General features: G+C 73.3%; 44 protein-coding genes, 1 tRNA gene and 1 pseudogene (2 of these 46 only partly in view). 14 read left to right on the top strand and 32 right to left on the bottom strand.

Features of this window, described 5'->3' with window-relative positions:
• Nucleotides 1–421 carry the 5' end (the start) of a 30S ribosomal protein S1 gene (gene rpsA / locus B5D80_RS07920; protein ID WP_088643126.1) on the bottom strand. It extends 1076 nt beyond the left edge of the window, so the window shows 421 of its 1497 coding nt (coding positions 1–421); it begins with the start codon at nt 419–421; the stop codon falls past the left edge of the window.
• A gap of 386 nt (nt 422–807) precedes the next feature.
• Between rpsA and B5D80_RS07915 the strand changes: the two genes are divergently transcribed.
• From B5D80_RS07915 to B5D80_RS07905, 3 genes and pseudogenes are all read left to right on the top strand, one after another.
• Nucleotides 808–1617, top strand: coding sequence for a class I SAM-dependent methyltransferase (locus B5D80_RS07915; protein WP_088643125.1), 810 nt, complete (start codon nt 808–810; stop codon nt 1615–1617).
• 168 nt (nt 1618–1785) lie between these two features.
• On the top strand, nt 1786–1992 hold the full coding sequence (locus tag B5D80_RS07910; protein ID WP_088643124.1) for a hypervirulence associated TUDOR domain-containing protein: 207 nt from the start codon (nt 1786–1788) through the stop codon (nt 1990–1992).
• A pseudogene (locus tag B5D80_RS07905) lies at nt 1979–2323 on the top strand (DUF3140 domain-containing protein); the annotation flags it as partial. The gene B5D80_RS07910 and the pseudogene B5D80_RS07905, both read left to right, overlap by 14 nt.
• A gap of 17 nt (nt 2324–2340) precedes the next feature.
• Here B5D80_RS07905 and B5D80_RS07900 read toward each other — a convergent pair.
• The 12 genes from B5D80_RS07900 to B5D80_RS07845 form a co-directional block, all read right to left on the bottom strand.
• Nucleotides 2341–2901, bottom strand: a complete 561-nt coding sequence (locus tag B5D80_RS07900; RefSeq protein WP_088643122.1) for an isochorismatase family protein — start codon at nt 2899–2901, stop codon at nt 2341–2343.
• 38 nt (nt 2902–2939) lie between these two features.
• The gene (gene polA / locus B5D80_RS07895) at nt 2940–5648 is read right to left on the bottom strand and encodes a DNA polymerase I (protein ID WP_088643121.1); all 2709 of its coding nucleotides are present in this window, start codon (nt 5646–5648) and stop codon (nt 2940–2942) included.
• A gap of 72 nt (nt 5649–5720) precedes the next feature.
• Nucleotides 5721–6554, bottom strand: a complete 834-nt coding sequence (locus tag B5D80_RS07890; RefSeq protein ID WP_088643120.1) for an amino acid ABC transporter ATP-binding protein — start codon at nt 6552–6554, stop codon at nt 5721–5723.
• Nucleotides 6551–7540: an amino acid ABC transporter permease gene (locus tag B5D80_RS07885; RefSeq protein ID WP_088643119.1), complete on the bottom strand. Its 990-nt coding sequence runs from the start codon at nt 7538–7540 to the stop codon at nt 6551–6553. Before B5D80_RS07885 ends, B5D80_RS07890 begins: the two co-directional genes overlap by 4 nt.
• A gap of 6 nt (nt 7541–7546) precedes the next feature.
• On the bottom strand, nt 7547–8452 hold the full coding sequence (locus tag B5D80_RS07880) for an ABC transporter substrate-binding protein (protein ID WP_088643118.1): 906 nt from the start codon (nt 8450–8452) through the stop codon (nt 7547–7549).
• A gap of 29 nt (nt 8453–8481) precedes the next feature.
• A complete protein-coding gene (locus B5D80_RS07875) occupies nt 8482–9192 on the bottom strand; it encodes an ABC transporter ATP-binding protein (protein ID WP_088643117.1) in 711 nt (236 codons plus the stop codon).
• Complete coding sequence (locus B5D80_RS07870; protein ID WP_088643116.1) at nt 9182–10027, bottom strand: ABC transporter ATP-binding protein; 846 nt, start codon at nt 10025–10027, stop codon at nt 9182–9184. Before B5D80_RS07870 ends, B5D80_RS07875 begins: the two co-directional genes overlap by 11 nt.
• Nucleotides 10020–11165, bottom strand: a complete 1146-nt coding sequence (locus B5D80_RS07865; protein ID WP_088643115.1) for a branched-chain amino acid ABC transporter permease — start codon at nt 11163–11165, stop codon at nt 10020–10022. Before B5D80_RS07865 ends, B5D80_RS07870 begins: the two co-directional genes overlap by 8 nt.
• Nucleotides 11162–12112 carry a branched-chain amino acid ABC transporter permease gene (locus B5D80_RS07860; protein ID WP_088643114.1) on the bottom strand — a complete coding sequence of 317 codons (951 nt, stop codon included), beginning with the start codon at nt 12110–12112 and terminating at the stop codon, nt 11162–11164. Before B5D80_RS07860 ends, B5D80_RS07865 begins: the two co-directional genes overlap by 4 nt.
• A gap of 102 nt (nt 12113–12214) precedes the next feature.
• Complete coding sequence (locus tag B5D80_RS07855) at nt 12215–13375, bottom strand: branched-chain amino acid ABC transporter substrate-binding protein (protein ID WP_088643113.1); 1161 nt, start codon at nt 13373–13375, stop codon at nt 12215–12217.
• A 273-nt stretch (nt 13376–13648) separates the two neighbouring features.
• Nucleotides 13649–14836, bottom strand: a complete 1188-nt coding sequence (locus tag B5D80_RS07850) for a hypothetical protein (RefSeq protein ID WP_088643112.1) — start codon at nt 14834–14836, stop codon at nt 13649–13651.
• Between the two features lie 324 nt (nt 14837–15160).
• Nucleotides 15161–15784, bottom strand: coding sequence for an ANTAR domain-containing response regulator (locus B5D80_RS07845; RefSeq protein WP_088643111.1), 624 nt, complete (start codon nt 15782–15784; stop codon nt 15161–15163).
• Between the two features lie 96 nt (nt 15785–15880).
• On the opposite strand from B5D80_RS07845, the gene B5D80_RS07840 reads away from it, so the two are divergent.
• Both B5D80_RS07840 and B5D80_RS07835 read left to right on the top strand, forming a co-directional pair.
• A tRNA-Leu gene (locus B5D80_RS07840) sits at nt 15881–15964 on the top strand.
• Between the two features lie 31 nt (nt 15965–15995).
• Entirely contained in the window at nt 15996–16745 is a 750-nt protein-coding gene (locus B5D80_RS07835; RefSeq protein WP_088643110.1) for a transcriptional regulator, read from the top strand.
• Nucleotides 16746–16778: 33 nt separating this feature from the next.
• Here the strand turns inward: B5D80_RS07835 and B5D80_RS07830 are convergent, their stop codons facing one another.
• Complete coding sequence (locus B5D80_RS07830) at nt 16779–17987, bottom strand: trans-sulfuration enzyme family protein (protein WP_088643145.1); 1209 nt, start codon at nt 17985–17987, stop codon at nt 16779–16781.
• 101 nt (nt 17988–18088) lie between these two features.
• On the opposite strand from B5D80_RS07830, the gene B5D80_RS07825 reads away from it, so the two are divergent.
• Complete coding sequence (locus B5D80_RS07825) at nt 18089–18568, top strand: Lrp/AsnC family transcriptional regulator (RefSeq protein ID WP_088643109.1); 480 nt, start codon at nt 18089–18091, stop codon at nt 18566–18568.
• A 239-nt stretch (nt 18569–18807) separates the two neighbouring features.
• Nucleotides 18808–19818, top strand: coding sequence for an LLM class flavin-dependent oxidoreductase (locus tag B5D80_RS07820; protein WP_357759938.1), 1011 nt, complete (start codon nt 18808–18810; stop codon nt 19816–19818).
• 199 nt (nt 19819–20017) lie between these two features.
• Here B5D80_RS07820 and B5D80_RS07815 read toward each other — a convergent pair whose 3' ends face one another.
• Nucleotides 20018–22318: a rhamnogalacturonan lyase family protein gene (locus B5D80_RS07815; protein ID WP_088643107.1), complete on the bottom strand. Its 2301-nt coding sequence runs from the start codon at nt 22316–22318 to the stop codon at nt 20018–20020.
• 209 nt (nt 22319–22527) lie between these two features.
• On the opposite strand from B5D80_RS07815, the gene B5D80_RS07810 reads away from it, so the two are divergent.
• Nucleotides 22528–24006 carry a pyridoxal-dependent decarboxylase gene (locus B5D80_RS07810; RefSeq protein WP_245854319.1) on the top strand — a complete coding sequence of 493 codons (1479 nt, stop codon included), beginning with the start codon at nt 22528–22530 and terminating at the stop codon, nt 24004–24006.
• Nucleotides 24007–24079: 73 nt separating this feature from the next.
• On the opposite strand, the gene B5D80_RS07805 is transcribed toward B5D80_RS07810, so the two are convergent.
• Nucleotides 24080–25117 carry a sulfite exporter TauE/SafE family protein gene (locus B5D80_RS07805; RefSeq protein ID WP_088643105.1) on the bottom strand — a complete coding sequence of 346 codons (1038 nt, stop codon included), beginning with the start codon at nt 25115–25117 and terminating at the stop codon, nt 24080–24082.
• A gap of 225 nt (nt 25118–25342) precedes the next feature.
• The gene (locus B5D80_RS07800) at nt 25343–25813 is read right to left on the bottom strand and encodes an RrF2 family transcriptional regulator (protein ID WP_088643104.1); all 471 of its coding nucleotides are present in this window, start codon (nt 25811–25813) and stop codon (nt 25343–25345) included.
• 171 nt (nt 25814–25984) lie between these two features.
• Between B5D80_RS07800 and B5D80_RS07795 the strand changes: the two genes are divergently transcribed.
• Together B5D80_RS07795 and B5D80_RS07790 are read left to right on the top strand one after the other, a co-directional pair.
• On the top strand, nt 25985–27427 hold the full coding sequence (locus tag B5D80_RS07795) for a serine/threonine-protein kinase (protein WP_088643103.1): 1443 nt from the start codon (nt 25985–25987) through the stop codon (nt 27425–27427).
• 28 nt (nt 27428–27455) lie between these two features.
• Complete coding sequence (locus B5D80_RS07790; RefSeq protein ID WP_088643102.1) at nt 27456–29222, top strand: vWA domain-containing protein; 1767 nt, start codon at nt 27456–27458, stop codon at nt 29220–29222.
• A 45-nt stretch (nt 29223–29267) separates the two neighbouring features.
• Here B5D80_RS07790 and B5D80_RS07785 read toward each other — a convergent pair whose 3' ends face one another.
• The 3 genes from B5D80_RS07785 to B5D80_RS07775 form a co-directional block, all read right to left on the bottom strand.
• Nucleotides 29268–30152 carry an acyl-CoA thioesterase gene (locus B5D80_RS07785; RefSeq protein WP_088643101.1) on the bottom strand — a complete coding sequence of 295 codons (885 nt, stop codon included), beginning with the start codon at nt 30150–30152 and terminating at the stop codon, nt 29268–29270.
• 31 nt (nt 30153–30183) lie between these two features.
• Nucleotides 30184–31632, bottom strand: a complete 1449-nt coding sequence (pyk, locus tag B5D80_RS07780; protein WP_088643100.1) for a pyruvate kinase — start codon at nt 31630–31632, stop codon at nt 30184–30186.
• A gap of 261 nt (nt 31633–31893) precedes the next feature.
• On the bottom strand, nt 31894–32259 hold the full coding sequence (locus B5D80_RS07775; protein WP_088643099.1) for a YciI family protein: 366 nt from the start codon (nt 32257–32259) through the stop codon (nt 31894–31896).
• Between the two features lie 259 nt (nt 32260–32518).
• Between B5D80_RS07775 and B5D80_RS07770 the strand changes: the two genes are divergently transcribed.
• Both B5D80_RS07770 and B5D80_RS07765 read left to right on the top strand, forming a co-directional pair.
• On the top strand, nt 32519–34639 hold the full coding sequence (locus B5D80_RS07770; RefSeq protein WP_088643098.1) for a GAF domain-containing SpoIIE family protein phosphatase: 2121 nt from the start codon (nt 32519–32521) through the stop codon (nt 34637–34639).
• 116 nt (nt 34640–34755) lie between these two features.
• Complete coding sequence (locus B5D80_RS07765; RefSeq protein ID WP_088643097.1) at nt 34756–35622, top strand: aldo/keto reductase; 867 nt, start codon at nt 34756–34758, stop codon at nt 35620–35622.
• Between the two features lie 467 nt (nt 35623–36089).
• On the opposite strand, the gene B5D80_RS07760 is transcribed toward B5D80_RS07765, so the two are convergent.
• Nucleotides 36090–36488: an effector-associated constant component EACC1 gene (locus tag B5D80_RS07760; RefSeq protein ID WP_088643096.1), complete on the bottom strand. Its 399-nt coding sequence runs from the start codon at nt 36486–36488 to the stop codon at nt 36090–36092.
• Nucleotides 36489–36531: 43 nt separating this feature from the next.
• Nucleotides 36532–38865 carry a M48 family metalloprotease gene (locus B5D80_RS07755; protein WP_088643095.1) on the bottom strand — a complete coding sequence of 778 codons (2334 nt, stop codon included), beginning with the start codon at nt 38863–38865 and terminating at the stop codon, nt 36532–36534.
• Nucleotides 38866–39261: 396 nt separating this feature from the next.
• Here B5D80_RS07755 and B5D80_RS07750 point away from each other — a divergent pair, with 396 nt between their 5' ends.
• A complete protein-coding gene (locus B5D80_RS07750) occupies nt 39262–40212 on the top strand; it encodes an FAD-dependent oxidoreductase (RefSeq protein WP_088643094.1) in 951 nt (316 codons plus the stop codon).
• 91 nt (nt 40213–40303) lie between these two features.
• Here the strand turns inward: B5D80_RS07750 and B5D80_RS07745 are convergent, their stop codons facing one another.
• From B5D80_RS07745 to B5D80_RS07710, 8 genes are all read right to left on the bottom strand, one after another.
• Entirely contained in the window at nt 40304–41800 is a 1497-nt protein-coding gene (locus tag B5D80_RS07745; protein ID WP_088643144.1) for a DUF3237 family protein, read from the bottom strand.
• Nucleotides 41801–42185: 385 nt separating this feature from the next.
• Nucleotides 42186–42521, bottom strand: coding sequence for a DUF6204 family protein (locus tag B5D80_RS07740; protein ID WP_088643093.1), 336 nt, complete (start codon nt 42519–42521; stop codon nt 42186–42188).
• 165 nt (nt 42522–42686) lie between these two features.
• The gene (locus B5D80_RS07735) at nt 42687–43112 is read right to left on the bottom strand and encodes a hypothetical protein (protein WP_144081606.1); all 426 of its coding nucleotides are present in this window, start codon (nt 43110–43112) and stop codon (nt 42687–42689) included.
• Nucleotides 43113–43247: 135 nt separating this feature from the next.
• The gene (locus B5D80_RS07730) at nt 43248–43511 is read right to left on the bottom strand and encodes a DUF6244 family protein (protein WP_088643143.1); all 264 of its coding nucleotides are present in this window, start codon (nt 43509–43511) and stop codon (nt 43248–43250) included.
• Nucleotides 43512–43703: 192 nt separating this feature from the next.
• Nucleotides 43704–44477, bottom strand: coding sequence for a DUF2076 domain-containing protein (locus tag B5D80_RS07725; protein WP_088643091.1), 774 nt, complete (start codon nt 44475–44477; stop codon nt 43704–43706).
• Nucleotides 44478–47099, bottom strand: a complete 2622-nt coding sequence (locus B5D80_RS07720) for an FtsK/SpoIIIE domain-containing protein (RefSeq protein ID WP_088643142.1) — start codon at nt 47097–47099, stop codon at nt 44478–44480.
• 81 nt (nt 47100–47180) lie between these two features.
• Nucleotides 47181–49862: a type 1 periplasmic-binding domain-containing protein gene (locus B5D80_RS07715; RefSeq protein WP_088643090.1), complete on the bottom strand. Its 2682-nt coding sequence runs from the start codon at nt 49860–49862 to the stop codon at nt 47181–47183.
• A gap of 96 nt (nt 49863–49958) precedes the next feature.
• Complete coding sequence (locus tag B5D80_RS07710) at nt 49959–50771, bottom strand: SGNH/GDSL hydrolase family protein (protein ID WP_088643089.1); 813 nt, start codon at nt 50769–50771, stop codon at nt 49959–49961.
• Between the two features lie 201 nt (nt 50772–50972).
• On the opposite strand from B5D80_RS07710, the gene B5D80_RS07705 reads away from it, so the two are divergent.
• Nucleotides 50973–52511: a M1 family metallopeptidase gene (locus B5D80_RS07705; protein ID WP_088643088.1), complete on the top strand. Its 1539-nt coding sequence runs from the start codon at nt 50973–50975 to the stop codon at nt 52509–52511.
• A 637-nt stretch (nt 52512–53148) separates the two neighbouring features.
• Here B5D80_RS07705 and B5D80_RS07700 read toward each other — a convergent pair.
• The gene (locus B5D80_RS07700) at nt 53149–54657 is read right to left on the bottom strand and encodes a glutamate synthase subunit beta (protein ID WP_088643087.1); all 1509 of its coding nucleotides are present in this window, start codon (nt 54655–54657) and stop codon (nt 53149–53151) included.
• Nucleotides 54650–57671, bottom strand: the 3' portion of a protein-coding gene (gene gltB, locus B5D80_RS07695) for a glutamate synthase large subunit (RefSeq protein ID WP_088643086.1). It continues 1634 nt past the right edge of the window; the window shows 3022 of its 4656 coding nt (coding positions 1635–4656); its start codon lies off the right edge, out of view; it ends in the stop codon at nt 54650–54652. The genes B5D80_RS07700 and gltB overlap by 8 nt, the downstream gene beginning before the upstream one ends.

Here is a 57671-nt window from a genome sequence, read left to right as displayed (position 1 = left end):
GACCACCCTTGACGACCTCGATGACCGAGCCGCGGACGACGCCGTCCTCGTCCTTGATCTTCTCGATCGTGCCCCAGGCCCGCTCGTACTGCGCCCGCTTCTTGGAGAGGATCAGCCGACCCTCCTTGTCCTCCTTCTGGAGGACCAGGGCCTCGATGTGGTCACCGACCGAGACGACCTCGGCGGGGTCCACGTCGTGCTTGATCGACAACTCCCGCGAGGGGATGACACCCTCGGTCTTGTAGCCGATGTCGAGCAGGACCTCGTCCCGATCGACCTTGACGACGGTGCCTTCGACAATGTCGCCGTCGTTGAAGTACTTGATGGTCTCGTCGATCGCGGCGAGGAAAGCCTCCTCGGAACCGAGATCGTCGTGGGTGACCCGGGTGGCGCTCGAGGGGGCCTCGATGCTGCTCGTCATGTGGGCGGTTGCTCCGGTCGGATGGGTTGTCACAGCAGGCGTGGTGTCGCAGTGACCCGTTCGCGCCAGCGGATCCGCCACCGACCCCACCTGACGATCGCCAGAAGAGGATCATCGGTGCTCCGGTGACCGCGCACCTGCTCCCTGCCGAGGTACACGATCCACGAGCGCATCGTCTAGCCTACCCGCTGCATTACCACAGCGTGCAAGCCCTCCCGGGTCCTCACGACCTCGTCTGCTGCGAAAGCGGAGATTTCGGTGGGAAAGCACCTCCGCTGTCTCATCCGTCACATCCACCCCACGGGACCGACAGCGTACGGCCGTCCGCCGCGCCGCGCACGCCGGGGTCCGGCGGACGACGCCACCGCAGGGCCTAGCGTGAACGGGTGGACGACGACGAGCGGGTGATCCGACGCCGGGTGGGCGACACCGAGGCACGACGGGCCAACCGCGGCTGGTGGGACGCCGATGCCGACGACTACCAGGCCGAGCACGGCGCCTTCCTGGGCGAGGTGGACTTCCGCTGGTGCCCGGAGGGGCTGCGCGAATCCGAGGCGCGGTTGCTCGGCGAGCTGGCCGGGCGGCGGGTGCTGGAGGTCGGCTGCGGCGCGGCGTCCTGCGCCCGCTGGCTGGCCACTCAGGGGGCCGAGCCGGTCGCCTTCGACCTGTCCGCCGGCATGCTGCGGCACGCCGCCCGTGCCGCCGGCAGCAGCGGGGTACGCGTCCCGCTGGTACAGGCCGACGCGCTGGCCCTGCCGTTCGCCGGGGCGTCGTTCGACATCGCCTGCACGGCGTTCGGGGCGATCCCGTTCGTCGCCGACTCGGCCGCCCTGATGGCCGAGGTGCATCGGGTGCTGCGCCCCGGCGGGCGCTGGGTCTTCTCGGTGACCCACCCGATGCGCTGGGTCTTCCTCGACGACCCCGGCGAGGGCGGGCTGACCGCCGTGCACTCGTACTTCGACCGCTCCCCCTACGTCGAGCAGGACGAGCGGGGGGTGGCCAGCTACGTGGAGCAGCACCGGACCCTCGGCGACCGGATCCGCGAACTGGTCGGCGCCGGCTTCCGCCTGCTCGACCTGGTGGAACCCGAATGGCCGGCCGGCCACCGGGAGACCTGGGGGCAGTGGAGCCCGCTACGCGGGCGGCTCTTCCCCGGCACCGCCATCTTCGTCACCGAGAAGCCGGCCACCACCTGACCGGCCCGGCACCGGACCGACCGGCCCTGGACCGACCGGCCCTGGACCGGCAACCACCGGACCGGCCAGCACCGGACCGGCCGGCACCGGGCCCCGCCGACCGGTCCGTCGGCGACGGGCCGACCGGGCGCGTTGTTTCGGGGCGGTGCCGTCGGGTACCCGGCGGCCATGGCCGAGCAGCGGTTTCGACGGGGTGACCACGTCTCCTGGGCCAGCCACAGCGGTCGCGCCCACGGGGTATTGACCGAACGCACGCACGTCCGGGGGCGCGCGGTGAACGCCGCGCCGGACGACCCGCGGTACCGGATCCGCAACGACGACTCGGGGCGCGACGTCGCCCACCGGCCGGAGGCGTTGCGCCATGAGCCGAGCTGACGACCCGCAGCAGACCTACCGGGAGTTCACCGAGGCGGTGAACATGAAACCCGGGGAGCTGTCGTCCTGGTTGCAGACGCCCGAATCCAAACAGGTCGGCTGGCACAAGGGTGGCCGGGCCGGCGGCGGCGAGTCGGTGGGGCACTCGTCGGGCCGGCGGATCGTCGACCTGCTGCGCCGCAAGCGGGCCGAGTTGTCCGCCGCCGACTACCAGCACATGCGCAAGGTGATCGGCTACGTGCACCGGCACCTGGCGCAGCGACCGGCCGGCGACGTCCGGGACACGAAGTGGCGCTGGTCGCTGATGAACTGGGGCCACGACCCGCTGCGCTGACCCGCGGGGTGGCCTCAGGCCGTCGTGGCGAAGTCGACGTCCTTCGTCGCGACCGTGCCCGCCGTGCGCCCCGGGGCCTTCTGGTGCGTCCAGTAGAGGTTCGTGTGCGTGACGACCTGCTCGGGCGGCGGCGCGCCCCACTGCGTGCGGTCCTGCGTGGTGTGGGCGTCGGCGACCAGCGTGGTGTCGTAGCCCCGCACGAGCGCGCCGTGCAGGGTCGACCGGACGCACGCGTCGGTCTGCGCACCGACCACCACGAGCCGCCCGACGCCCAGCCCGGCCAGCACCGACTCCAGCTCGGTGTCCTCGAAGGAGTCGCCGTAGAGCTTCTCGACAAGCGGTTCGGCGTCGGCCGGGACCAGCTCGGGGACGATCCGCCAGTCGTCCCCGCCCCGGACGAGGCGGGCGTCGGAGTGCTGCACCCAGACGACCGGCACCCCCTCCTGGCGGGCCCGCCGCACCAGGTCGGCCACGTTGGCGACCACGTCGTCACGCCGGTACGCCCCGGCGACGACCCCGTTCTGCACGTCGACGACGAGCAGGGCGGTGTGCGGTCGGTCGGTGAGTGTGCTCATGTCTCCCCCTGGTCTGGCCGGTGCGGTGGGTGCGGAGGCTAGTGGTCGGCGCTGTTCCAGTCCCGGCCCACGCCGACGGAGACCTCCAGCGGCACCGACAGCGGGTACGCCGCCCCCATCTCCTGCCGGACCAGCGTCTCCAACGCCTCCCGCTCGTCGGGGGCGACCTCGAAGACCAGCTCGTCGTGCACCTGGAGCAGCATCCGGGACCGCAGCCCGGCGTCGCGCAGCGCGGTGTCGACGCGCAGCATGGCGACCTTGATGATGTCGGCCGCCGAGCCCTGGATGGGGGCGTTGAGCGCCATCCGCTCAGCCATGTCCCGGCGCTGCCGGTTGTCGCTGACCAGGTCGGGTAGGTAGCGGCGGCGACCGAGGACGGTGGAGGTGTAGCCGTCCTGGCGGGCGCGGGCCACCACCTCGTGCAGGTAGTCGCGCACCCCGCCGAAGCCGGCGAAGTAGTTCTCCATCAGCCCCCGGGCCTCGTCGGCGGTGATGCCGAGCTGCTGGGACAGGCCGAAGGCGCTCAACCCGTACGCCAGGCCGTAGTTCATGGCCTTGATCTTGCGGCGCTGGTCGGCGGTGACCTCGCCGACCGGGACGGTGAAGACCGACGACGCGGTGGCGGCGTGGAAGTCGTGGCCGGAGTTGAACGCCTCGATCAGCGCCTCGTCCAACGACAGGTGCGCCATGATCCGCATCTCGATCTGGCTGTAGTCGGCGGTGAGCAACGTCTGGTAGCCGTCGCCCACCACGAAGGCCCGGCGGATGCGCCGGCCCTCCTCGGTGCGGATCGGGATGTTCTGGAGGTTGGGGTCGGTGGAGGAGAGCCGGCCGGTGGCCGCCACGGTCTGCTTGAACGTGGTGTGGATGCGCCCGTCGTCGGCGACCGACTTGAGCAGGCCGTCGACGGTGGTCTTGAGCTTCGCCACGTCCCGGTGGCGCAGCAGGTGTTCCAGCACGGGGTGCGGGTTCTGGGCGTAGAGCCACTGGAGCGCGTCGGCGTCGGTGGTGTACCCGGTCTTGATCTTCTTGGTCTTGGGCAGCCCCAGCTCCCCGAAGAGCAGCTCCTGGAGCTGCTTGGGCGAGCCGAGGTTGAACTCCCGCCCCACCGAGGCGTACGCGCCCTGGGCGGCGGACTTCACCTCGCCTGCGAAGTGCGCCTCCAACTCGTGGAGGTAGTCCAGGTCGGCGCCGATGCCGACGCGCTGCATCCCGGCCAGCACCTCGGACAGGGGCAGCTCCACCTCGGCCATCAGCCGGGCGGACTGCTCGCCGTCGCGGGACAGCTCGGCGTCGATCGCGTCGGCCAGGTCGAGGGTGGCCCGCGCCTGGAGCATCAGGTTCTGCTCGGCCTCGCCGTCGTCGCCGAGCCCGTCGAAGGTGAGCTGGCCGGTCTCCGGCGCGTCGACCCGCAGCTCGCGGTGCAGGTAGCGCAGCGCCAGGTCGGTCAGGTCGTAGGAGCGCTGGTCGGGGCGGGCCAGGTAGGCGGCCAGCTCGGTGTCCCGGGCGACGCCGGCCAGGGTCCAGCCCCGGGCGGCGAACGCCAGCCGGGCGTGCTTGCTGTCGTGCAGCACCTTGGGCTGCCGGGGGTCGGCCAGCCAGTCGGCCAGGGCGCGTTCGTCGGCCTCGGCCAGCGTCGCCGGGTCGAGCCAGGCGGCCGGGCCGCTGGCCAGCGCGAGGGCCAGCGCGTCGAGCTGCGGCTCGTAGCGCTCGCGGGGGTTCGTCGGCTTGGCCGGCGTCTTCACGGCGACGCCGACCTGGGTGCCGGTGGGGACGTGCGCGGCCAGCCAGTCGACAAGCGCGCCGGGCGCGGTGAGCCGCTCGCCGGCCAGGTCGAAGCCGGCCTCGGCCTCCGGCTCCACCGCCTCCAGGTACTGGTACAGCCGGTCGCGCAGGATGCGGAACTGGAGGGTGTCGAAGACCTGGTGCACGGCCTCGCGGTCCCAGCCCTGCCAGCGGGCGTCCTCGGGGCGGATCGGCAGCTCCAGGTCGGAGACCAGGCAGTTGATCTCGTAGTTGCGGATCACGTCGGCGAGCCGCTCGCGCAGGCTGTCGCCGGCCTTGCCCTTGATCTCGTCGGCGTGGGCGATCACGCCCTCGACCCCGCCGTAGGTGTTGATCCACTTGGCGGCCGTCTTCGGGCCGACGCCGGGGATGCCTGGCAGGTTGTCGCTGGTCTCGCCGACCAGGGCGGCCAGGTCGCGGTAGCGCTGCGGGCCGACGCCGTACTTGGCCTCGATCGCCGCCGGGTCCATCCGGGCCAGGTCGGAGACGCCCTTGCGCGGGTAGAGCACGGTGACGTCGTCGCCGACGAGCTGGAAGGCGTCCCGGTCGCCGGTGCTGATCAGCACCTGCATGCCCTGGTCGCGGGCCTGGCAGGCGAGGGTGGCGATGACGTCGTCGGCCTCGTAGCCCTCCCGCTCGACGACCGGGACGCGCAGCGCGTCGAGGACCTCCTTGACCAGGCTGACCTGGCCCTTGAAGTCGGCCGGGGTCTCACTGCGGCCGGCCTTGTACTCCGCGTACTTCTCGGTGCGGAAGGAGCGGCGGGAGACGTCGAAGGCGACCACGATGTGGGTGGGCTGCTCGTCGCGGAGCACGTTGATCAGCATCGAGGTGAAGCCGTAGACCGCGTTGGTCGGCTGCCCGGTCGTGGTGGAGAAGTTTTCCACCGGCAGGGCGAAGAACGCCCGGTATGCCAGGGAATGTCCGTCGACGAGGAGCAGGCGTGGCGTCGTAGCTGTCACGGCAGCGACTCTAGTCCGTACCCCCGACAACCCCCGGCGGCGGCACGGCCGACGCCGGGGGTGGACCGGAACTCAGAGCACCTTGGCGAGGAACGTCCTGGTCCGCTCGTGCCGCGGGTTGGCGATCACCTCGCGCGGGTCGCCGGACTCGACGACCACCCCGCCGTCCATGAAGACCAGCGTGTCGCCGACCTCCCGGGCGAAACCGATCTCGTGGGTCACCACGATCATGGTCATCCCGTCCCGGGCCAGGTCCTTCATCACGTCCAGGACCTCGCCGACCAGCTCCGGGTCGAGCGCGCTGGTCGGCTCGTCGAAGAGCATCAGCTTCGGCCGCATCGCCAACGCGCGGGCGATCGCCACCCGCTGCTGCTGCCCGCCGGAGAGCTGACCGGGGTACGCGCCGAGCTTGTCGCCCAGCCCCACCCGCTCCAGCAGCTGCGCGGCCCGCTCCCGGGCCGCCGCCTTCTTCTCCCGGCCCAGCAGCACCGGGGCCTCGGTCACGTTGCCCAGCACCGTCATGTGCGGGAAGAGGTTGAACCGCTGGAACACCATGCCTATCGAACGGCGCTGCGCGGCCACCTCCTTCTCCCGCATCTCGTGCAGCCGGCCGCCGCGTTCCCGGTAGCCGATCAGCTCGCCGTCCACCCGGATCGACCCGGCGTTGATCTTTTCCAGGTGGTTGATGCAGCGCAGGAAGGTCGACTTGCCGGAGCCCGACGGCCCCAGCAGGCAGCACACCTCGCCGGCACGGACCTGAAGGTCGATGCCCTTGAGCACCTCCAGCGACCCGAACGACTTGTGCACCTGCTCGGCCCGCACCATCAGCCCGGTGCCGTCGGCCGGGGCACCGGTCCGTGACTCGGCGGCCGGCGCACCCGCCTGGCCGGGGATCAGCTCACTCATGCCGGACCCACCGTCCCCGAATTGCCGCCGCCACCGGTCTCCGCCGTCATCCCCCGCAACCGCAGCCGGGCCCGGCCGGCCGGGCCGTAGCCCTTGCCGAAGTGCCGCTCCAGGAAGTACTGCCCGACCAGCAGGATGCTGGTCAGGAAGAGGTACCACAGGCAGGCGGCCACGTACATCGGGAAGATCTGGAAGGTCCGCTTGCCGACCGCGTCGAGCTGGAAGAACAGCTCCACGCTCACCGGCACGTAGAGCAGCAGCGAGGTGTCCTTGAGCATCGCGATGGTCTCGTTGCCGGTCGGCGGGATGATCACCCGCATCGCCTGCGGCAGCACCACCCGGCGCAGCAGCTGACCCCGGCTCATGCCCAACGCCTGGGCCGCCTCGGTCTGCCCCTCGTCGACCGACTGGATGCCGGCCCGGACGATCTCGGCCATGTAGGCCGCCTCGGACAGCGCCAACCCCAGCAGGCCGGCCATGAAGCCGGTGAGGATGTCCCGGGAGGAGAAGCCGAACAGCCGCAGTTGCAGGTTGTCGATGCCGAAGAGCTGACCGAGCTGGGTGTCGAACGGCACCCCGAACTCGATCCGGCTCCACAGGATGCCGATGTTGCCGAAGACCGCCAGCAGCACCAGCCGGGGCACCGCCCGGAAGAACCAGGTGTAGAGCCAGGCGACCCCGCGCAGGATCGGATTGTCCGACAGCCGCATCACCGCCACCACCACGCCCAGCGTGACGCCGATGAGCATCGCGCTCACCGTCATCAGCACCGTGCCGCGCAGCAGCCCCTCGATGATCGGCGGACGGAACATCTTGTCCACCATGAACGACCAGTTGAAGGCGTCGTTGGTGACCAGCAGGTGGACGAACATGGCGACCAGCACGGCCAGCACGGCGACCGCGACCCAGCGCCCCGGGTGCCGTACGGGCACGGCGCGGAGAGGCTCCGGCCGCGCCCGTACGGTGGAAGTGTCGTGGGATTCCATGACCTGTTACGGGTTGATCGCGGGGTCCGTGATCGCGCCGTCCGCCACCTTCCACTTGTCCAGCACCGACTTGTACGACCCGTCGGCGATCAGCGCCTTGGTCGCGTCCCGCACCGCCTCGGCGAACGCCGCCTGGTCCTTGCCGACCACGTAGCCGTACGGGGCCGCCTCGTACTGCTTGTCGAGCAGTTCGAGGGCGTCGTTGGACTGGGTCACCGCGAACACCCCGACCGGGTAGTCGGCGAGCATCGCGTCGTCCTTGCCGGAGACCACCGCGGCGGTGGCGGCGTCCTGACCGGGGAACTGCTCGACGGTGATCGCCGGCTTGCCGGCGTCGGTGCAGGTCTTGGAGCGCTTCTGGATGTCCTCGACCTGGACGGTGTCCTTCTGCACGGCGATCTTCTTGCCGCAGGCGTCGTCGATCTTGACGCCGGCCGGGTTGCCCTTCTTGGTCACCCACTGGGTGCCGACCTGGAAGTAGCTGACCATGTTGGCCTGCTGCTTGCGCTCGTCGTTGATGGTGAACGACGAGACGCCGACCTCGTACTTGCCGGTGCTCACGCCGGAGATGATGTCGCCGAACGGCGCGGAGACGAACTCCGCCTTGAGGCCGAGCTTGGCCGCCACGGCGGTGAACAGCTCGACGTCGAAGCCGATGACCGTCTTGCCGTCGCTGTCGAGGAATTCCGCCGGGGCGTACGTCGAGTCGGTGCCCACGACGATCTTGCCGTCGGCCTTGATGGCCGCGGGGACCTTGTCGGCCAGCGAGGTGTCCGCCGACGCGCTGACCGACGGGCCGCCGCCGGGCTGCTCGGTGCTCTCCTCCTCGCCACAGGCGGCGAGGGAGAGCAGCAGAGCGGTCGCGCCGGCGACGCCGAACGCCGCCCGCCGACCAGGGGTGAGGTGGAACATGGCAGTACTCCTTTGCGAGGGGGCGACGGTCAGGCCACGCCGAGGTAGGCCTCTTTGACCGACGGGTCGTGCAGCAGCTCCGCGCCGGTGCCGCTCTTGACGATGCGGCCGGTCTCCAGCACGTACGCCCGGTGGGCCCGGGCGAGCGCCTGCTGCGCGTTCTGCTCCACCAGCAGGATCGTGGTGCCCTGCTCGTTGATCTCGGTGATGATGGAGAAGATCTGCTGGATCAGCATCGGGGCCAGACCCATCGACGGCTCGTCGAGCAGCAGCAGCTTGGGTCGGCTCATCAGCGCCCGGCCGACGGCCAGCATCTGCTGCTCGCCGCCGGAGAGGGTGCCGCCGGCCTGCTTGCGCCGCTCGGCCAGCCGGGGGAACAGCTCCAGCACCCGGTTGAGGTCCTGGGCGATGCCCGCCCGGTCCCGGCGGGTGTAGGCGCCCATGTCGAGGTTCTCCAGCACGGTCATGCCGGGGAAGATGCCGCGACCCTCCGGGGCCTGGCACAGCCCCCGCCGGACCCGCAGGTCCGCCCGGAGCTTGGAGATGTCCTCGCCCTCGAAGCGGATCGCTCCGGAGGCGATCGGCCGGATACCGGAGATCGCCCGCATGGTGGTGGACTTACCGGCGCCGTTCGCGCCGATCAGGGCGACGATCTCGCCCTCCCCCACGGTCAGGCTGATCCCGTGCAGCGCCTGGATGCGCCCGTACAGCAGGCTGACGTCGTCAATCTCAAGCAGCATCGTCCGGTACCCCCAGGTACGCCGCGACCACCTTCGGGTTGTCCCGCACCTCGGCGGGCAGCCCCTCGGCGATCTTCTTCCCGAACTCCAGCACCACGATCCGGTCGGTGACGCCCATGACCAGGCGCATGTCGTGCTCGATCAGCAGCACGGTCACGCCGGTGTCGCGGATCTGCCGGATGAGCTGGAGCAGCTCCTCCTTCTCCGCCGGGTTGAAGCCGGCGGCCGGCTCGTCCAGGCAGAGCAGCACCGGGTCGGTGGCCAGGGCCCGGGCGATCTCCAGCCGGCGCTGCTCGCCGTAGGAGAGGTTGCGGGCGAACTCGTGCATCCGGGACCGGATGCCGACGAACTCCAGCAGCCGTTCGGCCTTCTCCCGGCCCTCGCGCTCCTCGCGCCAGTGCCGGGGCAGCCGGAACAGCGCCGAGACCACGCTGGTCTTGTGGTGCGCGTCGGCACCGACCTGCACGTTCTCCAGCGCGGTCATCTCCGGGAAGAGGCGGATGTTCTGGAACGTCCGCGCCATGCCCATCTTGGTGATCTGGTGCCGCTTCTTGCCGCTGATCTTCTCGCCGCGGAACCGGATCTGCCCCTCGCTGGGCTGGTAGATGCCGGTCATCGCGTTGAAGCAGGTGGTCTTGCCGGCGCCGTTCGGGCCGATCAGCCCGAGGATCTCCCCCTTGTAGAGGGTGAAGTCGACGTCGTTGAGCGCCACCACGCCGCCGAAGCGCAGCGTGACGTGGTCGACCTCCAGCAGCGGTTCCCGCCCGGGGATGGTCTCGACGGCGGGCGCGCCCGCCTGGGCCGGAACGGCCGGGGTCTGTTCGGTGTCACTCACCGACGATCACCTCCTTGCGACGGTCCTTGAACTCCGCCGCCCGTCGTCGGTTCGGGATGAGGCCCTGCGGCCGGAAGATCATCATCACCACGAGCACCAGACCGAAGAAGAGGAACCGGTACTCGTACAGCTCCACGCCGAACAGCTCGATGCCGCGGAACCGCTCGATCATGTACGCCACCAGGCCGCCGCCGACGATCGCGCCGACGATGTTGCCCGAGCCGCCCAGGATGACCGCGGCCAGGATGATGATCGAGTTGAGCAGCTCGAAGTTCTGCGAGTTGACGAAGTTCTGCTTGCCGGCGAAGAGCGCACCGGCCAGGCCGGCGATCGCCGCACCCGAGGCGAACGCCCAGAGCTTGAACTTGAACGTCGGCACGCCCATCAGCTGGGCCGCGTCCTCGTCCTCACGGATCGAGATCCAGGCCCGGCCGACCCGGCTGTGGGTCAGGTTCCGCACCCCGATCACCACCAGGATGATCAGCGTGAGCACCAGCCAGTAGTACGGGCGGGCGTCGAGCACCCCGAAGAACGGCTTGCCGTCGGCGTACTTGCCGGGCGGGTGCGGGATCTGGTTGAAGCCCCGCTGGCCCTTGAGGAAGTCGGAGCTGACCGCCGCGATCCGGATCATCTCGGCGAAGCCGAGCGTCACCAGTGCCAGGTAGTCACCGCGCAGCCGCAGGGTCGGCGTGCCGAGCATGACGCCGGAGACCATGGTGAGGGCGATCGCGATCGGCACCACCAGCAGCCACGGCCAGAGCGTCTTGAGGTTGCTGCTCGGCGAGGTCAACACCGCCACGGTGTACGCGCCGACGGCGAAGAAGCCGAAGTAGCCGAGGTCGAGCAGGCCGGCGAAGCCGACCACGATGTTCAACCCGACCGCGAGCAGCACGTAGATCGAGACGGTGAACAGCACCTGGGTGAAGTTGGAGCCCGTGGTCGGGATCGGCCCCAGGTACTGGTAGAACTCCTTGTTGGGCAGCGCGTAGAAGAACGCGATCAGCGCGACCAGCGCCGCCCAGCGCACCCAGCGCGGGGCGTCGTGCCACCGCTGCGCGATGGCCTCGCGGCCGTGCCGCAGCCGTGTCCCGATCCCCTGCTGCTGCTCGGGGGTCGGCGGATTAACCGTCGTCGTCATGCCCGTGCCCTTCCCAGCGATTCGCCCAGCAGACCGGTCGGCCGGAACATCAGCAGCACCACCAGCACGGCGAAGGCGGCGAAGTCCTTCCACTCGCTGCCGAACAACCCCGATGCGTAGTTCTCCACCACGCCCAGCAGCAGGCCGCCGACCAGGGCGCCCCGGAGGTTGCCGATGCCGCCGAGCACCGCGGCGGTGAACGCCTTGAGGCCGAGCAGGAAGCCGACGCTGTAGGTCAGGCTCTGGATCCGCACGTCGTAGAGCAGGCCGGCGACGCCGGCCATGGTGCCACCGGCGATGAAGACCATCAGGATGATCCGGTCCTTGTTCACGCCCATCAGCGCGGCGGTGTTGGCGTCCTGGGCGACCGCCCGGATGCCCCGGCCGACCCGGCTGCGGTTGATGAACTGGTCCAGCGCGACCATCATCACCAGCGCGGCGCCGAGGGTGAGCAACTGCACCCCGTCGATCGGCACCCCGAAGAGGTGGAACAGTGGCTTCTGGCTGATCAGGATCGGTGCGCCCTCGGGCCGCCGACGGGTCCAGATGCCGAACGCCTCCGAGATCGCGATCGACGCGCCGATCGCGGTGATCAGGAAGGCCAGCGGCGGCGCGTTGCGCTTGCGCAGCGGCCGGTACGCCACCCGCTCGATCACGGTCGCCGTGCCGGCCGACGCGATGGCCGCGACGATCATCGCGACGAGCAGGTAGAACAGGATCGAGCCGACCCCGCTGACCTGGGAGTCCTGGTCGAGGCCGAAGCCGTTCCAGGTCCAGATGGCGGCGAACGCGCCGGCGATGAAGACCTCGGAGTGGGCGAAGTTGATGAGTCTGAGTACGCCGTAGACCAGCGTGTAGCCGAGCGCGACCAGGGCGTAGATCGCACCCTGTGTCAGGCCGGTCGTGGTGAGTTCCCCGAAGTTGGAGAACAGTCCGTCGAAGTTCACGGGAGGGCCGCTCCGTCAGGTGTGGAGAAACAGGTGGTGCGGCCGGGAGCGAGCTCCCGGCCGCACCCGCGATCTGTCGTCAATCGCTCGCAGCGACCGTGGTCAGGCCTTCGGGATCTCCTGGTCGGGGACGACCTTGCCGCCCTGGACCTTGAACGCCCAGACCTTGACCTGCGCCGGGTCCAGCTCGCCACCCTCGACGAACTTGTAGCTCGACGCGACACCCTCGCCGTTGTAGCTCTTCACGAACTCCAGCAGGTCGGCGCGGGTGGTCTTCTTGGCCTTGATGCCGGCGAGCAGGATGTTCGCGGCGTCGTAGGCGGTGTCGCTGTAGGTGCCCGGGTCGGCGCCGTTGAGCGCCTTGAACTCCTCGACGAAGGTGCCACGGGCCTCGGCGGCCGGCGCGCACGGGCAGGTGAGGATGGTGCCCTCGGCGGCGGCGGCACCGGCGGTGGTGATGTACGCCGGGTCGTTGGAGCCGTCACCGACGACCAGCGGGGCGGTGACGCCGGCAGCGGTGAGCTGCTTGCGGATCAGGCCGGCCTCCTGGTAGTAACCGCCGAAGAAGACGGCCTTGACGCCGGCCGCCTTGACCTTGGTCACCACGCCGGAGAACTCGGTCTGCTTGCCCTCGCCCTGGACCTTGTCCGAGCCGACGACCGCGCCGCCGAGGACCTTCTTGACCTCGTCGGCCAGGCCCGCGCCGTAGGCGGACTGGTCGTCGATGACGTAGACCTTGTCGGCCTTCATCACGTTCTTGATGTAGGTGCCGGCCGCGGGGCCCTGGCTCAGGTCGTTGCCGACCGCCCGGAAGAAGGTCTTCCAGCCCTGCTGGGCGAGGCTGGGACGGGTGGCGGAGGGGGTGATGGTGACCAGGCCGGCCTCGTTGAACAGCGGGCCGGCGGCCTCGGACTCACCCGAGTAGGCCGGGCCGACGATGCCCAGGAGCTTGCTGTCGTCGATGGCCTTCTGGGCCAGACCGGGCGCCTGGTCCGGGCTGCCCTGCGAGTCCAGCTCGGCCAGCTCGACCTTGCAGTCGGCGTTTTCCTTGTTGTACTTCTCGACGGCGAGCTTGACGCCGTTCTTCTCGTTGATGCCCAGCGCCGCCGAGCTGCCGGTCAGCGCGCCGAAGAACGCGATCTTGCTACCGCAGCCGTCGCCACCGGACGCCTCGTCGTCGCTGCCGCTGGAGCAAGCGGTGCCGCCGGCGACGAGCGCCAGCATGGCGACTCCACCGATCACGCGTGCGAGCTTCTGCCTCAAGGCCGGAACCCTCCTCCGTCGCATGGTCCGAACCACCCGCTGCCTATTGGCCCTTGCGGGGGCGGACGAACCAGACCGTCGTCGCCGGTCTGGGCCGGGACGTTATCCCACCGGGAAGCTGCGACGTAAGCCCCAGCAAGCGGGGTTGATCGAACCGTTACACGCCGTGGCGGATTCGAAACGATCGCTGTAAGAACCGTCAGTTCTGAGGGATTCTCACTTTCTGTTCGAAGGCGCGCGACGCCGCCGGCCACCACCCCCGCCTATAGCCACTCAAACCCGCCCCCACCAGGCATGGGAGGCCCCGCCGTCGTCAGCCAGCAGCAACAGTCGATCATCGCCGCCGGCCACCGTCAGGGCGGTGTCGCCGCCATCGACCACCGTCAACGGCACCCGCACGGAGCGCCACGACACCCCACCGTCCGTAGACATCCGGACCGCGCGGCCGGCACCGTCCCCGGTCACCGCCACCAGCGCGCCACCCACCACGGCCAGCCCCACCACCGACAGCACGCCCGGACCGGCCGCCCCGAACCCGCCCACCCGCCGCCACCGCACCCCGTCGTCGGCCCGCCACACGGCGAAACCGTCGGAAACCGCCCCCACCACCACCGGCACGCCGTCGCGCAGCACCACCCGCTCCGCCCGCCCCCGACCGTCCTGCACCGGCAGCTCCGCCCGTCGCCAGGAGCGCCCGTCGACCGAGGTCCAGGCCATCGGCCGCAGCGCCGCGCCGCCCGCCGGCAGCAGCGACCCGACCACCAGCCAACCCGCCGGCAGCGCCACCGCGTCGTACGCCGCCGTCCGCCCCCGGGCGTCGCCGGCCAGCTCTGGCAGCCCCTCGGCCAGGGTGAACCCGCCCGCGTCCGGCGACGTCCAGACCGCCGCGCCGTCGGCCCGGGCACCCGCGATCAACCAGCCCCCCGCACCGGCCGCCAGCCGGGCCACGCTGACCGCGCGGGGCCCGCCGAACAGCTCGAACGCCGCCGGCACCTCCCGCAACGGGCCGCCGTCGTCGCGGACCCAGGTCCCGGTACGCGGGTTGCCGTGCACCCCACCGTTCTTGGCGCCCAGCGCCGCCACCCGGCCCCCGCCCCCTGGCGCACAGGCCGCCGCGTAGAGCACGTGCTGCCGGCCGTAGAACGTGCTGGCCGCGACCGGCACCGGCAGCCAGGTGGAACCGTCCGCGCTGGACCAGGCCGCCGGGCGGCTGCCACCGGCGGCGTCGACGACCCCGCCGACCAGGAACCAGACCCCGGCGCAGGAGACCGCGTCGCGCAGCACCAACCGGCCGGCCGGACCGGGCGGTACGGGCAGGGTCGCCTCCCGCCAGGCCGGCTCGACCGGCACCGACCGGCCGTCACCTCGCCCGGCCTCGTCGTTTCCGGCTCCGGGCCGGTCACAGCCGGCGACCACCAGGACCAGCAGAGCGCACACCACGAGTACGCGCCGGGCAGACATGCATCGATGCTAGGCAGCGGAACCCCGCCGTGGGGGGCGGGTCGGGCCACCCGACCCGGCGAACCGATCGACCACCGCGCAGACGGGAGCCGGACGATCGGGGGCAGGGGTCCGCCGGCCGAGCGGACGGCCGGCCGGTACGGCGCGGTGTCGCCGCCGGCGCGGGACGGACCGCGCTGCACGGGTCGACGTCAGGACGGAACCGGACGGCCGTCGGGGCGGATTCTTCCGCCTGTTCGGAGCGGGTCGCCTCGCCGACCGGACGGGGTGGGCCGCCGGGCGGGGAGGAAAGACGGACCGATCGGCGACCGGTGCGCCGACAGGTCAGGAGGTGGGCTGCTCGGCGATCTCGCCACCGGCGGTCTCGGCGAGGATCCGCTCGGCGACCTCCTTCATGGTCATCCGGTGGTCCATGGCGGTGCGCTGGATCCACTTGAACGCCTGCGGCTCGGTCATCCCGTACGTCGTCATCAGCGCACCCTTGGCGCGCTCGACCGTCTTGCGGATCTCCAGCCGGTCGGTGAGGCCGGCCACCTCGGACTCCAGGGCGGCGATCTCGGAGTAGCGGGACAGCGCGATCTCCACCGCCGGCACCAGGTCGCTCTTCTGGAACGGCTTGACCAGGTAGGCCATCGCACCTGCGGCCCGCGCCCGTTCCACCAGGTCACGCTGGCTGAACGCGGTCAGGATGATCACGGGGGCGATCCGGGCACCGGCGATCCGCTCGGCGGCGGCCAGGCCGTCCATGATCGGCATCTTGATGTCGAGGATGACGAGGTCGGGCTTGAGCTCCTCGGCCAACCGGACGGCGGTCTCGCCGTCACCGGCCTCGCCGACGACCTCGTAACCCTCCTCGACCAGCATCTCGGCCAGGTCCAGTCGGATGAGCGCCTCGTCCTCGGCGATCAGCACCCGCCTGCGCTCGGCATCCGTCTGCGTCTCGGCCACCAGCCCTACCCCCACCATCGATCCCACACCGGCTACCACCCATGCTCCCGCATGAGCCTAGTCGGGTACAGTGAGCCACGCGCCCCTCGGGGTGACGCCGGGATGATGGAATCGGCAGACATGAATGCCTCAAAAGCATTTGCCTTAACAGGCGTGCGGGTTCGAGTCCCGCTCCCGGCACCTTGTCACACACCTGTTCGATGATGCCCCGGTGCATCCACCAGAGATCCGGGCCCGCGCCCGGCAGGTGCACCGCGCCGGCGGTTCGGTCGCCGACGCGGCACGTGCCGTCGGCCTTCCGTACCGCACTGTCTGGCACTGGTGCAACGACCGTCCCGAGGCGCGCCAGCAGGGCACCGAGCTGCGGTGTTTCCGGTGCCGGGACGGGCTCGACGGTCCCGCCGACCCGGCGGCGTACGCCTATCTCCTCGGCCTCTACCTCGGCGACGGCCATCTGGTGACGACGGCCCGGGTGCCCGTGCTGCGGATCTACTGTGCCGCCGCCTGGCCGGGGCTGGTCGACGCGTGCGACCTGGCCATGCGGGCCGTGCTCGCCACGACGGTGCAGCGGGTGCGCATACAGGGCTGCGTGGGCGTGCAGAGCTACGGCCGGCACTGGCCGTGCCTGTTTCCCCAGCACGGGCCCGGCCGCAAGCACGAGCGCCGGATCGGCCTGGCCGACTGGCAACGCGAGATCGCCCAGCGCCGGCCGGGCGACTTTCTGCGGGGTCTGTTCCACTCCGACGGCTGCCGGGTGGACAACCGGGTGACCGTGCGGGGTCGACCGTACGTCTACCCGCGCTACCACTTCAGCAACGAGTCCACCCACATCATGGGCCTCTGCCAGTGGGCGCTCGACCTGCTCGGTGTCGCCTGGACGATGAACCGCCGCAACTGCCTGTCGGTGGCACGGCGGACGGCGGTCGCCACCCTGGACGGCCACGTCGGCCCCAAGCACTGACCCGTCAGCAGGGCCGACCGCCCCACCGGACGCTCACCCCGCCGCGAGCGCGCGGGCCAGGTCGGTCCACAGGTCCTCGGGGTCCTCCAGGCCGACCGAGATCCGCAGCAGCCCGTCACCCGGTCTCGCCTCCCCGGCCACCGGCCGGTGGGTCAGCGAGGCGGGATGCTGGATCAGGGTGTCCACCCCGCCCAGGGACACCGCGTGGGTGATCAGCCGGCAGGCCCCGGCGACCCGGGCGGCGGCGGGTGCGCCGCCGCGTACCTCGACGGCGAGCAGGCTTCCGGTGCCGGCGAGTTGCCGGCCGACCAGCCCGGCCGGGTCGTGCACCGAGGGGTGGTGGACCCGCGCCACGGCCGGGTGCCCGGCGAGCCGCAGGGCCAGCTTCTCCGCGCCGGCCTGCTGCGCGCGGACCCGCAGCGGCAACGTCTGCAGGCCCCGGTGCAGCAGGTACGCGCCGAGCGGGTGCAGCACCGCGCCGGTGACCGCGCGCACCTGGCGCAACCGGGCGGCCCAGTCGGCGTCGCAGGCCACCACGCCGGCGAGCACGTCGCCGTGTCCGCCGATGCTCTTGGTGGCGCTGTGCAGGACGAGCGCGGCGCCGTGCCGGGCGGGCTGTTGGAGCACGGGGGTGGCGACGGTGTTGTCGACCAGCAGCGGCACGTCGCCCACGGCGGCGGCCAGGGCGGCGATGTCGACGAGGTCGAGGGTGGGGTTGGCCGGGGTCTCCACGACGACCAGTCCGGTGTCGGCCCGTACGGCGGCGGCGACCTCGTCGGGACGGGCCCAACTGACCTCGGTGCCGAGCAGGCCGGTGGCGAGCACGTGGTCGGTTCCCCCGTAGAGGGGACGGACGGCGACGACGTGCCGGCGACCGTCCCGGGTGGCCGCGAGCAGGGCCGCGGTGAGCGCGGCCATGCCGCTGGCGAAGGCGACCGCCGCCGGGGTGCCCTCGAGGGTGGCCAGCGCGGCCTCGAAACGCGCCACGGTGGGATTCCACAGCCGCTGGTAGACGGCGCTGTCGCCGGGCGGGAGGGTGCCGCCGGTGGCCAGCAGTTCGTAGGCCGCGCCGCCGGCCTCGACCGACGGCAGCGGATTGGTGGTGGACAGGTCGATAGGCGGTACGTGCACCCCGAGGGCAGCGAGGTCCTCCCGGCCGGCGTGCACGGCCCGGGTGTCCACGGACGTGTCGTCGAGGGTCGTCCCGACGCTGGGGGTAGGGGGTGCCGTAGCCGCCGTCATGCCGGAAGCCTCGAACATCAGCATGACGATCGGCAACACCTTCGAACGATATTCTGGCGGTGCAGCTTTTCCTACGCTCGGATTCGCGGGAGGATGCTGGGATGCCCCCCGCACCGAACGATGTACGGCCCTTCGCCACCCTGGACGACGTCGACCGCGCGATCCTGACCGAGCTGGCCGCCGACGGCCGGCTGCCGAACAACGCCCTCGCCGAACGGGTGGGGGTGGCCCCGTCGACCTGCCTGACCCGGACCCGGGCGCTGCGGGACTGCGGGGCGATCCGGGGCTTCCACGCCGAGGTGGACCCGGCGGCGGTGGGGCTGCCCCTGCAGGCGCTGGTGTCGGTCCGGCTGACCGCGCACGAGCGGGCCGCCGTCGACGCCTTCCGGGCCCGTTCGGTGCGGCTGCCCGGGGTGGTGTCGGTGTTCCACGTGGCGGGCGCGGAGGACTACGTGCTGCACGTCCGGGCGGCGTCGGGTGACGCGCTGCGCGACTTCGTCCTGGACCAGTTGGCGGTGGACCCGGCGGTGCAGCACACCCAGACCAGCCTGATCTTCGAGCAGGCCCGCGGCCGGGGCTGACCCCGGCCACCGCCCGCCGGCCAGCCGGCCACGGTCCGCCCGCTCGCCCGCTCGCCCGCCGAGATCGACTCAACGGCAGCGATGTTGCGGTATCCGCAGCGCCTGATGCCGCGACATCGCTGATGTTGCGATGTCCGCCTCCCCCGGACCCGGGCCGGACCCGGGCCGGGCACGGTCCCGGACCATGGACCGGGCCCGACCAGGGAACAAGTCCGGGCCGGGGCGGGTTGGGCACAGGTGTGATCGACGTACCGTTGTCTGTCCTTGATCTTGCTCCGGTCGCCGCCGGGGCCACCGCCTCCGAGGCGCTCGGGCACACCACCGAGCTGGCCCGCCGGACCGAGGAACTGGGCTACCGCCGGTTCTGGGTGGCCGAGCACCACAACATGCCGGCGATCGCCAGCTCCGCGCCGGCGGTGCTGCTCGCCCACCTGGCGGCGCACACCACCACGATCCGGCTGGGCTCGGGCGGGGTGATGCTGCCCAACCACGCGCCGCTGGTGGTCGCCGAACAGTTCGGCACCCTGGAGGCGCTGCACCCGGGCCGGATCGACCTGGGCATCGGCCGGGCCCCCGGCACCGACCAGCGGACCGCGCTGGCGCTGCGGCGCACCATGGAGGGGCTGTCGGCGGAGGGCTTCCCCCGGGAGCTGGCCGACCTGATGAACTACTTCAGCGGCGACGACCCGGGTGCGATCACCGCCAGCCCGGGGCTGGGCCAGTCCCCCGCCGTCTGGCTGCTCGGCTCCAGCGGGTTCAGCGCCCAGCTCGCCGGGCTGCTGGGGTTGCCGTTCTCGTTCGCGCACCACTTCAGCTCCCAGCACACGCTGCCCGCGCTCCAGCTCTACCGGCAGAGTTTCCGCCCGTCGCGCTGGCTGAGCGAGCCGTACGCGATGGTGGCGGTGAACGTGGTCTGCGCCGACACCGACGAGCGGGCCGAGTGGCTGTCCGGGCCGGCCGGGCTGTCGTTCCTCAAGCTGCGCTCGGGGCGGCCGGAGCCGCTGGCCAGCCCCGACGATGCCGCCCGGTACCCGTACACGGAGCTGGAGCGGGAGTTCGTGCTGCAGCGCCGCGACGGTCAGGCGATGGGTTCGCCGGAGACGGTCCGCCGGCAGCTCACCGAGCTGCTGGCCCGCACCGGTGCGAACGAGCTGATGCTCACCACCATGGTGTACGACGTGGCCGACCGGGTGCGCTCGTTCGAGCTGGTGGCCGAGAAGGTGGTCGGCGGGCTCTCCCGGGGCGTCTGAAACACGCTCTTCATAGCCACGTCACCCCACCGTTGCGGACGACCTCTAACTTCAATACCGGTGGTGGTACGGCACTCCCGGTCGGGACGGGTCGGGGGTGCTGCGGTGTGGTGCACCGGGTCGCCAGCTGAGCGGATTCCGCGGCTGGCGACCCGGTGCCTGCTTTTGTGGGGCCCGACGAACCGCCGGGCCCGCACCGTCAGCGCAGGTAGATGTTGGGCGTGGGCGGGGTCGACATGCCGTCACCGATGAAGAAGCCCGGGTGCGGCGGCTGGTTGTAGGCGGTGTTCTGCCAGGCGATCGCCGCGCGGTACTGGGCGTCGTGCATCAGCGTGTAGATCCGGGTGCTGGTCGGCGTGGGCGTGCTGTAGATCCGCAGCGCCCGGCTGTCGCTGGTGCGCCAGATCACCTCCTCACGCCAGTCGCCGAGGATGTCGCCGGACAGCGCCGGGGTCGACTTGGTGCCGTTGTTGGAGGCCACGTCGCTGCCGGTGAGCAGCCGGGTCTCGCCGCCGGTGCCGTACTTGTCAATCTTGGTGGCGTCGAGGAGTTCGCGTACCGGGTCGCCGTCCCACCAGGCGAGGAAGTTCGCCGACGACGGCTTGCGGCCGATGTTCTGCCCCCGGGTGTTGGCCAGCCCGTCGACCGCCGACGACCACGACTCGGCACCGGGGCTGCCGGCCCAGATGTCCGCCGAGACGCCCCGGCCGTTGTCGCCGTTGGCCGCGGTGGACCAGATGATCTGGCCGGTGCGCGCGTCGGCGAAGTACGAGCTGGGCTTGCTGGCGTCCTCGTCGACCTTGAAGACCTCCAGGCCGGAGCGGCTCGGGTCCAGGTCACCGACGTGCAGCGCGTCGCCGTGACCGTTGCCCGTCGAGTAGAGCAGCCGGCCGTTGTCGTCGACGGTGGCCGCGCCGTACACGATCTCCTGCCGGCCGTCGGCGTCGACGTCGGCGATGGAGAGCTGGTGGTTGCCCTGGCCGGCGGCGGCGGAGTTGCCGGAGGCGTTGGAGTCGAACGTCCACCGCTTGGTCAGCGCGCCGTTGCGGAAGTCCCAGGCGGCGATGACCGCCCGGGTGTAGTAGCCACGCGCCATGATCAGCGACGGCCGCTGACCGTCCAGGTAGGCGGTGCCGGCGAGGAACCGGTCGACCCGGTTGCCGTACGAGTCGCCCCAGGAGGAGACGGTGCCGCGCGGCGGGTCGTAGTTGACGGTGGAGGCGATCGCGCCGGTCTGCCCGTTGAACATGGTCAGGTACTCGGGGCCGGACAGCACGTAACCGCTGGAGTTGCGGTAGTCCGCCGACGACGAGCCGATCAGCTGACCGGTACCGGAGCGGGTGCCGTCGGCGGTCTTCATCGCCACCTCGGCCCTGCCGTCGCCGTCGTAGTCGTACACCTGGAACTGGGTGTAGTGGGCACCGGCGCGGATGTTGCGGCCCAGGTCGATGCGCCACAACCGGCTGCCGGTCAGGGTGTACGCGTCGACGTAGACGTTGCCGGTGTAGCCGGACTGGCTGTTGTCCTTGGCGTTGGACGGGTCCCACTTGAGCACGATCTCGTAGTCGCCGTCGCCGTCGAGGTCACCGACGCTGGCGTCGTTGGCCGAGTAGCTGTACGCCTCCCCGGCCGGGGTGGTGCCGCCGGCCGGCGGCTGGATCGGCACGTCCAGGTAGCCGTTGGCGAACTGGAGGGCGGGCGCGGACGCCGCCTGCTCGGCACCGTTGACCACGGCCCGCACGGTGTACGCCGAGCCGGCCGCCGCCCCGCTGTCGAGGTAGTTGGTGGCGCCGGTGATCGGTGACGCGTTGACCCTGGTGGAGCCCCGGTAGAGGTTGAACGACACCCCGGAGGTCTCGGTGCCGAGCAGCCGCCAGGAGACCAGGTTCCCGCTGCCGGAACGGACGCTGATCAGCCCCCGGTCGAGGTCCTCCAGCTGCTTCGCCCCGGCGGGCGGGTCGGTCGGCGGGGGCGTGGTCGGCGGCGGTGTCGTCGGGGGTGGGGTGGTCGGCGGCGGTGTGGTGGGCGGTGCCGTGGTCGGCGGTGCGGTCGTCGGGGGCGCGGTGGTCGGCGCGGTGCCGCCGGTGCAGGTCGTGCCGTTGAGGGCGAAGCTGTCCGGCGGCGGGTTGCTGGCGTTGTTCCACGACGCGTTGAAGCCGAAGTTCGCGGTGCCGTTGGTGCCCAGCGCGGCGTTGTAACCGGCGTCCTTGGCGCTGACCTGCGCCCCGGACTGGGTGACCGTGGCGTTCCACGCCTGGGTGACCTGCTGGCCGGCGGTGTAGGACCAGGTCAACGTCCAGCCGTTGATCGGGTCGCCGAGGTTGGTGACGAGGACGTCGGCGCCGAAGCCGCCGCCCCACTGGCTACTGATCTTGTAGTCGACCCGGCAGCCGGCGGCGGCGGCCGAGGCCGTCACGGTGGTGAGGGTGCCGGCGGCGAGGGTGGCGGCCGCGGCGGCGGCGAGCAGCGCGGCGCGACGACGGGTGGGGCTCAGGTGCACGGAAACGCCTTTCGCGGAGGTCAGCGCACGGTGGCGACGCCGGCCTGCCCGGACCGGCGGGATGACGCCGCGCTGACGGTGGTGACGGACGCCTTTGCATCGACATCCATAGTTCGACTCCGCGCAGTCGGATCGTAGGACAACGCTTTCCGCCCGCACAAGCCGTACCCGCTCTTGCTCCCGGGCGGCCCACCTGATCGACTCGGCGGATGGCTGAGCACATGGACCCCGAGGAGTTCCGCCGCGCCGGGTACGCGGTGGTCGACTGGGTCGCCGACTACTGGCGGACGCTGGACCGACGCCCGGTCACCCCGCAGGACCCGCCCGGCACGGTCACCGCCGCCCTGCCGGCCGGCCCGCCCGCGCACGGTGAGCCGGTCGCGGCGATGCTCGCCGACCTGGACGCGATCATCGCGCCCCGGGTCACCCACTGGCAGCACCCCGGCTTCTTCGGCTACTTCCCGGCCAACACCAGCGGCCCCAGCGTGCTGGCCGACCTGGTCAGCTCGGGCCTCGGCAGCCAGGGCATGCTCTGGGCCACCAATCCGGCCGGCACCGAACTGGAGACGGTCGTGCTGGACTGGCTGGCCGACCTGATGGACCTGCCCGCGCGGTTCCGTTCCACCGGCACCGGTGGCGGCGTCATCCAGGACTCGGCCTCCTCGGCGACCCTGGTCGCCACCCTGGCCGCCCTGCACCGGGCCAGCGGCGGACGCTGGCGGGAGGTCGGCGTCGACCGCCGCTACCGGGCGTACACCTCGGCACACGGGCACTCCTCGATCGAGAAGGCGGCCCGCATCGCCGGGCTCGGCGAGGCGGGCGTGCGGACCATCGCGGTGGACCCGACGACCCAGGGGATGCGACCGGCGGCGCTGCGCGCGGCGATCGAGGCGGACCTGGCCGAAGGCGTGGTGCCGGCCATCGTGGTGGCGACCATCGGGACCACCTCCACCACCGCCGTCGACCCGCTGCCGGAGATCGGCGCGATCTGCGCCCGTTACGGCGTGTGGCTGCACGTCGACGCCGCGTACGCCGGTGCGGCGGCGGTCTGCCCCGAGCTGCGCTGGACGCACGCCGGGGTGGAGCACGCCGACTCGTACTGCTTCGACCCGCACAAGTGGCTGCTCACCGGCTTCGACTGCGACGCCTTCTGGGTGGCCGACCGGGGCGAGCTGATCGAGGCGCTGACCGTGATGCCGGAGTTCCTGCGTAACGCGGCGAGCGAATCCGGTGCGGTGATCGACTACCGGGACTGGCAGGTGCCGCTGGGCCGCCGGTTCCGGGCGCTGAAACTGTGGTTCGTCCTGCGCTGGTACGGCGTCGAGGGGCTGCGTGCGCACCTGCGCGCGGGGATCGCCCTGGCCGACCGGTTCGCCGGTCTGGTCCGCGCCGACGACCGGTTCGCCCTCGCCGCCCCGCACCCGTTCTCCCTGGTCACGTTCCGACTGCGGGCCGGTGACGAGGCCGGTGCGGCGCTGCTGGCCCGGGTCAACGACAGCGGACAGGTGTACCTGACCCACACCCGGGTCAACGGCCGGTACACCCTGCGGCTGGCCGTCGGCTCGCCGCTGACCGGGCCCGAGCACGTGGACCGGGCCTGGGCGCTGCTGTCGGCGGCGGCGACCGAACTGCTCGCCGGGCACCCGGCCCCGGCCGGACCCGCTCCGGGCGGCGCGCTCCCCGGGTGACCGTCGTCGCCCCGGGCCGGGTCACCGGCGGTGCGCGACGGTCAGCGTGGCGGGCGGCGTAACCCTGCCGGGGTCAGCGCTCGACGACGGCCAGCCGGTCGTCGTCGGCCCCGGCCGGCCCGGCCCCGGCGACGACCCCGGCCGGGACGGCGGGGGTCGTGGTGTCCGGCGACGGCGTCGCGGCGGCGGTACCGGTAGTGGAGGCGGTGGCGGTGGCGGCGGTGGCGGTGGCGGCGTCGACGATGGCGCGGGCGCGGCGGGTGCGGCGCAGCGCCCGGACGGCGAACGTCAGGGCGACCACCCAGCCCACGGCGAGCAGCACGTAGACCACCGGACGGACGGTCGAGCCGGCGTCACCGGCGTTGAGCAGGGTGCGGGCGTTGGTCAGCACGATCACCCCGCCGATGGTGGCGCCCAACAACTGGGCCGGGACGATCCGCACCAGCCAGGCGGCCACCGGCGCGGCGATCAGGCCACCCACCAGCAGCGCCGCCACGGTCGGCAGCAGGAAGCCCTCGCTGCCCAGGCCGATCAGGAAGCCGATGCTGGCCGCCCCGGCCACCACGAACTCGGCGGTGTCCACCGAACCGATCACCTTGCGGGGCTCCATCCGGCCGGAGACCAGCAGCGCCGGGGTGGCCACCGGACCCCATCCCCCGCCACCGGTGGCGTCGACGAAGCCGGCGACCAGACCCAGCGGGCCGAGGAACCGGCCGCGCAGCCGCCCGGCGCCGGTGCGCTGACGCAGCGGCCGGGAGAAGCGCACCAGCAGGTACGCGCCGAGGGTGAACAGGATGCCGGCCATCCACGGGGCGGCGCTCTCGGTGGAGATGGAGCTGAGGAAGGTGGCCCCGACGAACGCGCCGACCGCGCCGGGCAGGGCGATCCGGGTAACCACCCGCCAGTCGACGTTGCCGAACCGCCAGTGGGCGACACCGGCGGCGAGCGTGGTGCCGATCTCGGCGAGGTGCACCGACGCCGAGGCGGCGGCCGGGGCGACCCCGACGAAGAGCAGCAGGGTCGACGAGGTCAGCCCGTACGCCATGCCGAGCGCGCCGTCGACGAGCTGTGCGGCCAGCCCGACCAGAGCGAGGATCAGAAGCTTGCGCACGAGCCCTCCGAACTTTTCGGCATCTCCTATCGACTTGGTCGAGAATGCGGCACGGACGCTCCCCGGTCAACCCCCAGATCGGTGGGTGGGACGGGCCCGGCGGAGCGGGACGCGCCGACCGGAAGCCCGCGTGCCAGGTCACCCGGGGTGCGGCGGGCCGGCTCGGCCCGCGGGGACGTCAGCTCCGGGCGCGGGGACGGCGGGCCCGCTCGGCCCGATGGGGGGTCAGCTCCAGGCGCGGGGGTCGGCGGCCAGCTCGGTGATCCGGCCCGGCAGCACCCCGGCCGCCACGTCGGCGATGGTGACCTGCTCCAGGATCTCCCGCTCGCTGGCCCGCAGCGCGATCCAGACCTCCTGCAACGCGCGGGCCGCGCCGTGGTAGCCGAGCTGCTCGGGACGCTGCCCCCGGACGTGGGCCAGCGGACCGTCGATCACCCGGATCACCTCGGCGAGGGAGATCTCCACCGCCGGCCGGGCCAACCAGTAGCCGCCGTCCGGGCCCCGCTGGGCGTGCACGATGCCGCCCCGGCGCAACTGGAGCAGGATGCTCTCCAGGAACTTCGGCGGGATGTCCTGCGACCGGGCGATCTGCTCGGCGGTCACCGGACGGGACCGGCCGGAGTCCGCGCCGTCGACGACCGACGCGAGTTCGGCCGCCGCACGCAGTGCGTAGTCGACCCGGGCGGAGAGGCGCATGGCCGCAAGGTTAGTCGCCGGCCCCGCCGGCCGGACCGCCACCCTCCACCGAACGGCCAGGGTGGGCTGTCCCGGTGGCGTGGGCATGGCACCATACCCGTGTCGCCGGCAGGGTCGCCGGTGACGGACACCAGCGCACCGGAGCACAGGTCGATAGGGGCAGCGACAGCGATGCCGGACGTGACGCCGCTGAACCCGCGGGACCCGCGCCAGGCCGGGCCGTACGAGCTGATCGGCCGGCTCGGCGCGGGCGGTCAGGGTGTGGTCTACCTGGGCCGTGACGAACAGGGCCGATGGGTCGCGGTCAAAGTCATCAACGTGGACCTGCACCAGCATCCCCGGGCCAAGGCCCAGTTCGTCAAGGAGATCGCCGCCGCCCGCCGGGTCGCGCCGTTCTGCACCGCCCAGATCCTCTTCGCCGACGTCGACGGTGAACTGCCCTACGTGGTCAGCGAGTTCATCGAGGGCGTCACCCTGCAACGGCACGTCCGCGAGCAGGGGCCGGTCGCCGGCAACGCGCTGCACCGGCTGGCCGTCGGCACCGCCACCGCGCTCGCCGCGATCCACCAGTCCGACGTGGTGCACTGCGACCTCAAGCCGGACAACGTGATCCTCGCGGCGGACGGCCCCCGGGTGATCGACTTCGGCATCGCCCGGGCGCTGGACGTCACCGAGACGATGACCAGCCGGATCATGGGTACCGCCACCTACATGGCTCCGGAACGGTTCCGCGACGACGAGGTCGGGCCGGCCAGCGACGTGTTCGCCTGGGCCGGGACGATCGCCTTCGCGGCGGGTGGGCAGCCGCCGTTCGGCACTGGCCCGGTCGTCGCGGTGATGCACCGGGTCCTGCACGAGCCGCCGGACCTGACCGGGCTCACCGGGCCGCTGGCCACCCTGATCGGGCAGTGCCTGGACAAGGACCACCGGGCCCGGCCGACCGCCCAGGAGGTCCTGCTGCGGCTGCTCGGGCGCGACGCCCACCCGAGCGGCGAGGTGCCGTTGCAGACCGTGCTGCGGGCCGGCACCGACGCCGCGGCCACCCGGCACGTCCCGCGTACCGTGACCGCCACCCCGCCGGCCGCACCTGTCGTCGCGGCGGCCGACCCGTGGCCGACGACGGCAGCGGCGGTGGACCCCTGGCCGACCGGCGGGATGGCGCAGGCACCGCCGGGCACCCCGACCCCGCAGCCGACCGGCGACCCGGTGCCGACGCCGTGGCCCACCCCGTCGACCGCCCACCCCGCGCCGCAGCCGCCGACCGCCCCACCCGCCGCGGCCTGGTCCGCCCCGGCCGCCACCCCGCCCGCCGCGACGGACCGGCCGGCCACCCCGCCGGCGGCCCGGGACGGCTTCGGCCGGCGGCTGCGTCGACAGTGGGCCGACCCGTGGGGGATGTCCCTCGCGTTCCTCCTCGGCGCGGTCGGCTTCGCCACCGGGTACGTCGCCAGCACCGACGTGGGCACCGCCGCAGCCGTCGGCCTGCTCGCCCTCGTCGTGGTCTACGGTGTCCGTCTGCTCGTCGCCGCCGCGCTGACCCCGTCCGACCCGCCGGACGGCTCGGTCGGGCACCCCGGCGCACCGCCCGTGCCGGCACCCCGCACCGACGCCTGACCCGCCTAACGAACCCCTGGAGGAGCCGATGGCCGCCGGTCAGCGTCCCGCCCGACCGTGGCTGCCGCACGCGGTGGCCGTCGTCGCGGGGCTCGCGGTGATCGCCGGGGCGTACCTGTACGTCCGGCCGACGCCCGGCACGGACCGGGCGGACTGCGTACCGCTGGAGGTCAGCTCCTCCACCGAGAAGAGCGAACTGGTCGCCCAGCTCGCCGACCGGTACAACACCGCCGACCGGCGCTTCGGCGGGCGGTGTGCGCAGGTGACCGTGCACGGCCTCAACTCGGGCGAGGCGATGGAGGCGCTGGCCGGCGGGTGGACGCTCACCCAGCCGAAGATCGCCGAGCCCCAGGTGTGGCTGCCCACCTCGTCGCTGTGGACCGGGCAGCTACGCCTGCTCGACAAGGCTGCGGGCCGGCCCGCGCAGACCCCCGGGCAGTACCCGTCGATCGCCAACAGTCCCCTGGTCATCGCCATGCCCAAGGACCGGGGCGAGCTGGTGCAGCAGCGCGGCCCGCTCGGCTGGGCCGACGTGCTCGGCCTCTCCGGCGACACCGGCTGGGCGGCGTTCGGCAAGCCCGAGTGGGGCCGGTTCACCTTCGGCAAGGACAACCCGCACCTGTCCACCTCCGGCCTGGCCGCCACCATCGCCACCTACTACGCGGCGGTCAACCGGGCCAGCGACCTGACCAGCGAGGACCTCGCCCAGCCGGCGGTGACCCAGTTCGTCAGGCGGATCGAGGCCAATGTCTCGCACTACAGCGACGACTCGGTGGACCTGCTGCGCGGTCTCGCCGAGGCCGACGCCGCCGCCACCGGGGACGCCCCGGCGACCGACATGAGCGCGATCGTCCTCCAGGAGGAGCTGGTCTACCTCTACAACCAGGGCCAGCTCAGCCCCACCGGCAGCAAGCCCCGGGTTCCGCTGGTGGCGGTGCACCCCAAGGAGGGCACCTTCAACCTCGACCACCCGTACGTGGTGCTGCCGTCGGCCGACCCGGCGCAACGCGAGGCCGCCGAGGACTTCCTCGCCTTCCTCCGCGACGGCCCGCAGCAGCGCAGCTTCGCCGCCCTCGGCTTCCGCGACGACGAACGCCGGCCCGCCGACACGCTGCTGGCCACGGTGGCCGGGCCGGGCGGCGACAAGCTCACCTACTTCGACCCGCCCACCCCGGAGGTGGTCGGCGCGATCCTCGGCAGCTGGGACACCCTGCGCAAGAAGGCCAACATCCTGCTCGCCGTGGACACCTCCGGCTCGATGAAGGCAGGCGTCGGCGACCGGACCCGGTTCCAGGTGGCCACCGACGCCGCCAGCAAGGCGATCGGACTGCTCAACGCCGCCGACCAGGTGGCGCTCTGGTCGTTCTCCAGCGAGACCCCGCAGCGGCCGAAGCGGCCGTACAGCGAGGAGGTACGGCTCGCGCCGCTGAACCGGGACGCGTTCAACCGGAAACTCGCCGGGCTGCGCATCGGCGGCAACACCGCCCTGTACGCCACGGTCCGCGCGGCGCACCGCACCCTGCTCGACAGGTACGACCCGAACCGGATCAACGCGGTGGTGGTGCTCACCGACGGCAAGAACGAGTACCAGAAGGACAGCGACCTCGACCGGCTGCTGCGGGACATCGCGCTGGACCCGAACAAGCCGGTGAAGGTCTTCTGCGTGGCCTTCGACCAGGATTCCGACCTGGCCGCGTTGGACCGGATCGCCAAGGCGTCGGCCGGCAAGGCGTTCGACGCCAAGAACCCGACCACCATCGACGAGGCGTTGGTGAAGGTGGTCAGCAGCTTCTGAGCCTGGCTTGTCCGCACCCGCCGTCACGCTCGACGGCGGGTGCGTTCAGTCGCCGACGCGGCGCAGCAGGCCCTCCTGGACGGCGCTGGCGATGTGCCGGCCGTCGAGAGTGAACATCCGGCCGGTGGCCAGGCCCCGCGCGCCGGAGGCCGACGGGCTCCAGCAGTCGTAGAGGAACCACTCGTCGGCCCGGAACGACCTGTGGAACCACAGCGCGTGGTCCAGGCTCGCCCCGACCAGGCCGCCCGGCCCCCAGACCTCGCCGTGCACCGACAGGACCGAATCCAGCAGGGTCAGGTCCGAGGCGTAGGTGAGGGCGCAGGCGTGCAGCAGCGGGTCGTCGGGCAGTTTGCCGTCGATGCGCATCCAGACCCGCTGGTACGGGTCGGCGGGGCGGTCGCCGGGGCGTACCCAGCCGGGCTCGCCGACGTAGCGGACGTCGATCGGGCGGGGGATCTGCCCCCAGATGCCGAGCCGCTCCGGATAGCGGGCCAGCCGGTCGGACATCGTCGGGACGTCGTCCGGGCCGGGCACGTCCGGCGGGGTCGGCGCCTGGTGTTCCAGGGCCTGTTCCTGCCGCTGGAAGGACGCCGACATGAAGAAGATCGGCTTGTCGTGCTGCAACGCCACCGAGCGGCGGACCGAGAAGGAGCGCCCGTCCCGGACGTTCTCCACCTGGTAGTCGATCGGCTCGGCCGGATCACCGGGCCGGACGAAGTAGCCGTGCAGCGAGTGCACGAACCGCTCCGGGTCGACGGTGCGCCCGGCGGCGACCAGGGCCTGACCGGCGACCTGCCCCCCGAACACCCGCTGCGGGCCGACCGAGGGGCTGACCCCACGGAAGGTCGTCGCGCCGGTGTGGTCGAGGTCGAGGACCTCGAGGAGCTGGTCGACCGCGGCCTGGCCGGTCGCCGCCGGACGCCCGGTCACCGGACCGACTTTGTTCGCTGGGCCGACCGGGTCACTGGAGCGCCCGGGCGGAGGCGGCGTCGACCAGGGAGCCGAGCTGGTGCACGCGCAGGGTGTTGGTGGAGCCGGGGGTGCCGGGCGGGCTGCCCGCGACGATCACCACGTAGTCGCCGGGGGTGGCCTGGTTGAGACCCAGCAACGCCTGGTCGACCTGGCGGAACATGTCGTCGGTGTGCTGCACGAACGGCATCAGGAAGGTCTCCACGCCCCAGCACAGCGCGAGCTGGCTGCGCACCTCGGGGACCGGCGTGAACGCCAGCAGCGGCAGGTCGCAGTGCAGCCGGCTGAGCCGCTTGACGGTGTCACCGGTCTGCGAGAAGGCGACAAGCGCCTTCGCCCCGATGGCGCGGGCGATCGAGGACGCGGCCACGGTCAGCGCGCCGCCGTGGGTACGCGGGTCGTGCTGGAGCCGGGGCACCCCGATCGAACCGGCCTCGGTGGTGGTGATGATCTTCGCCATGGTGCTGACGGTGAGCACCGGGTACTTGCCGACGCTGGTTTCGCCGGAGAGCATCACCGCGTCCGCGCCGTCGAGCACCGCGTTGGCCACGTCGGAGGCCTCGGCGCGGGTCGGCCGGGAATTCTCGATCATGGAGTCGAGCATCTGGGTGGCCACGATGACCGGCTTGGCGTTCTCCCGGCACAGCTGCACGGCCCGCTTCTGCACCAGCGGCACCTGGTCGAGCGGCAACTCCACGCCGAGGTCGCCCCGGGCCACCATGACGCCGTCGAAGGCGAGCACGATCGCCTCCAGGTGGTCGACCGCCTCGGGCTTCTCGACCTTGGCCAGCACCGGGCGGCGGACGCCCTCCTCGTCCATGATCGAGTGGACGAGCTTGATGTCCTCGGCCGAGCGGACGAAGGACAGCGCGATCATGTCGACACCCAGGCTGAGTGCGAAGCGCAGGTCCTCGGCGTCCTTGTCCGACAGGGCCGGGACGCTGACCGCCACGTTCGGCAGCGAGACGCCCTTGTTGTTGGAGACCGGGCCGCCCTCGGTGACCAGGCACCTGATGTCGTTGCCGGTGACGTCGCTGACCTCGACGGCGACCCGGCCGTCGTCGATCAGCAGCCGGTCGCCCGGCTTCACCTCCTGGGGCAGCTTGCGGTAGGTGCAGGAGACCCGGTCCTTGGTGCCGAGGATGTCGTCCCCGGTGATCACCACCGAGTCGCCGGTGCGCCACTCGTGCGGCCCGTCGGCGAACCGGCCGAGCCGGATCTTGGGGCCCTGCAGGTCGGCCAGGATGGCGACCGGGATGCCGACCGCCTCGGAGGCCTCGCGGACCAGGCGGTACACCGACTCGTGGTCGGCGTGACTGCCGTGGCTGAAGTTCAGCCTGGCCACGTTCATGCCCGCCTCGACGAGCCCCCGGATCCGCTCCGGGGACGAGGTGGCGGGGCCAAGAGTGCAGACGATCTTCGCGCGGCGGTTCACGCCCATCAGGCTAGTCTCTCCTCCGGGTCGGCCTGCGGGCCGACCCCTTGCGGACTGAGGAACAGGGTCCGACGACGCGCGGGGTGGGCGCGTGGCCGGCGGGACGCGGGCCACGCCGGGGGCACGTCGGAAAGTGGCGGGCATCGGCGACCGCGCGCCGGGAATCGTACCGCCCGACGGCAATCGCCGTCCGCGCGCTCCCGTGCTCGTCCGCCCCGGCACCGGCACCGTCGGTCACCACGATCCGCCGCCCGGACCCCGCCGCTCCTAGCTGTCGGTCTTGACCAGCGGGAACTCCAGCGAGCCCGCCGGGCAGAGGAAGGTCAGCACGTCGACCATGTAGAGACCGGCCTGCACCGCCGGGTCCGCCTCCATCACGCTGCGTACGTCCTCGACCGAGCCGGTGCGGGCCAGACCGATGCCGATCGGCGGGGCGGGCTCCCGGGCCGGGCCGTCGATCGAGCCGGCCACCAGCACCAGACCCCGCCGTTGCAGGGCCCGCATGTGCGCGGTGTGCTCGGCCTGGAGGCGCTGCACGGTCTCCTTCGGCAGCACCCGACCGGCCGGACCCGGATAGAGCACGATGCACTCGTACGTGTCGAGTGCGAAGTCCAGCTGCGGCGTACCCGTCATCGCGTCCCCTCCCCCGCGTCGGCGCCACACCGCGCCGGTGGTGTCCCCCGGACCCGGCCAGCGTCCCACGGTGGGGACGCCCCTGACCGCCGGTCGGGACAACTCCGGGCCGGCCGGGGCGGACACCGGGTGCGGCGGGCGGCACCGACGGCCTTTCGGCCCGGCCACGCCGGCAGATCGGCAGACGTGCCTGTCAGCAGACGCTGGTACGGTCCGACTGATGGGGAAGGCGCTCGATCCGCAGAGCGGAGGTCCCGACATGGTTCGCTCCGCCGACGCCCCCCGGCCGCCGGACGACTCCCGCTGGCGCGAACTCCTCTCCCGCGCCGGCCGGGCCGGCCGGTGGATCGTCGACCACGACTGGGCCGGCACCCCGCTCGGTCCGCTGGCGGACTGGCCGCCCAGCCTGCGTACCGCCCTGGTCGTCTGCCTGCACAGCCCGGTACCGGCCGCGCTCTGGTGGGGTCCGGGCCTGGTGCTGCTCGCCAACGACGACTACCTGGCCGGGCTGGGCCCGGCCGGCACGCGGGCGCTGGGCCGGCCCGCCGCGGCGGTCTGGCCCGACGCGGTGCCCGCCCTGACCGGGGTGCTGACCGCCGCCCGGGTCACCCGGCACGGCGACGACGGGGCGGGGCCGGTCTTCTCCTCGGGTCCGGTGGTCGACGCCGCCGGCCACCCGGAGGGCGTCCTCACCACCGTCGCCGCCGCGCCCGGCGGCACCGCCGACGCCGCGCCCGGCGACCCGGTCGTCGTCGCCGACGGGGACCGGCGGCGGGCGTTGCGGCAGGCCGAGGGGTTGGCCCGGCTCGCCGGGGCGCTCAGCGCCGCCGGCAGCCGGGACGCGGTGATGGAGGTGGTCGGCGCGGTCACCCCGGGGCTGGTCGGCGCGGACGGGGTCCGGGTCGCGGCGGCCACGGCGGGCGCCTGGGAGCTGACGGTGACCGGCGACGCCGGCACGGCCGAACTGCGGGTCACCGACGACGAACCGCTGGCCCGCGCGGTACGTGAGGAGACCACCGTGCCGCTGCCGGACGGGCTCTGCCTGCCGCTGCGCGACGGCACCGGCGCGGTGCTCGGGGCGCTGGAGGTGCGCTGGGACGGGCCGGCCGCCGACGAGGAGGCCCGCCGCATCCTGCTCGACGCGGTGGCGGGGCTGTGCAGCCAGGCGTTGCGGCGGGCCGAGCTGACCGCGTCGGCGCGGGCGATGGCGGAGTTCGCCGCCCGGCTCAGCGTCACCCGGTCCACCGGGGAGGCGATCGAGGTGATCCTGGACGCCGCCCCGTCGGCGCTCGGCGCGGCGCTGCCCGGCCTGGCGATGCGTGACGAGGGCCGACGGGTCCGGCTGTGGCACGCGGAGCTGCCCAGCGGGCTGGTCGCCACCTTCGACGACCTGACCATCGACGACCCCCGGCCGATCGCCCACGCGCTGCGCACCGGGGAACGGATCATCCTGCGCAACCGGGCCGAGTTCGCCGCCCGGCATCCCGGCCTGCCGGACCCGGCCGGCGAGTACGGGATGGTGACCACCGTCGTGCTGCCGCTGCTGGACGCCTCCCGGCGGCCCATCGCCGCGCTGGGTTTCGGCTGGCCCCGGGAACGGGCGCTGCACGACGACGACCTGGCCCTGCTGGACACCGTCGCCGACCTGTGCGAACAGACCCTGGAACGGGTCCGGTTGGCCGCCGCCGAACACAACCTGGTGACCCGGCTGGCGGGCCGGCTGCGCACCTCGGCGACGATCGGGCCACCCGGTCTGGAGCTGGCGACCCGCTACCAGCCGGCGATGAGCGGCCTGCACCTGGGCGGCGACTGGTACGACCTGGTCGACCTGGACGACGGCCGGCTGGCCGTGGTGGTCGGGGACGTGGTGGGCCACCAGGTCGAGGCGGCGGCCGACATGGCGCAGCTACGGACGGTGGTGAACACGCTGATCCGCTCCGGGGTGCCGCTGGCCGAGGTGTTCCCCCGGCTCACCGGGCTGCTCGGGGTCGGGTTCCTCGGCACCTGCCTGGCGATGGTGGTCGACCCGGTGGCCGGGCAGGCGCAGGTCGCCCGGGTGGGGCACCCGCATCCGGTGCTGCTGCGGCCGGGTCGACCGCCGGAGACGGTCTGGACGGGGCACTCGCTGCCGCTCGGGCTGGTCCGCGACCCGGTGCCGGTGACCACCGTGGCGTTCGGCCCGGGTGACCTGCTGGTGGCGTACACCGACGGGCTGGTGGAGCGGCGCGACCAGGCGTACGACGCCGGGGTGACGGCCCTGCACGAGGTGCTCGTGCCGGTGCGGGACCAGCCCGTGGAGGTCATCGCGGACACCCTGCTGACCAAGCTCTCCGGCTCCGACGACGACCAGGCGTTGGTGGTCATCCGGCACGCCGGCTGAGTGTCGACGCCCACATTCGGCCCGGGGGTGTTGCCGGCCGCGATCTTCGGGAAAGCCGTCGGGGTGGGTGGCTAGATTTGCCACCGACGACTACGAACAGGATCGGGGTACGGCACATGGGGTCCAGCAGTCAGCCCGCGAAGGCGTCAGGCACCTACCGGATCGGCGGCGACCTGCAGGTCGACCGGCTCGGTTACGGGGCCATGCAGATCACCGGGCCGGGGGTGTGGGGCGACCCGAAGGACCCGGCCGAGGCGGTCCGGGTGCTGCGCCGGGCCTACGAGCTGGGCGTCACGTTCATCGACACCGCCGACTCGTACGGGCCGTTCGTCTCCGAGCTGCTGATCAGGGAGGCGCTGCACCCGTACGCCGACGACCTGGTCATCGCGACGAAGGCCGGCCTGACCCGCTCCGGGCCGGGTGACTGGCGGCCGGTGGGCCGGCCGGAATACCTGCGTCAGCAGTGTGAGCTGAGCCTGCGGCACCTGGGCCTGGAGTCCATCGGCCTCTACCAGCTGCACCGGATCGACGCGAAGGTGCCGCTGGAAGACCAGCTCGGCGAGCTGGCCCTGCTCAAGCAGGAGGGCAAGATCCGGCACATCGGGCTGTCCGAGGTGACCGTCGCGCAGATCGAGGCGGCCCAGCAGATCACCCCGATCGTGTCGGTGCAGAACCTCTACAACCTGGCCGACCGCAGCGCCGAGGACGTCCTGGACCACTGCGAGCGCAACGACCTGGCGTTCATCCCGTGGTTCCCGATCGCCACCGGCAACCTGGCCAAGCCGGGCGGCCCGCTGGACGCCATCTCCACCGGCCACGACGCGACGCCCGCCCAGCTCGCGCTCGCCTGGCTGCTGCGCCGCTCGCCGGTCATGCTGCCCATCCCGGGCACGTCCTCGGTCGGTCACCTGGAGGAGAACGTCGCCGCCGCCGAGGTGCAGCTCACCGACGAGGAGTACGACGCCCTCGCCAAGGCCGCCTGACCGCCCCGCCCCGCCGGAGATCACGGGGTCGCCCGCGCCATCACGCGTACCGGGTCATCGTCATCGTGGCCGCCCGTCGGGGGGCACGGCATCCGGCCAGTACGCCTCGGTCGACGAGGACCTGACCGGGCGGGGGTCGCCGTGGTGGCCCGTCGGCGATCATGGCATCGCCGGCCGGCCCGGCGTGTCGTGCCTGACGGCAACAGGTCGAACAACCCTTATGCCTGTCCGTCATATTTACGACGGACAGGCATAAGGGTCTCGGCGAGAAGTGCCTCCACGCAGCGCCCGACCCACGACGGGAGCGATGTAGCGGCATCCCAAGCTGCGGATACCGCTACATCGCCCCCATCGTTGAGCCCCGACGGACCGAACGCCGCACGGCGGGCGGGGGGCGGGGGGCCCGGACGGGCCCGGGGGCGGGCGGGCCCGGGGGCCGAGTCGGCTCGGGGCAGGGTGGCGACGGGTCAGCCGCCGGGGGTGATCTCGTTGCCGGGGTCGGTCGGGCGCAGGGCCCGCTGGGCCTCGTCGAACAGCTTCGCCGCGTCGGTGCGGCCGTTGACCTGGATCTCCACCTCGGAGTCGCCGACCTGGAGCCTGATGCTCACCTCGGTCCGCTGCTGGTCCACCCAGCTCTGCACCAGGTTGAACAGGCCGGGCAGCAACCCCTGGGCGACCACCGCGATGATCACCGCGTCGCTGAAGCCGGCCCGGCCACCGGCCCCGCCCCCCGGCCCGGCGTCACGGACCAGGGCCCGGTAGCGCGGGTCGCGGTGCAGCCAGGCCAGCAGCGTCGTGCGCTGCGGGCCGGCGGCACGGGGGGCCAGCACCAGCCGGGCCGGTGCGGTGGAGCGGGGCGCGGTCATCTCGGTCTGCCTCTCAGTCGTGCGGTCCGACCCGGCGGGCGGCTCAGTCGTCACCGGGTTGGAAGGTCAGCGTGCCGTCGACCACCGACAGCACACCGCTGACCCCGAACGTCTCGTTCTCGGTGAACGGGGTGGTCCCGAAGTAGCCGACGGTGCTGCCGGTGGCCTGCGCCGACCCCTGCGCCTCGTACGAGGTGGAGACCCGGGCGGTGGCCGGGCCGGTCAGGGTCAGCTCGATCGTCGGGTACCTGGTGATCTTCCAGGCGATCTTCTTCACCGTCGAACCGCCGGTGTAGTAGCGGAACGGGCACCCCTGCGGGGTGGCCACCGCCTGCGCCGCGCAGCCGTCCAGGTAGGACCGCACGCTGCGTTCCGCCGCCGCCTGCGCCTCGGGCCGCAGGGTGGGCGTCAGCTCCGCACCGCTCACGCTCTGCTGCCCGGGTACGACGTAGACCACCCGGGGCGCCGTCTCGCTGAGCGCGTTGCTCTCCCCCGCGACCGTGTACGCCCCCGGCAGCAGCGGCACCGCCACCCCCGTCTCCTCCGCGCCGGTGGGTGCGGGTACCCCGTTGACGGTCAGCGGGGCCGGTCCGCCGGGCAGCGTCAGGGTCGCCGGGGCGGCGTCGATGTGCCAGCGGTGGAACAGCCCGAGCACCGCGGAGTCGTCGCGGCGCAACGGCAGCTCGGCGGTCAGCTTCTGCCCGGCGAGGGTGTAGGCGACCGTGGCGACCGCCTCGTCGCCGTCGCGTTCCACCCCCGTCACGGACACGTCGGTGGGCGGGCGGTAGTCCTTCGCCGTCACCATCCGGGCGAGCTGCCCGGTGTCGCCCAGCGCCGCCCGCACGTCGGGGGTGAGCTGGTCGAGCGCCTCCGGGCCGTCGTGGTCGGCCAGGGCCGCGAAGTAGTCGCCGACGGCCGCCTGCGGGCGGAAGAACGCCCACTGGGCCGTGGTCAGTCCGCCGCCGAGGCAGCTCACCAGCACCAGCGCGCCGACGACCAGCAGGGCGCGCCGGGAACCGACCGCGGTCGTCGTCGTACCGCCGAACAGCTCGTCGAGGCCGCGTGCGGTGGCCGCGCGCTCGGTCGTCGGGTCGGGGACGGGCCGGTCCAGCCGGTCCAGGCGCAGCTCGGACGGCGGGTGCGTGGCGCAGACCGCCTCGTCCCAGCCGCTGCGTCCCGTCTCGAAGGAGCGTCGCCGCTCCAGCATGGACCGCATCCCCTCCCGGTGTCCGGCGAGTACCGCGCCGGCGTCGGCCCGGTACTCGGCGGCCCGGACGTCCCGACGGTGGCAGGGCAGGACCACGTACCGCATGGTGAGCAGCACCGGCCAGAAGAACAGGAACACCACGAAGTCGGTGGCCGGGTGCGGGAACCGCCGCATCAGCCAGGCCGGCAGGGCGTGCACCAGCACCAGCGGCAGGCCGACGCCCCGGATGAACGCGCTGGTCACCTCGTCGCCGGTGCGCCAGTGCACCAGTTCGTGGCTGAGCAGCGCGGCGATCTCCTCGTCGGTGCAGTCGAGCACGGCGGTGCTCACCACGACGTGCCGGGCGTACGCGCGGGCGTTGGCGAGCACCGGGTCGTCCTCGATCAGCAGCCGGGGTTCACCGGGCAGGCCGAGCCGGGCCGCGCAGTCGCTCAGCAGCGGGCGCAGCCGTTCGGCCTCCCGCCGGCTGAGCTGCCGTGCCCCCGAGACGCCCAGCAGCCACGGTTCCAGCAGCACCCGCCCGACGGTGTAGAGCAGCCCGACGAGGCCGGCGGCGATCACCATCCCGGCCAGGCCGGTGAACAGGTTCGCCGGTTCGTCGAAGGCACTGCGCCAGGGCAGCACGAGGATGGCCAGGAAGCCGACCAGCGCGCCGAGCGCGAACCCGGCGAACCCGCCGACCACCCCGCCGGAGCGCGCCACGAAGGCCTCCAGCAGCGGCCCGACCAGCGGTGCGTCCCGCAGCAGCGCCGGCACCGCCTCGTCGGACTGGGTGCCCCCGGCGACCAGCCCGTACAGGCCCAGGGCGAGGCCGCCCCAGACCGCCGCGACCAGCGCCAACGGTACGTAGAACCAGGTGGCGAGGAACGCGCCGAGCACGCCCCGCCAGTCCCGCACGATGCCGGCGCGCAGCCATACCAGGGCGCTCGGGTAGCCGGGCGGGCGGTGGGCGAACCGGTCCCCGGCGGCCGGGGACTCGTGGGCGGCACCGACCGACGCCGTCGCACCGGCCGCCGGGTCGCCGCCGGGCGACGCCGGTCCGCCGGGCGACGCCGGGCCGCCCGGCGGGCGTAGGGGTGTGCCGGCCGGCGGGTCGGGTTGCCAGTCGACGGTCGGGCCGGGCTGGGCCGCGTGGGGTTCGGGCTGCGGCTCGGGGTCAAGGTCGGGCACGGGAGGCTCCTCGACTACGGATGTCGCCGGCCGTGGCGCGGGCCCGGCGGACCGGGACACCGGCGGACCTGTCGGTCGGCGGACCCGGCGGCCCGGAGGCCGGACGGGTCGGCAGATCGACCGGATCGCGTGACCGGTCGCCACCGGCGACGAATGACACCAATGCTGTCGGTCGACTCCGCGGGTGGCGGAATTCGACGCCGCTGGACATTACCGATGACGAATACCGTCCGCGATCCCATTTCCCACCGGAGATCGGCTTTCCGAATAAGTGTCGGATATCTGTCCGTCGACGGTTCCCGGTGCCATTTCCGTCGTGGACCCGGCGGGCCGATCGGGGGACGATCCAGGTCCGGCCACCCGTACCGGCGGGCGGCACCGGCGGGGAGGTCGAAGATGGACGTGGACGTGCTGGTGGTCGGGGGCGGGATCGTCGGTCTGACGGCGGCGGTGCGGCTGCGGGAGCGCGGCGCGCGGGTGACCCTGCTGACCGCCGACCCGCCCGGCGACACGGTGTCGGCGGTCGCCGCCGCCGTCTGGTACCCCAGCCACACCGACGCCGACCCCCGGGTGCTGCGCTGGGCCGCCGGGACGTACGCGGAACTGGGCCGGCAGGCCGACGCCGGGGTGCCCGGGGTGGTGGCCCGGCCGACCCGGATGCTGCTGCGCCGCCCGTGGACCGGCCCGCCGTGGTGGGCGGCGGCGGCCGGTGACCTGGTCGCCCACCCCGGCTGCGGGCCGTACGCCACCGAGTTGCGGTTCACCGCGCCGACGGTGGAGATGTCGCCGTACCTGGACTGGCTGGCCGACCGGTTCACGGCGGCCGGCGGGCGCGTCGTGACCGGCCGGCTGGCCCGGCTCGACGACGGCTTCGCGCTGGCCCCGACGGTGGTCAACGCCACCGGACTGGCCGCCGGGCGGCTCGCCGACGACCCGGCGGTGCACCCGGTACGCGGGCGGCTGGTGCTGGTGGCGAACCCGGGCCTGACCACCTCGGTACGCGACGAGGAGAACCCGGCAGGCATCACCTACGTGCACCCGCGCCGGCACGACGTGGTGCTCGGCGGCACCGCCGAACCGGACGCGTGGGACACCGGCCCCGACCCGGTCACCGCGGCGGCGATCCGGGCCCGGTGCGTGGCGCTGGTGCCGGAGCTGGCCGACGCCCCCGTGCTCGGGGTGCGGGCCGGGCTACGTCCGGCACGGCACGGCGGGCCCCGGGTCGCGGTGCAGGCGGGCCCCGCCCCGGGGCAGCGGCTGGTGCACGCCTACGGCCACGGGGGCGCCGGGGTGACGCTGTCCTGGGGCTGCGCCGACGAGGTGGCCGGGCTGGCGCTGGACGGCTGACCGTCCGGGCCGGACGCGCCCCGGCCCCGACCCACCGGGACCGTGGGCGGGGCCGGGTGCCGGGGCGGAGGGGCGGGCACCCTCCCCCGCGTCATCGGCGTTCGTAGAAGGTGATGCTCACGCCGCCCGGGGCGGAACCCGGGTCGGAACTCAGCCAGGTGTTGGCGTTGAGGAAGGCGTACGGGCCGGCGGCGCGGGCCTCGAACGTCGGCACCAGCCGGCCGAACGCCCCGCAGTTGCGGACCAGGATCAGCTCCCGGTCGTCGGTGGACAGCACGTACCGGGCGTCCAGCGTGCTGGTCGCGCCGATGAGCTGGTAGTCCGCCCCGCCGGGCAGGACGGTCCCGGTCACCCGGCCGGTCACGGTGCCGCCGGTGATGGGGATGATGTTGCGGGTGCCGCGCTTGCTGGCCCCGACCGATACGCTGGCCCCGAGGGTGACGGTTTCGGTGAACACCGCCGCACCCCGGGTGCCGCTGCCGGTCAGGCAGTCCCACGGCTGGTTGGCCGTCCCGGCCGGGTCGCGTAGCTGCACGCGCGGGTCGGCCGGGGACACCCCGGCGACGTCGTACACGGTCAGGGTGAGGGTGTTCGTCGCGGCGTCGACGGTCCGGGTGCCGACGTAGGTGCCGGTGTTCAACCAGGCGTACGCGCTGGAGTTCGGGGCCTCGAAGTCAGGCACGATCCGCACGGTGGACTCGCCGGCCGGCGCGACCCCGCAGGTGCGCAGGTAGATCGGGGTGCCGTCGCCGGTGCGCAGGATGGCGACCTGTTCCAGCTCGGTCGCGCCGGTGCCGAGGGTGAGTTCCAGGTCGAGCCCGCCGGTGAGGATGGTGCCGTTGATCCGGTCCCCGGTGACGGTGCCGCCCCGGATGTCGAGGATGCGGCGGTGGCCGTACTGGGTGACGCCGACGTCGCGGATCGCGCCGAGCTGGGCGGTGGCCCGGAACACCAGCCGGCCACGGGTCGGGGGCACGAGGCCGGCGGACCGGCCGCAGGTCCAGGACGGGTCGGGCACGATGGTCGCCTCCGCGCCGCTCGGGGTGGTGCTCGGGGTGGGTGGCGGCGGGGTGGTCGGCGGTGGGGTGGTGGGTGGCGGTGTGGTCGGGGTCGGCGGCGGCGTGGTGGGTGGCGGGGTGCCCGGGGTGGGCGTGGTCGGCGTCGTGGGTGTGGTGCTGCCGGTGCAGGGGGTGCCGTTGAGCGCGAAGTCGGTAGGCGCCGGGTTGCTGGCGTTGTTCCACGAGCCGTTGAACCCGAACGACGCGCTCGCCCCGGTGCCGAGCGCGGCGTTCCAGGTGGTGTTGCCGACCGTGACCCGGCCGCCGTTCTGGGTGACGGTGCCGTTCCAGTACTGGGTGACCTGCTGCCCGGCGGTGAACGACCAGGTGAGCTGCCAGCCGTTGATCGGGTCGCCGAGGTTGGTGACCGCGACGTTGGCCCCGAAGCCGCCGGTCCACTGGCTGGAGACCGTGTAGGTCACCCGGCAGCCGGTGGCGGCGGAGGCCGCGGTGGCGACCCCGACGACGCCGACCAGGGTGGCCGCGGCGAGCGTTCCCGCGAGCAGGGGCCGCCGGTGTACGAGCCTCATCTGGTCCTCCCGGATCGGCAGCGCCACGCCTTGCACGCACGGTTATGTTTCATCGAGTGTCCCGATCGGACAAACTTCTGTCAATCGATGCATGTCGATCAGTTCAGCCAATGGGCCTCACCCGGCATCCCACCTGAACACGCCGACCGCCACGGACCAGTCCGCAGTCCTGCGCACCACGAGCGCGGCGGCGCAGCGGGCGAGGACGGCACGACGGCACGCGCTGACCGTGCCGGCCGAGGCCGTAGCGCGAATCATGAATGTGGTGGCACCGACAGGCAGGCCATGTTTGTGGAGATCTGTTGCGCCCAGGACGACAACAACCCTCCCCGAAGGAGGGCGGATCAGCACCAGGGGCGACGCCCGCCGGTGACGGGAGCGGCCCTTACCCGCGCGCCCGGTGGCGGATCTTGATGTCGGCGAGGTCGGTCGACACCGACGTGAGGTCACGGTGGCCCGCACCGAGTTCCGCGACGGCGGCTGCGGCCAACGCTTCCGCCCTGCCGGTCACCACCGCCTCATCGTCCTCCCCGGTGGCCGGGACGAGGCAGCGGAAGGTGAACCCGAGCAGGGACCGCTCGTAGGTGACGGTGCCTTCCTCGGTGAACTTCGCCTGGTAGACGTCGTGCTCGTCCGCCCTGGCGAGCAGCGCGGCCCGCTGCTCGTCATCGAGTGGTGCGAATTTGCCGCGCACGATGACCTGATAGGTCGTACCGGCCACGGTGGGCAACCTCCGGCGCTGACGGGACACGAGGGCATCGACGGGCGAGCCGGTTCGACCGGCAGCCGGGCAGCTCACGGAGCGGTATCCCGGCGAGCGACCGGCACGGCACCCGCTGGCGACCCTACCGGGCGGGCCACCGGAGTGCTCCGGCTTTTCCCCGGGTCAGGCGGCGGGCAGCTCCGTCACGGAGCCGGCCACCTCGATCGCGGTTTCCGCGTCGAACCGGTCGAGGTCCACCAGCACGTCGACCGCGAGGCCCGGCCGGACGAGCCAGAACGCCTCACCCCCGCCGGCCAGTCCGACGTCCCCGCCCCGGGTGAACTCCGCCAGCGGCCACTCGGCGGAATCCCGCTCGTGGTACTCGGCCAGGAACTCGCGCAGGCGCACCAGCGTGGTCAGCCGTTCGCCGCGCAGGACGTGCACCCTCAGGTCCACCCGGTAGCCGTCGTCGACGGCCCGTTCCCAGACCCGGGTGGCGAAGCTGACGTTCTCCCACTCGGAGGCGAAGTCCGACACCAGTTCCCCGGCATCCTCGGGCACCCGTCCGACGTGGAACCCGTCCAGGTCGCCGCCGTCACGCCCACCCACCACCGTCACTGTGCCTCCCCGATCGTCATGTCCGTCCTGTCCCTCTGATCGACCGGCGACGCCGGCACGGGCCGGACGTTGCGCGATGGGCCCCCACCACGCCTCCGCCCCGGATGCCGGATCGCCGGTCCCCGCTCAGTTGCCCAGCGCGCGTACCTTGGCGATCGTCTCCTCGACCTGCTGCCGGGCTGGCTGGCCAGCCTGGACTGCCTGGTCGAGCGCCTGGCGGTAGTTGTCGATCATGCCGATCAGCGGGCCGGCGGCGACGCCCTGCAACACCCCGGCGACCAGGGCGCGTGCCTCGGCGGCGTCCTGGGCGGCCGAGGCCGTCTTGGCCCGCGCCTCGTCCAGCTTCTGCGCGGCCACTGCCAGCTTCGCGATCATCTCCGCCGCACTCACCCGCACTCCCCCCGCCCCTGTCGCCCGCCCACGGTCACCGCGAGCCTACGAGGCGACCACCGGACGCAGCCACCCCGCGTCCGCCCCATGTGGGCCGACGTAGCGGCATCGGGACGGTCCGGACCCCGCTACGTCGACCCACATGAGTCGATCATGCGCACGGGTCGATCACACGGACAGGTCGGTCACGCGTCAGCGGACCAGGCGGAACACCAGCAGGGTGACGCAGTACGCCAGCGGCACCGCCACGGCGCAGATGAAGAAGCCGAGCGGGGCGTACCGGGGCGGGTCGGTGGTGGCCAGGGCCGGCCGCCCCCACCGGCCGAGGATCAGCCAACCGGCCACGAAGGAGATCAGCGGCAGCCCGGCGCAGGTCAGCGCGCCCAGCGTGATGCCGTCGACCACGCCGATGCCGTTGGCGACCACCAGCAGCAGCATGACCAGCGCCCCGACGGCGGCACAGCCGACGTAGACGGCGACCGCGCGGGCGGTCGGCGACCAGGTGGGCAGCAGAGCGGGCCGCTGCGCCAGCGCCTCGGCCTGCTGACCCAACCGGTCGACCTCGTCGACCAGCCGCCCGGCCTCCGCCAGCACCACCGCCGGATCGCCGTCCACCCCGGACCCGCCGGCCACACCGGTCCCTGCGACCGCCCCGGTCCCGGTGGCGGAACCGGGAGACACAGCGGAACCGGGGGGCACTGCGGAACCCGGGGCCGAGCCGGGGGCAGTGCCGACCCCGGGAGCCGACCCCGGCCCGGGAGCCGGGTCGGGCACGGCAGGCAGGCCGGCGGTCGCGGCGAGCTGGGCGAGGCGCTGTTCCTGGGCGGCCAGCCGCTGACCGAGCTGGGTCACCCCGGCGTGCAGGGTACGGCGGCGTTCCGCCTCGGCGACGGCACCGCGCTCCCCCTCCCTGATCCGGGCGGAGAGCTGCCTGACGGCCGCCGCGTACTCGTCGTAGCCGGCCACTCAGTGCTCCTCGTCGGGGTGGTACCCGGGGCGGACGAACGGCACGATCAGCGCGGTGCGCGGGGCGTGCCGGTCGACCAGCAGGGCCCGGTTGGGGCGGGGGGTCCACACCAGGTCGGTCACCCCCAGGTGCAGCCCGAGGTCGTCGGCGGGCACGTTCAGCGCCACCAGGCAGGCCACGTCGTCGCGGTTCTGGCTGCCGCCGAGGTCGTCGGCGAGCCGGCGCAGGCCCCGCCACCAGCCGAGCAGGTGCACCCCGCGCCCCGGCCCCGCCCGCAGCAGCGCCCGCAGGTCGTCGTGGCCGGTGCGGTAGGTGTCGGGGTCGGCGGCGGCGAGCACCGCGTGGGCCGCGTCCACCCCGAAGACCACCAGGTACGTCCGGCCACGTTCCCCGGGGCCGGCGGCCAGCCCGGCGACGCGGGCGCGCAGCCCGGCGGCGTCGACCTGGGTCACCGGGTGCCCGGCGGCCTTCAGCCCGGCGGCGGTGTCGTCGGCCGCCCCGTCGGCCGAGGCCACCAGCGCGGCCAGCACGAACTCGGCCTCACCGGGCCGGTGCTGCCCGGCCAGGCTCAGCGCGGCGGCCCGCAGCACGTGCGCGCCGGTGGCCGAGGTGCCCACCACGGCCAGGTGCCGGCCCGGGGAGGCGTCCAGGTCGAACCGGGCGGTGCTGCCGGCCACGTCGACCGTCCGGCCCACCAGCACCGCCGGGCGGCGGGTGGCGGCAGGCGTCGGCTCGTCCTCCAGGTGGGCCGTGGCGTAGCCCCGGAAGACCTCGGGGGGGCCGGTGTCGTCGGGGCGGGCGTCCCACAGCTCGTAGCGCAGCCGGGCGAGCTGGCGGGCGTCGGCGTGCGCGTCGGGGAACCGCAGCAGGGTGTCCGCGCCGGCCGCCCCGGCGGCGGTGTTGACCAGCGCCGTGCCGATCCGGGTGGGGCCGGCGACGGTCGCCCGGGGGCCGAGCACCGCCTCACCGCCGGGTAGCGCCACCCGCAGCGCGAACTGCCCGAACAGCGACTCGGCCCGGCCGTACAGGGCTTCCACGCCGCTGGTGCTCTGGCTGGCCAGCACCAGGTGCACGCCGTACGAGCGGCCCTTGCGGGCCAGCTCCTCCAGCAGGTCGACGGCCTCCCGGGCCAGCCGGTCGTTGCCGGCGAACAACACGTGGAACTCGTCGATCACGGCGACCGTGCGGGGCACCGGTTCGGTGTCCGGCAGGTCGGCGAGCTTGGTCACCCCGTGCCGCTTGAACAGCCCGGCCCGCCGGCCCAACTCCCGGCGCAGTTCGCGGAGCACGGCCAGGCCGTACTCCCGGTCGGACTCGACGCCGACGGCCCGCGCGTGCGGCAGGAACGACGGGTCCCGGTCGGTGGGGACGAACTCGGTGAAGCTCACCCCCTCCTTGAAGTCGAGCAGCCACAGGTGCAGCTCGGCCGGGGAGTAGCGGGTCGCCAGGCCGTAGAGCACGTCGAGCAGGAAGACCGTCTTGCCCGCGCCGGTGCGGCCGCCGACCAGCCAGTGCGGCGTCGCGTCGTCGAAAGCCAGACTGACCGGGGTACGCCCGCAGCGGCCGACCACCGTCGTCAGGCCGTCCCGGGCGGAGCCGGTCCAGCGCCGCTCGGGCAGCAGGTCGGCCAGGTGCAGGGCGGTGTCCCGGCGTACCTGCGCGCCCAGCCGGTCGGCCAGCGCCTGCACGGCCGCGGCGGGCGGGTCACCGTCGAGCAGCACCGGCACGGGCAGGCCGGTGCCGTCGGCGCTGAACGGGTACCCGGGCGGGTCGCCGACGCGGGCGTACCGTTCGTCGAGACGTACCTCGGTGGTGCCGCCCAGCGTGGGTGGGGCCTGGCCGGGCGTGGTCACCGCGCGCCCGGCGAACAGCACGCACACCCCGGCGGACGGCCCGGCGTGGGTGAGCGCGGCGAGCCGGGCCAACTCGCGCGGGCCGGGCGCGGACGCGGCCACCACCAGCAGCAGTTCGGCCTCCCCCGCGCGGGCGTGCGCCTCGGCGGCGTCCAGCAGCGCACCGATCTCGGCCTCGGTGGTGGCGACGCTACCGAGCACCCCGGCGTCGCGCAGCGGACGCAACGGGATGAAGGTGGCCCCCCAGGCGGCCGGGTCGATGCCGACCACCCGGACGCTGCCCGGGGCGGCCGTGGTGAGCAGCCGCAGCACCAGCACCCGCAGCAGCACCGCCACCCGGGGATCGCGGGCGTCGCCGTCGACCGCCAGGTGCCGGCCGGCGCCCAACGGCAGCAGCAGCGGGAACCGACCGTCCGCCGTGGACGCCTCGCCGATGCGCACCGCCGCCGGCCCGTCGCCGGAGGGCGTCGGCCGGTGACCACGGGCCGGACCGCCCGGCGACACGACGACGTGCCCCGGTGGCGGGCCACCGAACACGACGGGAGTCGCACCGGCGCTCGCGGTCGGGTCGGCCCGGTCGGTGCTGCCGGGCGGCGGGGCGACCAGCGCGTCGGCCAGCCGGGCCAGCCGGGCGACCAGGTCGGCGGTGCGCTCCGGGACGGGCTGCCCGGCCAGCCGGTCCAGCAGGGCACGGGCCGCCGTCCACCGCTGCCGGGCCTGCCGGTGCGCGGCGACCGCCTGCCCGTACGCCGATGCGAGCCTGCCCACCCACTGCTCCCCACCCACGTGCGGACGAATCGAGGGAACCCTAGCGCCCCGGCGGGTCCGGACGCACGACCCGCCCACGGGTCAGCCGGGTCGGCAGCCCGGGTCGGGTCCGCTGTCCGCCGCGCCACAGTGGAACACCTCGACCGGCTCGGCGGCCACGTCCGGCACCCGCGCCACCCGCAGCAACGCCAGCCGCTTGGCGACCGGCTCGCCCGAGTCGGGGGCGTACCGGATGACCCCGGCGACCCCCGGGTAGCCGGCGGCGGCGTTCTGCCGCAGCACCTCGGCGTGCACGCCGACCGGGTTGACCGAGCGGGGCTCCCAGCGCCGGCCGGTGTCGGCGTGCCGCAGCCGGGCGGCGAGGCTCTCCAGTGCCCGCACCATCATCATCGCCGCGTCGTAGGCGAGGCTGACCCGCTCGCCGACGGGTGCGCCGGCACCGTCGCGGCAGCGCGGCGGGTCGAGCAGGTCGTCGGCGCCGATCCAGGTCAGGAAGCTGCCCCGGGCGTCGTCCCGGGCGGCCTGCGCGGCCCGCAGCGCGGCACAGGTGGCCAGCGCCGCCTTCGACACGTACGTCACCGGCAGGTTGCCCGGGGCGCTGGCCCGCAGCCCCGGGTTGGCCATGTAGCGGTTGACCGAGTCGTCGGCGACGAGGTGCCGGGGCGGGTCGTTGCCGCACTCCTTCAACGCCCGCAGGAACCCGTCGAACTCCGACCAGCGTCCGGCGAACAGCAGCACCCCCCGGTAGCCGCACTCGACGGTCAGCCGACGCCCGGTACGCCACTCGTCGAGCCGGGTGAGCCGGCTGCCGAACCGTTGGCGCAGCCCGTCGACCAGGGTGCCGACGTAGAGGTCCTCGGTGAGTGAGCTGTCCTCGCCGGTGGTGTAGTAGGCGTGCGCCTCGGTCACCCGCAGCACCTGCCGGGCGTACGTCTCGATCATCGCGGCCTGGTCCCTGTTCGGCGCGGAGACCTGGAGGTAGAGGCTGGAGTTCGCGTCCATCCGGTCGGCCGACAGGGTGGGGGCGAGCACCGGCAGGCCGACCCGGTTGAGTTCCCGCAACGCCGCGGCGGTGCTGGTGCGGCTCTCCACCAGCCCGACCACCCCGAGCACGGTCGGGTCGTCGTGGGCCAGCCGCTCCAACATGGCCACCGCCGGCCCGGCGTGGCGCATCTGCCGGCCCCCGTTGGCGACCACCACGTGCAGCAGGGCCGCCCCGTCGGCCGCCGCGGACTCCTTGAGCAGGGCGTACTGGGCGGTGGCCAGGCCCTCCAACTCCTCCCGTTCGGAGACGTAGGACTCCTCGTCGGCCCGGGTCCGGTTGCCGGTGAGGGTGCCCAGGTAGACCAGGGTGAGGTAGGGCCGGCGCTGGTCGCTGCGCCGCCACACCTCCTCGGCGGCCCGGTTCTGCGCGAAGATCCGCCGCTGCACCGCGCGCAGCCGCTCCTGGCCGGGTTCGGCGTTGAACACCTGGGCGGCGGTGTCGCTGTAGCCGACGCACTCCCCGGCGAGCACCTGCACCCGCACCTGGCCGGTCGGCGTCGGATGGCAGTCCAGCGTCCACCGGCTGTCCGCCCACACGATCATCCCGGCCAGCAGGACCACGGCCACCGCCGCCGGCAGGAACCGCCGTGCCCACCACGGCGGGTCGGGGGCGACCAGCGCGGGCGGGACGACCCCCGGTGGCGGGGTGGCGTCCTCGTCGTCGGGGCGCAGCACCACCAGCCAGGCGGCGGAGCGGCGCAGCCGTCGGGTCTCGGGCAGCGCCTCGGCCCACTCGTCGTGGGCGTCGTCCGCCTCGCGCAGCGGCCGGGTGCCGGGCAGTTCCGGCGGCGGCTCGGTGGCCAGGGCCACCACCAGCAGCGGGTCGTTGCGGCCGGTCTCGTTGCGTACGTCGGTGAGCAGCCGGACCAGGGTGTGCCCGACGCCGTCGACGTCCACCCCGTCGAGCAGCAGCACCGGGTACGCGGTGCGCCGCCAGTCCCCGGGCCGCCACACCCGTCGCCGGTACGCCTGCCGCAGGTCCTCCAGGAACGCGTGTAGCAGCAACTTGTCCACCTGGGCAGGTTGTTCGCCGTCGCGCCAGCCGGCGGTGAGCCGTTCGGCGAACCCGAGGAAGGTCACCGACTGGCGGGGGGCCAGGTACTGCTGCCGCATGAACCACCGGTAGTGGCCGCCGACGCCCGGCACCCGGCCGGAGACGGCGATCCGGAACACCGCGCTGGGCACCGCCCGGCGCAGCAGCCAGAGCAGCACCTGGAGCGCCGTGCCGACCCCCGACTCCCCGCTGACCTGCGGCTCGTCGACGGGACGCCGGCCCCGCCAGTCGCGCAGCCGGCGGACCAGGGTGGCCCGGCCGCTGTCGGCGGCGTCGACGCCCACGTCGAGGGTCTGCTGCATCAGCCAGTCGGCCAGCGGATGGTGGCGGAACCGCAGCCGGGCCGCCCCGAACGCCTCCAGCGACAACTGCCTGTGCAGTTCGCGCAGCACCGCCGGGACGTCGGCGAGGTCGGGGCGGGCGGCCAGGTCGAGCACGGCGTGCGGGACCCGGCGGCCGGTGCCCCGCCCGACGAAGCGGCGCAGCAGGGCCCCCGGGTCGCCGCCGGTGCCGGCCCGGACCAGCCAGAGCACCGGCAGCCGGCGGTCGCCCCGACGCGGTCGGCGCAGCAGCCGGGTGAGCAGGGCGAGCAGTTCGGTGCCGCCGGCCGGGGGGCCGTCCACGGTGGGTGGCCTTGGCGGCGGCGGGGTCACCGGTTCGCGCATACGGGCACCTCCGCCGCCGACAGGAACCAGGAAGGCTCCCATTGTCGACGACGGAGGCAACCGAGGGTGTCCGGCGGACTGCCGCCGGTCACCCCGTCAGCGCAGCGCGGCGGTGAGCGCCGGCAGGTAGCCGTACCGGTAGCCGTCGGCGTTCGGGTGGTACGCCTCGATGACGCCGCTGACGTCGCGGATCCACGGGGCGGCGGCGCAGACGCCGTGCCCGGTGAAGAACGGGCGGGCGTCGGCGAAGGTGGCCCCGGCCGCGCCGGCGCGGGCGGCGGTGACCGTGGCGAGCACGTCGGCCGCCTCGTTGAGGATGGTCCGCTTGTAGCTGCTCATTGCGAGCACGCCGCAGGAGCCGGTCTCGAAGAGCCGGGGGTAGCCGAGCACCACCAGCCGGGCGTTCGGGGCCCGGTCGCGGATCGCGGCGTAGGTGGCGTCGAGCCGGCCGGGCAGCGTCGAGGTGGCGAAGCTCTTGGCCTTGTCGACCGCGGCCGTGCAGGTCGCCGTGCTGCCGAACCGGCAGCTGGTGATGACGTCGGCGAAGCCGGCGTCGTTGCCGCCGATGGTGATGGTGACCAGGGTGGTGGTGGCGCTCAGCGAGCCGACCTGCTTGTTGATCACGTCGGCGGTGACCGCGCCGCCGCAGGCGGGGAAGGCGAAGCTGGTCACCGCGTTGGCGGCGGCCCACAGCGGGGCGTACGACTTCTGGCTGCGCAGGCAGGTGGACAGGTCGTACGGGCCGGCGCCGACACCGGAGGAGTACGAGTCGCCCAGCGCGACGTAGTGGACGGTGGCGGCCTGGGCGGCGGTCGGGACGAGCAGGACGCCGGTGACGGTGGCGAGGACGGCGGCCAGGGCGGTGACGGCCCTGGCCAGAACGCGGCGGGGTAGGGCGCGGTGGGGCATGACGGTTCCTCCAGGGGCAGCAACGGGGGAAGCCTCTGGACCGCGCGCGTGGCCAGGGGGGTGAGGCGTTGTTACTAGTCGGTAATGCTAGCGAAACATCGACAGGATGAGAACAGCCGATCCCCGCCATCCGGGGCGCACGTTTCCACCGCCGTCGATTAGGTTGTCGGTGCGAACACCCCGATGGAGGGAGTCCACCCCGTGCGACGTGTTTTCACGGCGGCCATCGCCGCCCTGACCGTCACCACCGCCGGCACCCTGGTGACCGGTGCCCCCGGCCAGGCCGACGCCCGACCGGGCAAGAGCCGGTCGGTCGCGGTCTCGGCCGCCCCGAAACCCGGCAGCCCCGGCCTCGGCGACCCCTACTTCCCCGACTACGGCAACGGCGGCTACGACGTCGACCACTACGACGTCCGGCTGCGCTACGAGCCGGCCACCGACCGGCTCAGCGGCACCACGACCATCCTGGCCACGGCCACCCAGGACCTCTCCCGGTTCAACCTGGACTTCCTGCTGGACGTGGAGTCGGTCCGGGTCAACGGATGGACCGCCAGGTTCGCCCGGGAGGGCGTCCACGAGCTGGTGGTGACCGCGCCGCGCGGCATCACCACCGGTCAGGCGATGACCGTCGTGGTCACCTACGCCGGCGTGCCGTCGGAGACCCTGGTGGACGGTTACTCCGGGTGGACCCGCACCGTCGACGGCGCGCTCGCCGTCAACGAGCCCGAGTCGGCCTGGTGGTGGTTCCCCTCCAACGACCACCCGCTGGACAAGGCCACCTGGGACATCTCGGTGTCGGTGCCCGACGGCGTCGAGGTGATCAGCAACGGCGTGCAGCCCCGGCCCCCGCTGGCCGAGGCCGGCAACCGGATGCGGTGGGGCTGGCGCAGCACCAAGCCCGGGGCCACCTACCTGGCGTTCCTGGCGATCGGCCAGTACGACATCGTCACCGACACCGCCCCGAACGGGCAGCCGGTGATCAACGCCTACAGCACCACCCTGGGCGACCGGAAGCCGGCCGCCCGGGCCAGCATCGAACGCACCGCCGAGGTCGTCGACTGGGAGAGCGGCATCTTCGGGCCGTACCCGTTCGAGGCGCAGGGGGGCGTGGCCGCGCCGATCGACAGCCTCAGCTTCGCCCTGGAGACGCAGACCCGCCCGGTGTACGGGCCCGGCTTCTGGCGACGCGGCAGCAACCTGTACGTGGTGGTGCACGAGAACGCCCACCAGTGGTTCGGCGACTCGGTCTCGGTGGCGGACTGGAGCAACATCTGGCTCAACGAGGGCTTCGCCTCGTACGCCGAGTGGCTCTGGTCGGAGGCGCAGGGTGAGGGCACCACGCAGGAGCTGTTCGACTTCACCTACGCCAACTACCCGGCCGACGACCCGTTCTGGCAGGTGCTGCCGGGCAACCCGGGTGCCGGCGCGGTGTTCGACGACGCGGTCTACGACCGGGGCGCGATGACGCTGCACCAGCTCCGGCTGGCCGTCGGCGACGACGCGTTCTTCCGTATCCTGCCCGCCTGGACCGCCGCCCACCGGTACGGCAACGGCACCATCGCCCAGTTCCAGGCCCTCGCCGAGCAGATCTCCGGCCTCGACCTGGACCCGGTCTTCACCACCTGGCTGTTCACCCCCGGCCGGCCCGCGCCGGCCGCCGCCACCCGCACCACGACCGCACCGGCCCAGCCGAAGTCGTGGACCCAGATCCGGGCGGCGCACCAGCTCCTGGCGCGCTGACCGACCCCGGTTCGGGCTGCCCGCCCCCGGCACCGGAGCGGGCAGCCCGGACCGGCCCGGAACCGTGATCTTCCGGCGCCCCGGCCGGTCCCGGCGCGGCTCGGTCCCGCGCGTTCTGCCCCTCGTGGACGAGCCGGAACGCCGCGCGGCCCGGCGCGGTTCCGGCCCGAGGTCGGGTCTGGTCTGCTCGCGGTCTGGCCGGGTCCGGGGCCGACTCTGGGCTGGTGGGGGCCGGGTCCGGTCGAGCCGGCTCTGGTCGGTGCCGATCGGGGCGGCGTCGGGCCGGGCCGCAACGATAGTTCCGGAGAGCGGTATGCCTGACAGTCATAACTATGCCTGTCAGGCATACCGCTCTCCGTGGTGATACGCGCCCTCGGCGGGCCGGCTCCGACGCCTCGGGACGCCACAACAGCAGGGCCGGGACAGGTGGTGCCGCAGAAGCGGCTGTGCGCCGGCAGGGCGCAGGGGGCGAGACGGTGGCCGGGCCACAAGGTCGGGCCGTCAGCCGACCCGGTCTCCGGGTCGGCTGACGGCCACCGATCGAACTGCCCGACACGGTGGGCCGGCAGGCCAGGCGGGCCAGCAGACCTGACAGACCAGACAGCCCGGCAGGCGGGCGTAGGTCAGCGGGCGGGGGTCAGCGGGCGGCGAGGGGTTGGCGGGCCGGGTCGACCGGGGCCGGCAGGTCACCCACCCCACCCAGGTAGGAGTGGATCGCCGCGGCGGCGGCCCGCCCCTCGGCGATCGCCCAGACGATCAGCGACGCCCCCCGGTGCATGTCCCCGGCGACGAAGACCCCGTCGGCGTCGGTCTGCCAGTCGGGGCGGGCGTCGACCGCGCCCCGGGCGTTGCGGGTCACCCCGAACTGGGCCAGCAGCGGCTGTTCCTCGGTGCCCTCGAAGCCGATGGCCAGCAGCACCAGGTCGGCCGGCAACTCCCGCTCGGAGCCGGGCAGCGCGGTGACGATCCGTCGACCGTCGCGCCGCTCCACCGTCACCTCGGCGATCCGGACGCCCCTGACCTGGCCGGTGCCGTCGTCCACGAACTCCTGCACGGCGACCGCGAAGACCCGCTCGCCGCCCTCCTCGTGCGCCGGGTAGTTGCGCAGCACCCACGGCCAGGTCGGCCACGGGTCCCGCTCGGCGTCGCGGCCGTGCGGCGGCTCGGGGTAGAGGTCGAGCTGGTGGACGCCGGCCGCGCCCTGCCGGTGGGCCACGCCCAGGCAGTCGGCGGCGGTGTCGCCCCCACCGATGATCACCACGTGCTTGCCGGCCGCGTCGATCGGCGTGCCGTCGGGCAGCACCGCCGGGGCGGGCCGGCCGTCCCCGGCCGCCGCCACCACCCGGTTCGCCGCGACCAGGTGGGTCATCGCCTGGTGGACGCCGCGCAGCGGCCGACCGGGCGTCTCCGGGGTGTCCCGCCCCTGGAGCGCGCCGCACGCCAGCAGCACCGCGTCGTGCCGGGCCCGCAGCTCCTCGGCGGTCACGTCGACGCCGACGTTCACCCCGGTACGGAACTGCACGCCCTCGGCGGCGAGCTGGGCCAGCCGCCTGTCGATGTGCTGCTTCTCCAGCTTGAAGTCGGGGATGCCGTAACGGAGCAGACCCCCGATCGCGTCGTCCCGCTCGTACACGGTGACGGCGTGACCGGCGCGGGCGAGCTGCTGGGCGGCGGCGAGCCCGGCGGGCCCGGAGCCGACCACGGCGACGGAACGGCCGGTCGCCGCCGGTACCGGGCGGGGGGTCAGCCCGCCCCGGGCCACCGCGGCGTCGGCGATCTCCACCTCGACCTGCTTGATGGTGACCGGCTGCTGCCCGCCCAGGCCCAGCACGCAGGCCGCCTCGCACGGGGCCGGGCAGAGCCGGCCGGTGAACTCGGGGAAGTTGTTGGTGGCGTGCAGCGACTCGACCGCGGCGTCCCAACTGCCGGTGCGGACCAGGTCGTTCCAGTCCGGGATGCGGTTGCCCAGCGGGCAGCCGTCGTGGCAGAACGGGATGCCGCAGTCCATGCACCGGGTGGCCTGCTCGCGGATCAGCTCCTCACCGGCGGGCGGGTAGACCTCCCGCCAGTCGGTGATCCGCACCGCCACCGGTCGGCGGGCCGGCAGTCGCCGTTCGTAGCGCAGGAAACCGTTCGGGTCAGGCACGAGCCACCTCCTGGGCGACCACCCGCGGGACGGGCGGCACCGACGCGGTCAGCGCAGACATGACCGCGTCGTCGACGTCGCGGCCGGCGGCTTCGGCGGCCTTCATGATCTCCATCACCCGGCGGTAGTCCCTCGGGACCACGGCCGTGAACTCCCCGACCGCCTCCGGCCAGCGCTTGAGCAGTTCCGCGCCGACCGCCGAGTCGGTCTCGGCGACGTGCCGCTGCACCAGGTCGTGCAGCAGTTCCCGCTCGGCGTCCCGCAGCGGGGACAGGTCGACCAGCTCCGCGTTGACCCGGCCGGTGTCGAGCCGGTGCACGTACGCCGTACCGCCGGACATGCCGGCGGCGAAGTTGCGGCCGGTCTCACCGAGCACCACCACCGTGCCGCCGGTCATGTACTCGCAGCCGTGGTCGCCGACGCCCTCGACGACGGCCACCGCGCCGGAGTTACGGACCGCGAACCGCTCCCCCACCCGGCCGCGCAGGAACAACTCGCCACCGGTGGCCCCGTACAGGATGGTGTTGCCGGCGATGATCTGGTCCTCGGCGCGCTGCCCGGCGGCGGCCTCGGGGTCGACGAACGGCGCGGCGGCGTCCGGGCGGACCACGATCCGGCCGCCGGAGAGCCCCTTGCCGACGTAGTCGTTGGCGTCGCCGTGCAGCCGCAGGGTCACCCCGCGCGGCAGGAACGCCCCGAAGGACTGCCCGGCGGTGCCGCGCAGCACGAACTCGACGGTGTCGTCGGGCAGACCCGCGCCGCCGTGCCGGCGGGTCACCTCCCCGCCGAGCATCGCGCCGACGCTGCGGTGCTCGTTGCGCACCGCCACCTCCACCCGGACCGGGCTGCCGTCGCGCAGCGCCGGCTCGGCCAGCGCGATCAGCTCGTTGTCCAGGGCCTGCTCCAGGCCGTGGTCCTGGGCGCGGATGCCCCGCCGGGCGGCCCCTTCCGGCAGTTCCGGGGTGTGCAGCACGCGGGTCAGGTCGAGGCCGTGGCCCTTCCAGTGGTCGATCGCCGGTACGACGTCGAGCACCTCGGTCTGCCCGATCGCCTCTTCGATGCTGCGGAAGCCCAGCTCGGCCAGGTAGCCGCGGACCTCCTCGGCGAGGAAGAGGAAGAAGTTCTCCACGAACTCCGGCCGGCCGGTGAAGCGCTCGCGCAGCACCGGGTTCTGGGTGGCGATGCCGACCGGGCAGGTGTCGAGGTGGCAGACCCGCATCATCACGCAGCCCTCGACGATCAGCGGGGCGGTGGCGAAGCCGAACTCCTCCGCGCCGAGCAGCGCCGCGACCAGCACGTCCCGGCCGGTCTTGAGTTGCCCGTCGACCTGCACGGTGACCCGGTCGCGCAGCTTGTTGAGCAGCAGCGTCTGCTGCGCCTCGGCCAGGCCCAGCTCCCACGGGGTGCCGGCGTGCTTGAGCGAGTTGAGCGGGGACGCGCCGGTGCCGCCGTCGTGCCCGGAGATCAGGATGACGTCGGCCTTGAGCTTGGCGACCCCGGCCGCGACCGTGCCCACGCCGACCTCGCTGACCAGCTTGACGTGCACCCGGGCGGCCGGGTTGACGCACTTCAGGTCGTGCACGAGCTGGGCGAGGTCCTCGATGGAGTAGATGTCGTGGTGCGGCGGCGGTGAGATCAGGCCGACGCCGGGGGTGGCGTGCCGGGTGCGGGCGATCCACGGCCACACCTTGTTGCCGGGTAGCTGCCCACCCTCACCGGGCTTCGCGCCCTGCGCCATCTTGATCTGGAGGTCGTCGGCGTTGACCAGGTATTCGCTGGTCACCCCGAAGCGTCCGCTGGCGATCTGCTTGACCGCCGAGCGGCGGGCCGGGTCGTGCAGCCGGTCGACGTCCTCGCCGCCCTCGCCGGTGTTGGACTTGCCGCCGAGGCGGTTCATCGCGATGGCCAGGGTCTCGTGCGCCTCCGCCGAGATCGACCCGTAGGACATGGCGCCGGTGGCGAACCGCTTGACGATCTCGGTGGCCGGCTCGACCTCCTCGATCGGCACCGCCGGGCGCAGCCCGGTGCGCAGGGTGAACAGCCCGCGCAGCGAGCCGGCCTGCGCGGCCAGCTCGTCGACCTTGGCGGTGTACTGGCGGAACACGTCGTACTGGCGGCTGCGGGTGGCGTGCTGGAGCAGGAAGACCGTCTCCGGGTTGAACAGGTGCAGCTCACCCTCGCGCCGCCACTGGTACTCGCCGCCCACCTCGAGCCGGGCGGAGCCGGTGGTGCCGGGCGCCGGCCACGCCTGCCCGTGCCGGGCGGCGACCTCGGTGTGGATCTCGGCCAGCCCGATCCCCCCGATCGTGCTGGGGGTGCCCCGGAAGTACCTGTCGACCAGGCGGGTGTCCAGGCCGACGGCCTCGAAGACCTGCGCCCCGCAGTACGACGACACCGTCGAGATGCCCATCTTGGACATGATCTTGAGGACGCCCTTGCCGAGCGCCTTCACGTAGTTGCGGACCGCCTTGGCCGGCTCCACCCCGACCAGCGCCCCGGTGGCGATCATGTCCTCCACCGACTCGAAGGCCAGGTAGGGGTTGACCGCCGCCGCGCCGTACCCGATGAGCACCGCCGCGTGGTGCACCTCGCGGCAGTCGCCGGACTCCACGACCAGGGCGACCTGGGTCCGGGTCTGCTCCCGCACCAGGTGCTGGTGCACCGCCGCGGTCAGCAGCAGCGACGGGATCGGCGCCAGGTCGGCGTTGGAGTCCCGGTCGGACAGCACCAGGATGCGCACGCCGTCCTCGATGGCCTCGGAGACGTGCCGGCAGATCTCGGTCAGCCGGGCCTTGATGCCGGCCCCGCCGTCGCGGATGCGGTAGAGCCCGGAGACCCGGACCGCCTTGAAGCCGGGCAGGTCGCCGTCCTCGTCGACAGAGAGGATCTTCGCCAGCTCGTCGTTGTCGATCACCGGGTAGGGCAGCACGATCTGCCGGCAGCTCGCCGCGCCCGGGTCCAGCAGGTTGCCCTCCGGGCCGATGGTCGACGCCAGGCTGGTCACCAATTCCTCC

The sequence above is a fragment of the Micromonospora wenchangensis genome (assembly GCF_002210435.1).
GTDB lineage: Bacteria > Actinomycetota > Actinomycetes > Mycobacteriales > Micromonosporaceae > Micromonospora > Micromonospora wenchangensis.
This window is presented reverse-complemented; position numbering and strand designations above follow the sequence as displayed.

Bases quoted from the DNA above. Each gene is read 5' to 3' on its own strand.
- B5D80_RS07910 (WP_088643124.1), top strand. From the start codon at position 1,786: ATGGCCGAGCAGCGGTTTCGACGGGGTGACCACGTCTCCTGGGCCAGC.
- B5D80_RS07900 (WP_088643122.1), bottom strand. From the start codon at position 2,901: ATGAGCACACTCACCGACCGACCGCACACCGCCCTGCTCGTCGTCGAC.
- B5D80_RS07890 (WP_088643120.1), bottom strand. From the start codon at position 6,554: ATGAGTGAGCTGATCCCCGGCCAGGCGGGTGCGCCGGCCGCCGAGTCA.
- B5D80_RS07885 (WP_088643119.1), bottom strand. From the start codon at position 7,540: ATGGAATCCCACGACACTTCCACCGTACGGGCGCGGCCGGAGCCTCTC.
- B5D80_RS07880 (WP_088643118.1), bottom strand. From the start codon at position 8,452: ATGTTCCACCTCACCCCTGGTCGGCGGGCGGCGTTCGGCGTCGCCGGC.
- B5D80_RS07875 (WP_088643117.1), bottom strand. From the start codon at position 9,192: ATGCTGCTTGAGATTGACGACGTCAGCCTGCTGTACGGGCGCATCCAG.
- B5D80_RS07865 (WP_088643115.1), bottom strand. From the start codon at position 11,165: ATGACGACGACGGTTAATCCGCCGACCCCCGAGCAGCAGCAGGGGATC.
- B5D80_RS07850 (WP_088643112.1), bottom strand. From the start codon at position 14,836: ATGTCTGCCCGGCGCGTACTCGTGGTGTGCGCTCTGCTGGTCCTGGTG.
- B5D80_RS07830 (WP_088643145.1), bottom strand. From the start codon at position 17,987: ATGACGGCGGCTACGGCACCCCCTACCCCCAGCGTCGGGACGACCCTC.
- B5D80_RS07825 (WP_088643109.1), top strand. From the start codon at position 18,089: ATGCCCCCCGCACCGAACGATGTACGGCCCTTCGCCACCCTGGACGAC.
- B5D80_RS07810 (WP_245854319.1), top strand. From the start codon at position 22,528: ATGGCTGAGCACATGGACCCCGAGGAGTTCCGCCGCGCCGGGTACGCG.
- B5D80_RS07800 (WP_088643104.1), bottom strand. From the start codon at position 25,813: ATGCGCCTCTCCGCCCGGGTCGACTACGCACTGCGTGCGGCGGCCGAA.
- B5D80_RS07795 (WP_088643103.1), top strand. From the start codon at position 25,985: ATGCCGGACGTGACGCCGCTGAACCCGCGGGACCCGCGCCAGGCCGGG.
- B5D80_RS07790 (WP_088643102.1), top strand. From the start codon at position 27,456: ATGGCCGCCGGTCAGCGTCCCGCCCGACCGTGGCTGCCGCACGCGGTG.
- pyk (WP_088643100.1), bottom strand. From the start codon at position 31,632: ATGGGCGTGAACCGCCGCGCGAAGATCGTCTGCACTCTTGGCCCCGCC.
- B5D80_RS07775 (WP_088643099.1), bottom strand. From the start codon at position 32,259: ATGACGGGTACGCCGCAGCTGGACTTCGCACTCGACACGTACGAGTGC.
- B5D80_RS07770 (WP_088643098.1), top strand. From the start codon at position 32,519: ATGGTTCGCTCCGCCGACGCCCCCCGGCCGCCGGACGACTCCCGCTGG.
- B5D80_RS07765 (WP_088643097.1), top strand. From the start codon at position 34,756: ATGGGGTCCAGCAGTCAGCCCGCGAAGGCGTCAGGCACCTACCGGATC.
- B5D80_RS07760 (WP_088643096.1), bottom strand. From the start codon at position 36,488: ATGACCGCGCCCCGCTCCACCGCACCGGCCCGGCTGGTGCTGGCCCCC.
- B5D80_RS07750 (WP_088643094.1), top strand. From the start codon at position 39,262: ATGGACGTGGACGTGCTGGTGGTCGGGGGCGGGATCGTCGGTCTGACG.
- B5D80_RS07745 (WP_088643144.1), bottom strand. From the start codon at position 41,800: ATGAGGCTCGTACACCGGCGGCCCCTGCTCGCGGGAACGCTCGCCGCG.
- B5D80_RS07715 (WP_088643090.1), bottom strand. From the start codon at position 49,862: ATGCGCGAACCGGTGACCCCGCCGCCGCCAAGGCCACCCACCGTGGAC.
- B5D80_RS07710 (WP_088643089.1), bottom strand. From the start codon at position 50,771: ATGCCCCACCGCGCCCTACCCCGCCGCGTTCTGGCCAGGGCCGTCACC.